General features: G+C 61.5%; 54 protein-coding genes, 2 tRNA genes and 1 riboswitch (2 of these 57 running past the window's edge). Of the genes, 12 read left to right on the forward strand and 44 right to left on the reverse strand.

Annotated features, from left to right (window positions below; translation table 11 throughout):
- Positions 1–1,457, forward strand: the 3' portion of a protein-coding gene (locus tag J2Y41_RS15480) for a M3 family metallopeptidase (protein ID WP_309929784.1). Its footprint begins 556 nt before the window's first position; 1,457 of the gene's 2,013 nt are visible here — the last part of the coding sequence; its start codon lies beyond the left edge, outside the window; it ends in the stop codon at positions 1,455–1,457.
- A gap of 63 nt (positions 1,458–1,520) precedes the next feature.
- On the opposite strand, the gene pdxS is transcribed toward J2Y41_RS15480, so the two are convergent.
- The 7 genes from pdxS to J2Y41_RS15515 all read right to left on the reverse strand — a co-directional run bounded on the left by pdxS (position 1,521) and on the right by J2Y41_RS15515 (position 11,039).
- Complete coding sequence (pdxS, locus tag J2Y41_RS15485; protein ID WP_020608520.1) at positions 1,521–2,447, reverse strand: pyridoxal 5'-phosphate synthase lyase subunit PdxS; 927 nt, start codon at positions 2,445–2,447, stop codon at positions 1,521–1,523.
- Between the two features lie 230 nt (positions 2,448–2,677).
- A complete protein-coding gene (pgsA, locus tag J2Y41_RS15490) occupies positions 2,678–3,289 on the reverse strand; it encodes a phosphatidylinositol phosphate synthase (RefSeq protein WP_309929787.1) in 612 nt (203 codons plus the stop codon).
- Complete coding sequence (locus tag J2Y41_RS15495) at positions 3,279–3,872, reverse strand: HIT domain-containing protein (RefSeq protein ID WP_224090593.1); 594 nt, start codon at positions 3,870–3,872, stop codon at positions 3,279–3,281. The genes pgsA and J2Y41_RS15495 overlap by 11 nt, the downstream gene beginning before the upstream one ends.
- Before the next feature lie 17 nt (positions 3,873–3,889).
- Positions 3,890–5,899: a threonine--tRNA ligase gene (gene thrS, locus J2Y41_RS15500; RefSeq protein ID WP_224090594.1), complete on the reverse strand. Its 2,010-nt coding sequence runs from the start codon at positions 5,897–5,899 to the stop codon at positions 3,890–3,892.
- 120 nt (positions 5,900–6,019) lie between these two features.
- A complete protein-coding gene (locus J2Y41_RS15505) occupies positions 6,020–9,553 on the reverse strand; it encodes a DNA polymerase III subunit alpha (protein ID WP_309929791.1) in 3,534 nt (1,177 codons plus the stop codon).
- 3 nt (positions 9,554–9,556) lie between these two features.
- Positions 9,557–9,901 (reverse strand): DUF6504 family protein, encoded by a 345-nt coding sequence (locus J2Y41_RS15510; protein ID WP_309929793.1) that lies wholly within the window; start codon positions 9,899–9,901, stop codon positions 9,557–9,559.
- An 82-nt stretch (positions 9,902–9,983) separates the two neighbouring features.
- Entirely contained in the window at positions 9,984–11,039 is a 1,056-nt protein-coding gene (locus J2Y41_RS15515; RefSeq protein ID WP_309929795.1) for an FAD-dependent monooxygenase, read from the reverse strand.
- A gap of 58 nt (positions 11,040–11,097) precedes the next feature.
- Between J2Y41_RS15515 and J2Y41_RS15520 the strand changes: the two genes are divergently transcribed.
- Together J2Y41_RS15520 and J2Y41_RS15525 are read left to right on the forward strand one after the other, a co-directional pair.
- Positions 11,098–11,637 (forward strand): TetR family transcriptional regulator, encoded by a 540-nt coding sequence (locus tag J2Y41_RS15520; protein WP_309929796.1) that lies wholly within the window; start codon positions 11,098–11,100, stop codon positions 11,635–11,637.
- 45 nt (positions 11,638–11,682) lie between these two features.
- Positions 11,683–12,072, forward strand: coding sequence for a hypothetical protein (locus J2Y41_RS15525; RefSeq protein WP_216925525.1), 390 nt, complete (start codon positions 11,683–11,685; stop codon positions 12,070–12,072).
- 36 nt (positions 12,073–12,108) lie between these two features.
- Here the strand turns inward: J2Y41_RS15525 and J2Y41_RS15530 are convergent, their stop codons facing one another.
- The gene (locus J2Y41_RS15530) at positions 12,109–12,855 is read right to left on the reverse strand and encodes an SOS response-associated peptidase (protein ID WP_309929914.1); all 747 of its coding nucleotides are present in this window, start codon (positions 12,853–12,855) and stop codon (positions 12,109–12,111) included.
- A 166-nt stretch (positions 12,856–13,021) separates the two neighbouring features.
- Here J2Y41_RS15530 and J2Y41_RS15535 point away from each other — a divergent pair, with 166 nt between their 5' ends.
- Positions 13,022–13,279: a mycoredoxin gene (locus J2Y41_RS15535; RefSeq protein ID WP_017197512.1), complete on the forward strand. Its 258-nt coding sequence runs from the start codon at positions 13,022–13,024 to the stop codon at positions 13,277–13,279.
- 5 nt (positions 13,280–13,284) lie between these two features.
- Here the strand turns inward: J2Y41_RS15535 and J2Y41_RS15540 are convergent, their stop codons facing one another.
- The 4 genes from J2Y41_RS15540 to J2Y41_RS15555 all read right to left on the reverse strand — a co-directional run bounded on the left by J2Y41_RS15540 (position 13,285) and on the right by J2Y41_RS15555 (position 17,807).
- A complete protein-coding gene (locus J2Y41_RS15540; RefSeq protein ID WP_309929916.1) occupies positions 13,285–15,612 on the reverse strand; it encodes an FdhF/YdeP family oxidoreductase in 2,328 nt (775 codons plus the stop codon).
- Between the two features lie 86 nt (positions 15,613–15,698).
- Positions 15,699–16,469, reverse strand: a complete 771-nt coding sequence (locus tag J2Y41_RS15545) for a lipoyl protein ligase domain-containing protein (protein ID WP_309929797.1) — start codon at positions 16,467–16,469, stop codon at positions 15,699–15,701.
- Positions 16,469–17,272 carry a thioesterase family protein gene (locus tag J2Y41_RS15550; RefSeq protein ID WP_309929799.1) on the reverse strand — a complete coding sequence of 268 codons (804 nt, stop codon included), beginning with the start codon at positions 17,270–17,272 and terminating at the stop codon, positions 16,469–16,471. Before J2Y41_RS15550 ends, J2Y41_RS15545 begins: the two co-directional genes overlap by 1 nt.
- Positions 17,273–17,303: 31 nt before the next feature.
- Positions 17,304–17,807: a VTT domain-containing protein gene (locus J2Y41_RS15555; RefSeq protein ID WP_309929801.1), complete on the reverse strand. Its 504-nt coding sequence runs from the start codon at positions 17,805–17,807 to the stop codon at positions 17,304–17,306.
- Positions 17,808–17,912: 105 nt separating this feature from the next.
- On the opposite strand from J2Y41_RS15555, the gene J2Y41_RS15560 reads away from it, so the two are divergent.
- Positions 17,913–18,875 (forward strand): hypothetical protein, encoded by a 963-nt coding sequence (locus J2Y41_RS15560; protein WP_309929803.1) that lies wholly within the window; start codon positions 17,913–17,915, stop codon positions 18,873–18,875.
- Here J2Y41_RS15560 and J2Y41_RS15565 read toward each other — a convergent pair whose 3' ends face one another.
- Together J2Y41_RS15565 and J2Y41_RS15570 are read right to left on the reverse strand one after the other, a co-directional pair.
- Positions 18,876–20,384 carry an FAD-dependent oxidoreductase gene (locus J2Y41_RS15565; protein ID WP_309929805.1) on the reverse strand — a complete coding sequence of 503 codons (1,509 nt, stop codon included), beginning with the start codon at positions 20,382–20,384 and terminating at the stop codon, positions 18,876–18,878.
- A 79-nt stretch (positions 20,385–20,463) separates the two neighbouring features.
- Entirely contained in the window at positions 20,464–20,952 is a 489-nt protein-coding gene (locus J2Y41_RS15570; RefSeq protein ID WP_309929806.1) for a DNA alkylation repair protein, read from the reverse strand.
- 61 nt (positions 20,953–21,013) lie between these two features.
- On the opposite strand from J2Y41_RS15570, the gene J2Y41_RS15575 reads away from it, so the two are divergent.
- Entirely contained in the window at positions 21,014–22,108 is a 1,095-nt protein-coding gene (locus J2Y41_RS15575; protein WP_309929807.1) for a PDDEXK nuclease domain-containing protein, read from the forward strand.
- A gap of 2 nt (positions 22,109–22,110) precedes the next feature.
- Here J2Y41_RS15575 and J2Y41_RS15580 read toward each other — a convergent pair whose 3' ends face one another.
- Positions 22,111–23,202: a dienelactone hydrolase family protein gene (locus J2Y41_RS15580; RefSeq protein WP_309929809.1), complete on the reverse strand. Its 1,092-nt coding sequence runs from the start codon at positions 23,200–23,202 to the stop codon at positions 22,111–22,113.
- A gap of 9 nt (positions 23,203–23,211) precedes the next feature.
- On the opposite strand from J2Y41_RS15580, the gene J2Y41_RS15585 reads away from it, so the two are divergent.
- Positions 23,212–24,489, forward strand: a complete 1,278-nt coding sequence (locus J2Y41_RS15585; protein ID WP_309929811.1) for an HNH endonuclease — start codon at positions 23,212–23,214, stop codon at positions 24,487–24,489.
- A 101-nt stretch (positions 24,490–24,590) separates the two neighbouring features.
- Here J2Y41_RS15585 and nrdF read toward each other — a convergent pair whose 3' ends face one another.
- The 4 genes from nrdF to nrdH form a co-directional block, all read right to left on the reverse strand.
- Positions 24,591–25,565, reverse strand: coding sequence for a class 1b ribonucleoside-diphosphate reductase subunit beta (gene nrdF, locus J2Y41_RS15590; protein WP_309929812.1), 975 nt, complete (start codon positions 25,563–25,565; stop codon positions 24,591–24,593).
- Positions 25,566–25,662: 97 nt separating this feature from the next.
- Positions 25,663–27,804 (reverse strand): class 1b ribonucleoside-diphosphate reductase subunit alpha, encoded by a 2,142-nt coding sequence (gene nrdE / locus J2Y41_RS15595; protein WP_309929919.1) that lies wholly within the window; start codon positions 27,802–27,804, stop codon positions 25,663–25,665.
- 11 nt (positions 27,805–27,815) lie between these two features.
- Positions 27,816–28,286: a class Ib ribonucleoside-diphosphate reductase assembly flavoprotein NrdI gene (nrdI, locus tag J2Y41_RS15600; RefSeq protein WP_216925512.1), complete on the reverse strand. Its 471-nt coding sequence runs from the start codon at positions 28,284–28,286 to the stop codon at positions 27,816–27,818.
- Between the two features lie 62 nt (positions 28,287–28,348).
- Positions 28,349–28,591, reverse strand: a complete 243-nt coding sequence (gene nrdH / locus J2Y41_RS15605) for a glutaredoxin-like protein NrdH (RefSeq protein ID WP_011775022.1) — start codon at positions 28,589–28,591, stop codon at positions 28,349–28,351.
- Between the two features lie 493 nt (positions 28,592–29,084).
- On the opposite strand from nrdH, the gene J2Y41_RS15610 reads away from it, so the two are divergent.
- Both J2Y41_RS15610 and J2Y41_RS15615 read left to right on the forward strand, forming a co-directional pair.
- A complete protein-coding gene (locus tag J2Y41_RS15610) occupies positions 29,085–30,050 on the forward strand; it encodes a LysR family transcriptional regulator (protein WP_224164514.1) in 966 nt (321 codons plus the stop codon).
- A gap of 50 nt (positions 30,051–30,100) precedes the next feature.
- Entirely contained in the window at positions 30,101–30,607 is a 507-nt protein-coding gene (locus J2Y41_RS15615) for a DUF2004 domain-containing protein (RefSeq protein WP_223933081.1), read from the forward strand.
- Between the two features lie 155 nt (positions 30,608–30,762).
- On the opposite strand, the gene J2Y41_RS15620 is transcribed toward J2Y41_RS15615, so the two are convergent.
- The 7 genes from J2Y41_RS15620 to J2Y41_RS15650 form a co-directional block, all read right to left on the reverse strand.
- Positions 30,763–31,731 (reverse strand): methylenetetrahydrofolate reductase, encoded by a 969-nt coding sequence (locus J2Y41_RS15620; RefSeq protein WP_309929816.1) that lies wholly within the window; start codon positions 31,729–31,731, stop codon positions 30,763–30,765.
- A 356-nt stretch (positions 31,732–32,087) separates the two neighbouring features.
- Complete coding sequence (locus J2Y41_RS15625; protein ID WP_224090641.1) at positions 32,088–32,795, reverse strand: hypothetical protein; 708 nt, start codon at positions 32,793–32,795, stop codon at positions 32,088–32,090.
- Positions 32,792–33,823, reverse strand: a complete 1,032-nt coding sequence (locus J2Y41_RS15630; RefSeq protein ID WP_309929817.1) for a VWA domain-containing protein — start codon at positions 33,821–33,823, stop codon at positions 32,792–32,794. Before J2Y41_RS15630 ends, J2Y41_RS15625 begins: the two co-directional genes overlap by 4 nt.
- Complete coding sequence (locus tag J2Y41_RS15635; RefSeq protein ID WP_309929819.1) at positions 33,820–34,863, reverse strand: VWA domain-containing protein; 1,044 nt, start codon at positions 34,861–34,863, stop codon at positions 33,820–33,822. Before J2Y41_RS15635 ends, J2Y41_RS15630 begins: the two co-directional genes overlap by 4 nt.
- Positions 34,854–35,324, reverse strand: a complete 471-nt coding sequence (locus tag J2Y41_RS15640; protein WP_309929821.1) for a hypothetical protein — start codon at positions 35,322–35,324, stop codon at positions 34,854–34,856. The genes J2Y41_RS15635 and J2Y41_RS15640 overlap by 10 nt, the downstream gene beginning before the upstream one ends.
- The gene (locus J2Y41_RS15645) at positions 35,314–36,240 is read right to left on the reverse strand and encodes a DUF58 domain-containing protein (RefSeq protein ID WP_309929822.1); all 927 of its coding nucleotides are present in this window, start codon (positions 36,238–36,240) and stop codon (positions 35,314–35,316) included. The genes J2Y41_RS15640 and J2Y41_RS15645 overlap by 11 nt, the downstream gene beginning before the upstream one ends.
- A gap of 10 nt (positions 36,241–36,250) precedes the next feature.
- On the reverse strand, positions 36,251–37,276 hold the full coding sequence (locus J2Y41_RS15650; protein WP_309929824.1) for an AAA family ATPase: 1,026 nt from the start codon (positions 37,274–37,276) through the stop codon (positions 36,251–36,253).
- A 106-nt stretch (positions 37,277–37,382) separates the two neighbouring features.
- Here J2Y41_RS15650 and J2Y41_RS15655 point away from each other — a divergent pair, with 106 nt between their 5' ends.
- The gene (locus J2Y41_RS15655; RefSeq protein ID WP_224090646.1) at positions 37,383–37,586 is read left to right on the forward strand and encodes a hypothetical protein; all 204 of its coding nucleotides are present in this window, start codon (positions 37,383–37,385) and stop codon (positions 37,584–37,586) included.
- On the opposite strand, the gene J2Y41_RS15660 is transcribed toward J2Y41_RS15655, so the two are convergent.
- From J2Y41_RS15660 to J2Y41_RS15680, 5 genes are all read right to left on the reverse strand, one after another.
- Positions 37,583–38,398: a carbohydrate ABC transporter permease gene (locus tag J2Y41_RS15660; RefSeq protein WP_309929921.1), complete on the reverse strand. Its 816-nt coding sequence runs from the start codon at positions 38,396–38,398 to the stop codon at positions 37,583–37,585. The genes J2Y41_RS15655 and J2Y41_RS15660 overlap by 4 nt on opposite strands.
- Positions 38,398–39,267 carry a sugar ABC transporter permease gene (locus tag J2Y41_RS15665; RefSeq protein ID WP_309929827.1) on the reverse strand — a complete coding sequence of 290 codons (870 nt, stop codon included), beginning with the start codon at positions 39,265–39,267 and terminating at the stop codon, positions 38,398–38,400. Before J2Y41_RS15665 ends, J2Y41_RS15660 begins: the two co-directional genes overlap by 1 nt.
- Positions 39,268–39,291: 24 nt before the next feature.
- Positions 39,292–40,647, reverse strand: coding sequence for an extracellular solute-binding protein (locus J2Y41_RS15670; RefSeq protein WP_396133549.1), 1,356 nt, complete (start codon positions 40,645–40,647; stop codon positions 39,292–39,294).
- Between the two features lie 32 nt (positions 40,648–40,679).
- Positions 40,680–41,879: an ROK family transcriptional regulator gene (locus tag J2Y41_RS15675; RefSeq protein WP_224090650.1), complete on the reverse strand. Its 1,200-nt coding sequence runs from the start codon at positions 41,877–41,879 to the stop codon at positions 40,680–40,682.
- Between the two features lie 207 nt (positions 41,880–42,086).
- A complete protein-coding gene (locus J2Y41_RS15680) occupies positions 42,087–43,217 on the reverse strand; it encodes a class I SAM-dependent methyltransferase (protein ID WP_396133551.1) in 1,131 nt (376 codons plus the stop codon).
- Positions 43,218–43,429: 212 nt separating this feature from the next.
- Between J2Y41_RS15680 and J2Y41_RS15685 the strand changes: the two genes are divergently transcribed.
- Positions 43,430–43,807, forward strand: a complete 378-nt coding sequence (locus J2Y41_RS15685; RefSeq protein WP_224090654.1) for a cupin domain-containing protein — start codon at positions 43,430–43,432, stop codon at positions 43,805–43,807.
- Between the two features lie 86 nt (positions 43,808–43,893).
- Here the strand turns inward: J2Y41_RS15685 and J2Y41_RS15690 are convergent.
- Positions 43,894–43,966, reverse strand: a tRNA-Ala gene (locus J2Y41_RS15690).
- Positions 43,967–44,347: 381 nt separating this feature from the next.
- On the opposite strand from J2Y41_RS15690, the gene J2Y41_RS15695 reads away from it, so the two are divergent.
- Positions 44,348–44,938: a ScbR family autoregulator-binding transcription factor gene (locus J2Y41_RS15695; RefSeq protein WP_224164527.1), complete on the forward strand. Its 591-nt coding sequence runs from the start codon at positions 44,348–44,350 to the stop codon at positions 44,936–44,938.
- Positions 44,939–45,000: 62 nt separating this feature from the next.
- Here J2Y41_RS15695 and J2Y41_RS15700 read toward each other — a convergent pair.
- The 12 genes from J2Y41_RS15700 to J2Y41_RS15755 all read right to left on the reverse strand — a co-directional run.
- Positions 45,001–45,073, reverse strand: a tRNA-Ala gene (locus J2Y41_RS15700).
- Between the two features lie 116 nt (positions 45,074–45,189).
- A complete protein-coding gene (rsfS, locus tag J2Y41_RS15705) occupies positions 45,190–45,594 on the reverse strand; it encodes a ribosome silencing factor (protein WP_309929832.1) in 405 nt (134 codons plus the stop codon).
- Between the two features lie 58 nt (positions 45,595–45,652).
- Positions 45,653–46,816, reverse strand: coding sequence for a hypothetical protein (locus tag J2Y41_RS15710; RefSeq protein ID WP_309929834.1), 1,164 nt, complete (start codon positions 46,814–46,816; stop codon positions 45,653–45,655).
- 7 nt (positions 46,817–46,823) lie between these two features.
- Entirely contained in the window at positions 46,824–47,510 is a 687-nt protein-coding gene (gene nadD, locus J2Y41_RS15715; protein ID WP_224091037.1) for a nicotinate-nucleotide adenylyltransferase, read from the reverse strand.
- Positions 47,511–47,514: 4 nt separating this feature from the next.
- Positions 47,515–47,754 (reverse strand): hypothetical protein, encoded by a 240-nt coding sequence (locus tag J2Y41_RS15720; RefSeq protein ID WP_224090660.1) that lies wholly within the window; start codon positions 47,752–47,754, stop codon positions 47,515–47,517.
- An 82-nt stretch (positions 47,755–47,836) separates the two neighbouring features.
- Positions 47,837–49,201 carry a glutamate-5-semialdehyde dehydrogenase gene (locus tag J2Y41_RS15725; protein WP_309929835.1) on the reverse strand — a complete coding sequence of 455 codons (1,365 nt, stop codon included), beginning with the start codon at positions 49,199–49,201 and terminating at the stop codon, positions 47,837–47,839.
- A gap of 26 nt (positions 49,202–49,227) precedes the next feature.
- Positions 49,228–50,376, reverse strand: coding sequence for a glutamate 5-kinase (gene proB / locus J2Y41_RS15730; protein ID WP_309929836.1), 1,149 nt, complete (start codon positions 50,374–50,376; stop codon positions 49,228–49,230).
- Positions 50,366–51,952 carry a GTPase ObgE gene (gene obgE, locus J2Y41_RS15735; protein ID WP_309929838.1) on the reverse strand — a complete coding sequence of 529 codons (1,587 nt, stop codon included), beginning with the start codon at positions 51,950–51,952 and terminating at the stop codon, positions 50,366–50,368. Before obgE ends, proB begins: the two co-directional genes overlap by 11 nt.
- 133 nt (positions 51,953–52,085) lie before the next feature.
- Complete coding sequence (gene rpmA / locus J2Y41_RS15740) at positions 52,086–52,349, reverse strand: 50S ribosomal protein L27 (RefSeq protein ID WP_021470683.1); 264 nt, start codon at positions 52,347–52,349, stop codon at positions 52,086–52,088.
- A 59-nt stretch (positions 52,350–52,408) separates the two neighbouring features.
- Positions 52,409–52,717, reverse strand: coding sequence for a 50S ribosomal protein L21 (rplU, locus tag J2Y41_RS15745; protein WP_207616561.1), 309 nt, complete (start codon positions 52,715–52,717; stop codon positions 52,409–52,411).
- A 376-nt stretch (positions 52,718–53,093) separates the two neighbouring features.
- On the reverse strand, positions 53,094–54,650 hold the full coding sequence (locus tag J2Y41_RS15750; protein WP_309929844.1) for a bifunctional hydroxymethylpyrimidine kinase/phosphomethylpyrimidine kinase: 1,557 nt from the start codon (positions 54,648–54,650) through the stop codon (positions 53,094–53,096).
- Positions 54,642–54,740, reverse strand: a riboswitch (TPP riboswitch). It overlaps the preceding gene by 9 nt.
- A 144-nt stretch (positions 54,741–54,884) precedes the next feature.
- A protein-coding gene (locus tag J2Y41_RS15755) for an Rne/Rng family ribonuclease (protein ID WP_309929846.1) crosses the window boundary here: on the reverse strand, positions 54,885–56,399 show its end. 1,710 nt of this gene lie beyond the right edge of the window; 1,515 of the gene's 3,225 nt are visible here — the last part of the coding sequence; its start codon lies off the right edge, out of view — the gene reads right to left on this strand; the stop codon is at positions 54,885–54,887.

Genomic DNA, 56,399 nt, shown 5'->3' on the forward strand with positions numbered 1-56,399 from the left:
ACCTGGCCGGCATGTCCCCCGAAGACGTTGCTGGCGCTGCCGGGGCCGCCAAGGCTGCGGGGCACGAAGGCAAGTACCTCCTGACCCTGATCCAGCCAAGCAACCAACCAGCCCTTGCCTCGCTCGAAAACCAGGCCATCCGGCGTCGGCTGTTTGAAGCCTCACTCGGGCGGGGCACGGACGGCGGAAGCCTGGACGTCCGCGATCTGGTGACGGCAACAGTCCGTTTACGTGCGGAGAAAGCCAGCCTGCTGGGCTTTCGAAACTTCGCGGAGCTCGTGGTGGACCAGCAAACGGCACCGGACTTCGAGGCAGTGCAGGCAATGCTGGGCCGCCTGGCACCTGCAGCGCTCCGCAACGCCCAAGCCGAAGCCCTCGCTTTGGCCGAATCCGCTGGCCATTCGCTGGAGCCCTGGGACTGGGCCTACTATTCCGCGCAGGTCCGGCGGGAAAAATACCAAGTGGATGAACAGGCCATCAGGCCCTACTTCAGGCTCGAAACGGTCCTGGCCGACGGCGTCTTCTTCGCAGCGACCCAACTCTATGGCATCACGTTCCATGAGAGGCCGGACCTCGCCGGGTACCACGAGGACGTCCGGGTATGGGAGGTGCAAAACGAGGACGGCAGCGCTCTGGGTCTTTTCCTCGGCGACTATTACACACGGGAATCCAAGCGCGGAGGAGCCTGGATGAACTCGCTCGTGGAACAGTCCCATCTCCTTGGCACGCAGGCCGTGGTGATCAACAACCTCAACATCACCAAGCCGGCGCCGGGCGAACCTGCTCTCCTGTCCCTGGACGAGGTCCGGACGGTATTCCATGAATTCGGCCACGCGCTCCACGGACTGTTCTCCGACGTGACCTATCCCCGGTTCTCCGGAACGTCCGTGCCGCGGGACTTCGTGGAATACCCGTCGCAGGTCAACGAGATGTGGATCATGTGGCCGGAAGTCCTGAAGAACTACGCCCGCCACTACGCCACAGGCGAAGCGCTCCCACAGGAGATCGTTGACAGAATCAACGAATCCCTGCTGTGGGGTGAGGGATTCGCGACCACGGAATACCTGGGAGCAGCGTTGCTGGATGTGGCATGGCATGTGCTCTCCACGGAAGAAGTCCCTGCGGATGTCCTTGCCTTTGAAGCCAAGGCCCTCGCCGACGCCGGTATCGCGCACCCGTTGATTCCGCCGCGCTACCGTACCGGCTACTTCCAGCACATCTTTGCCGGCGCCGGGTATGCTGCCGGCTACTACTCCTACATCTGGAGCGAAGTCCTGGACGCGGACACCGTTGAGTGGTTCAAGGAAAACGGCGGCCTGACCCGCGCAAACGGAGAGCGGTTCAGATCCGAGCTGTTATCGACGGGTAACAGCCGGGATCCGCTGGAATCCTTCCGCATGTTCCGTGGGCGCGATGCCGAGCTCGAACCCATCCTGAAGCGCCGGGGACTGGAGTAATAACGACGCCGGCCCGGTCACCTCACTAAGGTGACCGGGCCGGCGTCGTACTTCTTTTGCTGCTTACCAGCCGCGCTCTGCGAGGCGGTGGGGCTGCGGGATTTCGTCGACGTTGATGCCAACCATCGCTTCGCCCAGGCCGCGGGAGACCTTGGCAATCACATCGGGATCGTCGTAGAACGTGGTGGCCTTCACGACGGCGGCAGCGCGCTCAGCGGGGTTGCCGGACTTGAAAATGCCGGAGCCAACGAACACGCCGTCGGCGCCGAGCTGCATCATCATGGCAGCATCAGCCGGGGTTGCAATGCCACCGGCGGTGAACAGGACCACCGGGAGCTTGCCCGTGGCAGCGATTTCCTTGACCAGCTCGTACGGGGCCTGCAGTTCCTTGGCTGCGACATACAGCTCGTCCTCGGGAAGGGCTGCGAGCTTGGCGATCTCGGAACGGATCTTGCGCATGTGCCCGGTGGCGTTGGAAACATCCCCGGTGCCGGCTTCGCCCTTGGAACGGATCATCGCCGCGCCCTCGTTGATGCGGCGCAGCGCCTCACCAAGGTTGGTGGCACCACAGACGAAGGGAACGGTGAAGTTCCACTTGTCGATGTGGTTGATGTAGTCGGCCGGGGTCAGGACCTCGGACTCGTCGATGTAGTCCACGCCGAGGGACTGCAGGACCTGGGCTTCGACGAAGTGGCCGATGCGGGCCTTGGCCATGACCGGGATGGACACGGCGGCGATGATCTGATCGATCATGTCGGGATCGGACATGCGGGACACGCCACCCTGGGCGCGGATGTCGGCGGGTACGCGCTCGAGCGCCATGACGGCGACGGCACCGGCGTCCTCGGCGATACGGGCCTGCTCGACGTTAACGACGTCCATGATGACGCCGCCCTTGAGCATCTCCGCCATGCCCCGCTTGACGCGGCTGCTGCCCGTGACGCTGTTCGCGGACGAACCGGCTTCGTTGCTTACATCTGGTGTAGACACAAAAACCCCTATGGGTAGATAAACGACCTTTTCGCCGGTGGCTCACGCAGCCACACGACCGCAATCAGCGCACACCGGATTTTCAGGTCAAGGTGACCAAGTACTAGTAATAGTAGTCGCACGTTGCCGGGTGGCAGTACATTCATTACCGCATACGCGGCCAAGAAGAGGGCCTGCTATAGGACACCTGCACAACTGCCACTGACGGACTCTGGTCAGATGCCAGTTTCCTATGCCTCGGCCATCGCTTGCTTGCGGACAGTCGCCATTCTTTGGACGATAGTGACCACACTGGCAAGCGCGAGAAGGATCAGGGTCGCGAAAAGCACCACTGCTGGAAGTCCAAGACCCGTAAGCCCGGTGATGAGAAGCACCGAAGCTAAACGCTCGGCACGCTCGGCAATGCCAACGCTTGCTTGATAGCCCAGTGATTCGGCCTTTGCCCGCGCATAGGACACCACCATGCCCAGTACCAGGCAAACGACGGCGGCAGTACCAATAGCCGGGTCCTCACCTTTGGTGAAGAACCAGATGGTCAGCCCCGCAAAAATGGCGCCGTCCGCCAACCGGTCCAAGGTGGAATCGAGGAAGTTTCCCCAACCGCCGCTTCTGCCTTGCAAGCGCGCCATAATGCCATCCACGACGTCCGAGAACGCGAAGAATGCCACCACCACCGAACCCCACCACAGGTATCCCAACGGATACAGCACCAGTCCGCCGAGAATGACCCCTGCTGTGCCAGCCACGGTCACTGCGTCGGGAGATACGCCAATCTTGAGGAGCCAACGCGCCAGGGGTGTGAAGAGGGAAGTAAAGAAACCACGCGCATGCCTATTGAGCATTCGACTCCCCCGGCCAGGCTTCGGCCACCAGTTTGCGGACTTCGTCGAGTGTCTGCGTAATGGCCTTGGTCTGGGCGATGATGGGGAAGAAGTTTCCGTCCCCACCCCAGCGCGGCACAACGTGCTGGTGCAGGTGCGCTGCAATTCCTGCTCCACCGGTGACACCCTGGTTCATGCCGAGGTTGAAGCCGCTGGGGTTGGAAACCTTCCGCAGCACCCGCATGGCCGTCTGAGTGAGCTCGGAGAATTCCGCCGTTTCTTCCACCGTGATGTCCGTGTAGTCCGGAACATGGCGGTAGGGGCAGATCAGCAGGTGGCCCGGGTTGTAGGGGAAAAGGTTGAGCACGACGTAGCAGGTCCTCCCCCGATAGACGATGAGGGACTCCTCATCGCTACGGGTGGGTCCCACACAGAACGGGCAGTCGTCCTTGTTCTTGAACTGGTCCTGTCCGCCTTTGATGTAGGCCATGCGGTGGGGAGTCCACAGGCGCTGAAAAGCGTCCGGAACACCTGCCAAGCCGAAGTCATCGGTTACTTCGGCGTCGCCCGGAAGGTCAGCTGCCGCGCCTGTGTTCTCCTGCACCGTCTATTGTCCGTCCGTCAGCTTTCGCGGTTCTTGACTGCGTCCACGATTCTGCGGACCGCCTCTGCCACGGGCACGCCGTTGTCCTGGCTGCCATCACGGAAGCGGAACGAGACAGCACCTGCCTCGGCGTCCTCACCGCCGGCGATCAGGACGAACGGGACCTTGTCTTTGCTGGCCGTGCGGATCTTCTTCGGGAAACGGTCTGAAGAGATGTCCACCTCGGCACGGATTCCTGCGGCTTTCAACTGGTCAACGACGTCGAACATGTAGTCGTTGAATGCCTCGGCCACAGGGATGCCAACCACTTGGACGGGAGACAGCCATGCGGGGAAGGCGCCGGCGTAGTGCTCGGTAAGAACGCCCATGAAGCGCTCCACCGATCCGAAGAGGGCGCGGTGAATCATGACGGGACGCTGACGTGTTCCATCGGCTGCCTGGTACTCCAGCTCGAAGCGTTCAGGCAGGTTGAAGTCCAACTGGATCGTGGACATCTGCCAGGTCCTGCCGAGGGCGTCCTTTGCCTGAACGGAAATCTTCGGCCCATAGAACGCTGCTCCACCCGGGTCCGGTACCAGGTTCAGCCCTGACGCCTCCGCAACCTCGGCGAGTGTGCGGGTGGCTTCCTCCCAGGCGGCGTCGTCACCAACGAACTTTTCCTCGTTCTTGGTGGAGAGTTCGAGGTAGAAATCATCCAGGCCGTAGTCCTTGAGGAGGCCAAGGACGAAGTTCAGTGTGGTGGTGAGTTCGTCCTTCATCTGCTCGCGGGTGCAGTAGATGTGGGCGTCGTCCTGTGTCATTCCACGGACGCGGGTCAGCCCGTGGACAACACCGGATTTCTCGTACCGGTACACCGAGCCGAATTCGAAGAGGCGCAACGGCAGCTCGCGGTAGGACCGGCCACGTGAGCGGAAGATGAGGTTGTGCATGGGGCAGTTCATCGGCTTCAGGTAGTAATCCTGGGCGGGCTTGCGCACAGTGCCGTCCGCGTTGAGCTCGGCATCCACCTGCATCGCGGGGAACATGCCGTCCTTGTACCAGTCAAGGTGGCCGGAGACCTCGTAAAGGTGTCCCTTGGTGATGTGCGGGGTGTAAACAAACTCATAGCCGGCGTCCACGTGGCGCTGACGGGAGTAGTCCTCCATGGCCTTGCGGATGATGCCGCCCTTGGGGTGGAACACAGGAAGGCCCGATCCGAGTTCGTCCGGGAACGAGAACAGATCCAGCTCCACACCCAGCTTCCGGTGGTCGCGGCGCTCTGCCTCTGCGATGCGCTCCTGGTAAGCCTTGAGGGCTTCCTTGGTGGGCCATGCGGTGCCGTAGATTCGCTGAAGCTGCTGGTTGTTCTGGTTGCCCAGCCAGTATGCGGAAGATGAGCGCGTCAGCGCGAACGCGTTGGAGATGATCTTGGTGTTGGGCAGGTGCGGTCCGCGGCAGAGGTCGCACCAGACGCTTTCGCCGCTCTTGCGGTCCACATTGTCGTAGATAGTGATGTCGCCCGCACCGACTTCAACGTTCACGCCTTCTCCGGCGTCGGCGGCGTCGTTCTTCTTGCCCAACAGCTCCAGCTTGTAGGGTTCGCCGGCCATGGCTTCGCGGGCTTCTTCTTCGGTGACCACGCGGCGGACGAACTTCTGGTTCTGGTTGATGATCTTCTGCATCATCTTTTCCAGCTGGCGAAGGTCTTCCGGGGTGAACGGCTCGGCGACGTCGAAGTCGAAGTAGAAGCCGTCAGTAATGTACGGACCGATGCCAAGCTTGGCATCAGGCCGCAACTGCTGGACTGCCTGGGCCATTACGTGCGCGGTGGAGTGACGGAGAACGTTGAGTCCGTCAGGGGATTCAATGGTGACACCTTCGACGTCTGCACCCTCGGTGAGAACCTGGTCAAGATCCTTCAGTACACCATTGACGCGGGCAACAACGACGTCGCGGCGCTCGAAGAAGAGTTCCGCGCCGGTAGTCCCTTCCGTCACCTTGGTCTCTTCGCCATCGACGATGAGGGTGATCTGTTGGGCATCTGACACGGGTGTCTCCTATTCATAGTGAAGGCTTCGTAGCTTGTGGCGTACGGGGACCACAGCCAGCCATCGTCAATCGTATCTGTTTGGACGAAGGCGGCCAAAGCAGCGCGCCGACGCCAGGGGTCAGCTCCCGAGACCCGTGATGGCCAGGTTCCTGGAGATACCCTCAAGGGGCCCTGAATGAGTGAATTCAGGCGCAAGCCCGACGCCGGGTGGCAGGACTTCGGCGAACGGCAAAGTTTCGGGGCGGCCAAGGTCCCAGGCTTTGCTGGCACTGAGGCTGATTCCCTTGGGTCCTGTTCTTCGCGTAGTTCCGCGGATCAGCAGAAGCCGGGTACCGAACAGGAGTGGACCCGATTCTTCCTGCGCTTCATGGAAGAAGACAGTATCCACGCAGCCTGTACCGTCGTCGATGCTGATGAACACCACGCGGCGCCCACCCCGCATGGGAGGTGTCTGCGTTGCGATCCGGACGCCGGCAACCAGTACCTCGGTGCCGTTGCGAAGACCCAGGAGTTTATCCGCCGTAGTGACGCCAAGCTTGTCCAGCAAAGGCCTATGGCTTTCCATCAGATGCTCACTCACATCCACTGCCATGAGATCAAGCTCTGCCCGCACGTTCTCCACCATGCTGGGCTCAGGTAGCCCAGCAGCAAGGTTCCGCAACTCCACATCACCAAGTGGTAGGGATAATTGCCCTTCAATGACCCCGCTGGCCTTCTTGGAGGGACTGCCCTGGAGTGCTTGCAAGTGCTGCACCAGATCGGCGCGGTTTGCAGTTCCGCCGGCATCCCGGTGCAGGGCATCGAAGGCTCCGAGTTGGGCGAGCCGCTTGATATTCGGTTTGCTCACCCTGGCCCTGGCCCGGAGGTCCGCGAGGGAGTCGTAGGGTTGGCCCGCTACGATCCGCTTCAGCTCCGCTCCCGACAGTCCATATATTCCGTTCAGGCTCAAGCGAATGCCGAGCTTGCCCGAATTTTGGCCCTCCAGGATTCTTTCCACCCTGTATTCAGCCTGGCTGCGATTAATATCCAAGGGCAGGATGGGAATACCCAAGCGGCGGGCCTCAGCAACCAGCAGCCGTTTGGGGTACATCCCGGGGTCGTGTTCCCACAGCCCTGCAAGGAACGCTTCAGGGTGGTGTGCCTTCAGCCATGCCGATTGATAGGTAGGCACAGCAAAGGCAGCTCCATGGGCTTTGCAGAAACCAAAGCTGCCGAAGGCTTTGAGGGTTCCCCACACTTTGTCCACGACCTCCGGGGAGTATCTCTTGATCGCTTCCCGACGGAAATACCTCTCTACTTCAGGTTCGTGGAACTCGTCACCCAAGGCCCTTCGAAACTCGTCTGCCCGGTCCAAACCACACCCTGTCATGACATGGAAGGTCTTCAGGATCTGCTCATGGAAAACCGTAACGCCATGGGTTTCCTGCAAAACGGGCTTCAGGTCCGGATGAGGGTAGACCTCTGGCGCGAAACCGTGCCGGTGTTCAAGGAACGGCCGGACCATGTCCGACTTCATGGGACCAGGGCGGAACAAGGAAATATCGATAATGAGGTCGTTGAATTCCCGCGGTGCCATCTTCCCAATCAGCTCACGCTGGCCGGGGGATTCAATCTGGAAGCAGCCCAAAGTGTGGGTACTGCGGATCAACTCATAGGTGGGTTCGTCGTCGAAAGGCACCGCGTTGAGATCAATCCTGCCGTCCTGGGCAATATAGTCCGGACCGGAGCCTCCCGCTTCCACCGGATGGCGGCCGGCCGCCACCACCTCCGCTTTGGATGGGTGCATGCGGATAACTTCCCGCACCGCAAACGCCATGGCGCTTTGCATCCTCACACCCAGGACATCAAGTTTGAGCATGCCCATGGGATCCATGTCGTGTTTGTCGAACTGGCTCATGGGCAGACCCAAACCGCTGGGCTGTACCGGGGTTCTGTCCAGGAGCGTGGCATCGCCCAGGATCACCCCGCACGGGTGCATGGAAATGTGCCGGGGAAGGCGGTCCAGTCTTTCAGTGAGATCCACCAACAGGTCCAGCTGTTGGTTTTCCTCCATGCCCCCGGGCCCTTCACGGCCGGCCTCCACCCGTCCGGCAAATTCCCGGAGTTCAGGCTTTTCAACCAATGCCTCCCTGAATTTGCGCGCGGAGAACCGCCACAACTGCTTGGCAATTTCGCCGATTTCACCATCATCCATGCCAAGGGCCATGCCGGCATCGCGGACAGCACCACGGGCCCTGTACCCGTTCTGCATACTCATCAGGGTCACCCGTTCGGCTCCGAAGCGCTCGAAGATCTTCCGGTAGACGTTGTGCCGTTCGGCGCTTTCGACGTCGATGTCAATATCGGGAAGGGTGGATCGGCGACCCGAGAGGAACCGTTCGAAAATGAGGTCATGCCGGATGGGATCCACTTGGCTGATGTCGATCAGATAGTTGACCAGGCTGGAGGCTCCGGAACCTCTGGCAGCTACCCGGACGCCCATCTCGATGATCATTCTGGATACTTCCGCAACAGTGAGGAAGTAGGAGGCAAAGCCGAGTTTGTCGATGATCCCCAGCTCATGCTGCAACCGCGAGCGCATCTGTATTTCCGCATTGCCGTTGATGCCGGGGAAGCGCCTGGTGATTCCTGCCTCGCATCGTTGGGTGAGTTCCAGCATGGGGTCCTGGTCGATGCCGATGATGGAAGCTTCGGGAACAACGGGCTTTTTCCATCCCATGTCCAGGACGGGATCGATACGGCATTTGTCGGCGAGCGCTTCTGTGTTGGAGAGCAGCTTGTTCAGCCCTGCTGCTCCTTGGCCTGCGGCGCCCATGATTTCCTTGCCGAGTTGGAGCATTTGTTGGGCGTTTTTCAACCAACCCTGCCCGGTTGGTTGGAGCTGGCCTGTTGGTTGGAGCAGTGGGGCTGCGGAGAGTTCGGGGAGGGATTTTAGTGTGCGTGCAGAGTCCAGGACGTCTGCGGTGGGAGCGCCGTCCTGGGCGCAGTAGCGGACGGCGTTGCTGAGGATGGCGGGGATGTTGTATTCAAGGGCGAGTTTGAGCATGCGCACTGCGTGGGATGTGCTGAGGGGCTCTCCAGGGGCGCTGAGGTGGGATACGGCTTCGGCGACGATTGTCCCGGGCGGCATGGCGTCGATCCATTGTTTGAAGAGTGTCCGGGGGCGAAGATATTTCCACCCTCCCATGGCCCGGCCTACATCGGAGTCCGGTCCTATGAGGACGGTTAGCACGGGTTTGAGGGTTTGTGGGTCCAGTGTGCGTGATGCGAGTTCTGCCCTTGTTACGGCGACGGGCACTACTCCCCCGGCTTTGCCGGAGGTGCGGGCGTGGGCGTCTGAGACGAGTCGGCAGAGTGCCCGGTAGCCGGCGCCGTTGTTGTTGCCGTGGGCGAGTACGACGACGCGGCCCGCTACTTGGGTGCGGTGGTCGCCGTCGTCGTCGAATATGGCAAGGTCCACGCCGATGATGGGGTCGATACCGGCGTCCATGCATGCTTTGAGGTGTTTGATGGTGCCGTATAGGCCGTCCCGGTCAGTACAGGCGAGCGCTGTTGCGCCGTCTGCTGCGGCTGACTGGGCAAGTTCGTCCGGCCAGGAGACGCCATAGTGGGCGCTGAAGGCTGTGGAGACGTGCAGGTGTGTAAAGCTCAAGGTTCAGGCGGCTTCGTCTGGTTCGACTGCCTGGGCAGGTGCGGCGTCGTGGATACGCAGGAGCCGCCAGCGGCCGCTGGCAAGATGGCGGACGAGGTCAAGGGTGATGGTTTTGCCGGTTTGCCTTTCGTCCTGCGGGCGCTGGAGTTGGACCCGCCAGATTTCGTGATCCACCAAGCCTGCGCCGCTTCCCAGTGGTGCCCGGCTTTCTTCTACCCACCATTGGCGTCGTTCATACCATCTGAGGGGTTCGTTGGTAACGACGTAGCGGGTTCCTTTCCACTGGATTTCCTGCGGCTGGCCTGTATCCGTGCAGATGACGTCCACGGACTCACTGAAAAGTCCCATATCCACACTCCTTGCCTGTGAGCAATTACTGTTCGAATGTATGTTCGAATGTATCCAGTTTACGTTGCCCCTCCGACAAAACCTACTGGGAAGTTTTGCTCCTTCGGGGCGCTTTGGACTTTCGCTTCGCAGCAAGGTCGAGCATCTTGTCGCGCAGGGGTTGGGCACCTTCTGCGAGCGCCACGCGCATCATCAATGATGAACCGATGCGGTATTGCTGGGTCCGAAGAACGCGTTGACGGTTGTAGGCGGCGAGGGCCTGGTCCAGGGGCAGGGTGTTGACGAGCTTGCCCAAGGCGACGGCGTCTATCAGCGACTCACAAGCGCCCCGCCCGAGGTTGGGTGCCATGGCGTGGGCCGCGTCACCGATGAGGACTACGTTGTCCCGGGAATAGCGCCTTAGCGGCGGGGCGGTCCATATGCGTTGTGCCAATGATGTGTCAGGCGTCGCTGCTTGCAGGACATGCTGGATACCTTGCGAGTGCCCGGCGTAGCGGCGGCGCGCCACTGCCAGGGCTTCGCCGACGTCAATTCGCTCGGGCCCCATCCCGGAGCGGAAGGACGCATACCAGTTGGTTCCCCCGCTTGATGGGCCTATGCCGAAGAGGTCCCCGCGCCCCCAGTACTCACCGATGGTTTCGCTGCCGGGCTCTTCGGCGATGACACCTCGAACGGCGAGGTAGGGGGTCAGCTTTGCTGCACACCCCTGGCCCCAGACGGAACGCCTTACCATGCTGTGCACTCCGTCTGCCGCCACTACGAGGTAGGCGTCGCCTGGAACCTCATCCACTTTTCCGTTGCGTTTCTGGACCGTCGGGGGCACGGCGGAGTCCAGGAGCCGCAGGAGCGTGTGGCGGGCGACTCCCACAAGGTTCTGCCCCTCCACACTCAGCCACGGCATCCCTGCGGCACTTCGGAGCGCGCCACCCGTGATGGTGGGGCTGTTTTCCCGGACGGCATCAAGGATCCCCAATGAGGCCAGGGCTTCCTGGGCTTCGGGCCACATGGCCAGGGTTGTTCCTACTGCCGGGAGGCCGGTCCGCTGTTCGTGCACAGTGACGTGAAACTGACTGGGGTCAAGAGTTCCCGCAAGGGCGAGGCCTGCTATTCCACCACCGACGATTTCCACCTTTTTCATGGTGCCAATGTACTACTACATTTGTAGTAATTGTGAGGTTAAAGACTAGACTTTCGCCATGCCGGACAGACGAACCGATCTTGCCGACGCGGCCCTCGCCGTGGTGGCCGCCAAAGGTCTCAAGGGACTGACCCACCGCGCCGTTGACGCCCAAGCCGGCGTGGCCGTTGGAACGACCTCCAATTACTTCCGCAACCGTGCCGCGTTGGTAGCTGCCGCCGTCGACCGCGTTGAAGAACGGGATTCGCTCCTGCTGCAGCAGCAGGGTGGATCCGGGATCCCGACGTCGGTAGCCGCCCTGGCGGAACAGCTCGCGGGAGCGCTGGTCCGGCTCGCAAACAATCACGCTGACCTGACCCGCGCACGGTTCGCCTTTGCCCTGGACCAACCCGAGGTGGTGGCCGCCGGGCACGAGAGGATGCTTTCAGCTCTTGAACAGATGCTCGATTCCATGGGAATTACCGACCCAAGGGCCCGTGCAGAAGCCGTATCGGACTACGGCGACGGATTGGCCATGCACCTCCTGACAGCACGCCGCGGCCAGGCGATGGACCAAACCACAGTGGCAGCCAACGTCCGGCGACTCTTGGAGGGATGAAGCAAAGGGGTGGACGCGGGCGGGTCCACAGAGCAGGATTGTGGCATGAGCACCAATGACGCACTCCTGAAGCAGGTCAGTATCTCCGCCGCAGATGACAACCTCGTTGCGAGATTCGAAATCGAAGGCAACATACCGGGCTCCGGCGCTTATGTCGTGGGCCTTGTTGCTGCCAGCGAGGACTATTCCTCCCAACGAAGGCTGGGCATTGAGTTCATGAATGGAGAAGCGATCTCGTTTTACTCCTTCAACCACTCACTCAGTGCCGAGGAAAACTACGACATCAAGGGCGTGGAACACTCCGGGAACGTGATCACCGGAAACTTCCCGATGTCCGCCATCCATGGACTCAGTAAAGGCCACGTCATGACGGCCTTCAGCGAAGCGGACGGCCGCGAATTCCAGGCCGGCGTTCCGGTCACGGAAGCGCTCTAGCTGCAAGAGCAGCTCTAGCCAGGGGAACAGCTCCAGCTAGAAAAGGCCCTCTACCGGCTCAATGAGTTCCGGTCCGTTGTTGCGGACATTGCCGACGGCGGCACCCACCGCGTCGAGCGTCCAGCTGGCAGCGGCGTCGTGCGCCTTTGACCGCACCAGATCCACGAGGCCGGCCGCATCATCTTCACGCGGATTCAACCAGGCTTCCATCGTGTCCTTGCTCATGGGCAGTGGAACGCGGTCATGCAGGGCAGTCAGCTCGTCGAACACCGAGGCACTCCGCCGGGTCATGGCCGACTCGGCCGTCGGGGTGTCCGCCGTGAGAATCGACATGGACAGCAGCCAACGGGCCGGATCATCATCAGAGGCTGACTGGTCCCGCCACCATTCATACAACCCGGCAAACACCACGCCCCCACCATCCGCCGGATGCACATAGTACGGCTGCTTTGACTTCCCCTCGCCCTTCTTCCACTCGTAATAGCCATCGGCAGGAACAGCGCACCGCCTTGCCGCAGCAGCCTTTCGGAAGGACGGCTTCTCCAGGAGGGTCTCACTGCGGGCATTGATCAGGCGGGCGCCGCCTTTGGGATCTTTCGCCCACGAGGGCACCAATCCCCAGCGCGCAACATGCAACTGCCGCTTCAATCCATCGTCCACGAGCCTTTCCAGCACAATCGGAACAGCATCCGTTGGAGCCACATTCCACGATTTTTCCAGGGCGATCTCGTTTTCAAGTTCGGCATCAAAGTCAGCCAGCAGATCCCCCACGGCACGGGCCATTACATAACGTCCACACATGGGAACAGTCTGCCGTGTCGCCCAAGCACACACCAGCCCGGAATGTGACGTAACCCCGAATCCCGGCCTCACGGGAATTATTGGGCTGCGGGTTACGGTTGATACCAACGAATCACCCGTGGAAACGACCAATACCGAGGAGAGCTCTGTGGACTTCACTCCCGACTCCGGCACCATCACCATGTTCTCGACCACCTGGTGCGGCTACTGCAACCGCCTGAAGAAGCAGCTCGACGCCAAGGGCATCGGCTACACCGAGATCAACATCGAAGAAGTAGATGGCACGGCCGAACTCGTCGAGCAGCTCAACGGAGGCAACCGCACCGTCCCCACCGTCCTCTTCCCGGACGGAACCGCAGCAACAAACCCTTCTGCCTCCGAAGTAGAAAACCGCCTCGCAGCCTAAGGCATTCACTTCCGCTGTCCGGCCGCCGCCTCGAAAATCGGGGCGGCAGCCGGTTCAAGACGAATAATCACAGACTTCGACGCCGGCGTATTGCTGCCTTCCGCTGTTGAATCCAGCGGCACCAACACATTCGCCTCCGGATAGTAGGCAGTCGCGCAGCCCCTGGCACTGGGGTACGCCACTAAACGCAACTGGCGCAGCACACGGTCAACGCCGTCGTCGGCTTCGCTGTGCACATCCACATAATCGCCGTCCTGGAAACCCAACCCCGCCAGATCCCCAGGGTTCACCAACAAGACCATGCGGCCCTTCATGATGCCACGGTAACGATCATTCATGGAGTAAGTGGTCGTATTGAACTGGTCATGGGACCGCACAGTCTGAAGGAGCAGTCTCCCCGGCGGTACTTCAATGGTTTCCAGGTCATTGACGGAAAACATGGCTTTCCCCGTTGCCGTGGGGAACGTCCGCGAATCCCTGGGACCATGCGGAAGGACAAAACCGTCGCGCTCGCGGATGCGGGTATTGAAGTCATCAAATCCAGGCACCACATGGGAAATGTGGTCCCGGATGGTGTCGTAATTACGCCTGAGGTCCGCCCAATCCACAGGCACCTTGTGGTCAAGAACCGCCTCGGCCATGCGGGTGACAATCGCCACTTCGGACAGAACGTCCGGAGCAATGGGTTCCAGCGTCCCTGCCGAGCGGTGCACGGCACACACAGTGTCCTCTACGGTGACAAACTGCTCAATCCCGTCCTGCTTGTCGATTTCGGTGCGGCCAAGGGTCGGAAGGATCAGGGCCTGCTCGCCAACCACCACATGTGAGCGATTCAACTTGGTGGAAATCTGGACCGAAAGCCTGGTCCGACGCACAGCCTCCTCAGCGACCACGGTGTCCGAGATCGCATGCACCAGGTTCCCTCCCAGCGCGATGAGGACCGTGATCCTGCCATCACGCATTCCACGGATACTGTCCACCGAATCAACACCGGCCTTCCGCGGCGGGTCAAAGCCAAACTCATCCTGCACGGCGTCGAGGAACCGCGGCGGCATCTTCTCCCAAATGCCCATGGTCCGGTCACCCTGCACATTGCTGTGTCCACGGATTGGCGAAGGTCCGGCCCCCGGTTTGCCAATGTTGCCACGCAGTAGAAGAAGATTAATGATCTCCTTAATGGTGGGCGCCGCCTTCTTATGCTGGGTCAGTCCCATCGCCCACGTAATGATCACCCTCTCCGCGTGGATGTACCGTGCAGCGAGTTCATCGATTTCTGCGCTGGTCAGGCCGGTGGCGGCAAGAACGTCCTGCTCCTGCAAAGTTGCGAGGTGGGCAGCGAACCCAACAAACCCCTGGCAATGCTCATCGATGAACGTGCGGTCCAGCACCGAACCCGGCGCAGCCCGTTCAGCATCCAGGACGCGCTTGGAAACAGCCTGGAGCAGCGCCATATCCCCGGCGAGCCTGATTTGCAGGAACTGGTCAGCCAGGTCAGTTCCCTTCCCCACGAGGCCTCGAACACGCTGTGGGTTCCGGAAGTTGATCAGGCCAGCCTCAGGCAAAGGATTAACAGCCACAATGGACGCACCCGCGAGTTTGGCCTCCTCCAGTGCCGTCAGCATCCGCGGATGGCAGGTCCCCGGGTTCTGCCCCATGATGATGATCAGGTCCGACTTCGCGAAGTCCGTATACGTGATGGCCGATTTGCCCACCCCAATGGTCTCGCCCATGGCAAGGCCAGTGGACTCGTGGCACATGTTTGAACAATCCGGAAGGTTATTGGTCCCGAAAGCCCTGACGAAAAGCTGGTACAGGAACGCTGCCTCATTACTGGTGCGTCCACTGGTGTAAAAAGTGGCCTCATTCGGATCGTCGAGGGCGTTCAACCCGTTTGCAATGATGTCCAAGGCCCGCTCCCAGCTGACGGGCGCGTAGTGGTCCGAGCCTGCTGCCTTATACACCGGTTCCACCAGCCGGCCCTGTTGGCCCAGCCAATACTCGGAACGGGACTCCAGGGAACTCAGCGGGTTTCCGGCCCAAAACTCCGTGGGGATCCTCAGCGGCTCCGCCTCCCACCCGATAGCCTTGGCGCCGTTTTCACAGAATTCGGCAGCCTTGCGTTCCGGCGGATCAGGCCAAGCACAGCTCATGCAGTCGAAACCGTCTTTTTGGTTGACTGCTGTAAGTGTCTTCCATGCGCGGGAAGGGCCCATATAGGCCATCGCGTGGGGAAGGGTTTCGCTGAGGCTGGGCAAGCCGGCGGCCGACCTCTTGGGTTCGCTGACGCTCAAGTCGACGTCGGTATCCTGAACTGGGTGCTTCTTGCGGCCCATCATTCCACCAGGTTTCGTGTGGTTGGGTTCCTGATTCCCTCAGCGTAAACCCGGCCCCAAGCGTGCTCAATGGCGGTGAAAGCCACCTACGCCAAGAGACTCCTGAAGTCGCCCTCCACCACGTGTGCGTAGCTGCGGTAAGCGTCAACCACGGCGTCCTCCACCGTTTTGACGTCCAAGTGGGGCAGCAGGTCATTTGCAGCACCGGCGGTGGCCGGATCCCAATCGAGGCCAAGTGCAGTGTAGCTCGCCGTCAGTACGTCCCGGATCGGACCGGAGTTCTCCACCACAATCACGGAGCTGAACAACCAACCGCCGGAAACCACCCGCTGCGCAGTCCCTATCAGCTTGATCCGATGCGCGGGAAACTCCGCATCCTCCCCGTGAACGCTGAACTCTCCGGGGCAGTACTCCCCCGGGATCTCCCCGACGGCGGCCTGGACGCCGACGCTGCGAAGGGCACCTGCCAGCAACTCACCGAACTCCGCGAAGCGGGCTTTCGCACGGACGATCGCGTCAGGGTGCGGCTCAATGTGATCAATCACCAGGGTGCCTTGGTGATAAGCCGCCGCACGTCCACCGGCTTTCCGCACGAGGGGCTCGAAGCCGAGCTCCCGGCACGCATCCTCGGCGGCGCTGAAGCCGGGCAGGTTCGCATCGCGCTGGCCAAAGGCAACGGTAGGCTGCGGGCGGTACAAGCGAAGGGAGGGACCCAGTTGCCCGCTGCGGGCCCGCTTCAGCAGCTCCAACGCAAAATCAAGATCCCCGGCAGCACCAAGGGATTCCTCTTGGCGGTAGACGGTCAGCTCGGAGCGCTCCGTGAGGCCGCCGTCGGCTTTGTTCCGTGCTTCGCTCATCAGCTTTTCCTCAGCGTCAGGATCTGCTCGGCCCTGCCGAAAGGTCCGTCGGTGTCATGGAGCACGCTGGACGTCAGGCCGATGCCATCTGCCCCGAAGGAGACTTTGTTGTCCAGACCGAGCCACTCTCCCGAGGGCGCACGATACATGTGGATCTGGAGGTCCACGTTGGGGAAGATGTAGCTGTTCTCCCCTGGGGGGACCCGTGCGGCGATGCCATTGGCGGTGTCGACCAAGCCCATGAGCCGGGCAAGATCGCTGCTGTCTTCCTTGTCAGTCAAAGGGTGCATGGTCCGGATCCACACCTTGCCCGAACCTGGCCGATGGCCTTCGGCGATACGCATTTCCAAGGACCGGATGTAGCCGCCGGGCCATACGCTGGCACCATCCCACAACTTGCATTCGTCCGGGGCGGGCATGGCCTCGTCTTCGAACGCCGCCACGGCGCTGGTATCGCTGGTGATCATGCGCCACGCCGCGGCACGGATGGCGACACGCCCGCCGGCGGAAAGCTCAGCTTGGATGAGTTCAATCGTTCGTCCCGGCCGCAAGGTTGAGGTGGTTACCTGGAACTCGCCGCCGGGGATCAGCCCGAGAATCTCGTAGCTGATCCGCGCCATACGGACGTCGTCCCGGGGCTCATGCCTCAGGAGGGCGTCAGCCATGATGCCGGAGGCCGGGGCCATGTGTTGTTCGTGCGGATTCCAGGCACCCTGGGCATGAATCGTGGAGCGGTACCGGCCCCCACCCAACGATTCGTAGTAGAAGTTGCCCTCCGCCAGTTCCGGTAATGAGGTTGTCAACGCGAGCCTTTCGCCAATCCAGCAGTAGAACTCAGACCACTGTATCCGCTGATTTGGCAGCCGACCGACGCCGCCGGGCAACCACCACCCACACGATCACGGCGAGCACAGCCAGCACCGAGAGCCCGGCACCAGCCGGCGACGTCGCAGCTACCGCAAGCCACGCCTCAAGGGCGGCCAGTCCGATGGTTGCGTACAGCAACGCCCAGATGATGGAACCCCCGATAGCAGCGGGGAGATAGCGGCGCAACGGCATCCGCGCTGCGCCGGCTGCCAGATTAACGGCGGTCTGCAGGCCGATGGTCAGGAAGGACAGCACGACGGCGTACGGACCCCAACGCTGTATGAAGGCTTGGGCCCGGGCTGCCTTGGACTGTTGGAGCGACGGCTGTTGAAGCGACGCCCCGAAGCGGGTGTGTGCGAAGCCGGCAACTGCCCCTCGACCCAGCCAGTACGTGACATTGACGCGGATCATGACAATCGCGAAGAGCGCCGCAAGCGCGACGCCAAAGGGCAAGCTCATGATCTGGTGCACGTGACTTAGGCTACCCTAAGCGCCGCAGGCTCCATGACCAGGTCCCGCGGGCAAGTGCCCGGCGCCACGGGCCAGGGTCGGCACAAGCGCACCTAGGATGAAGTCATGGATCTTCGCGATGCCGCCCAACAGTTGTACGCCGTGCTTCCGCGTGAATTCACTGCGGAGCGGACAGCATTGGCACGGCAGGCAAAGGAAGCAGGTGGGAAGGACCTCGCCAAGGAGATCGGGAGCTTGCCAAAGCCCACCGCCGGCGCCTGGGGCATCAACATGCTTGCCATCCACCAACCCGAGGTGATTGACGGCGTCGTGCGTTTTGGCGCTTCCCTCCGTGCAGCGCAAGAGGAGGGAGATGCTGAAGCCTTCCGTGAACTCGGCCAGCAGCGACAGGGTCAACTGAGCTTGGCCGTGCAGGCGGCAAAGGAGCTGGCGAGCCGGCTGGGAGCACCGCTCAGCGCGGCCGGCGCTGCCGACGTGGAGCAAACGCTTCGGGCCGCAATGGCCGACGCCGGCGCCGCAGCCGCGGTGGCGACCGGCCGGCTGGTGCGCGGGCTAAGCGGCAGCGGTTTCGAGTCCGTGGACCTGACAGATGCCGTCGCTGCAACAAATCCCGACGAAATCGCGGGTGTGGGCGAAGCGCCAAAAGTGAAGCTGCCAGCCGGAACCAAGCCGGCACGACAGGGCAAGAAGCATCAAGAGCCGCAGCCGAAAGAGAAAGCACCCGAGGAAGCCGCAACATCCCTGGCCGAACGCCGGGCCCAAAAGCGCCAGGCCGCGTTGGAAGAAGCCCGCACCGAGTTTGAGGCAGCCGAACAGGAAGCCTTGGAAGCCGAAAACGCTGCTTCGAAGGCTTGGGACGCTGTCAATGAATTCGCGGACCGGCGCTCGGAGGTCGAGGCGCAGATCGCCGACGCCAAAAAGCGTTTGGCTTCCCTCGAAGCCGAGCTGATCGGCATCACCCGGGACGCCGAAGCCGCTGAGTCGCACAAAAAGCTGGCCGTCCGGGCCGCGGCACAGCAACGACGCGCCGCGGACCAGGCCCGGCGGCGCGTCGAACGGCTGGCTTAACTAGTCCTTCTTCTTTAGTGGCGACTTCTGCAGGTTATGCGTCGCAGGGCCTTCCAGGTACTTGCCGTCGGGAGCGAACCTTGAGCCGTGCAAGGGACAATCCCAGGATTTCTCGGCGTCGTTCCAGCTCAGCAGGCCTCCCAAGTGGGCGCAGCTCGCCGACACCATACAGACGTTGCCATCAACGGTGGACACAGCTGCCGGTTCACCCTTGTAAAGCCCGACGACGCCACTCCCCTCCGGGGGTCGGGTCTGGTCCGTGATTTCCGGATTGCTCCTGACTTTGGCTTTGTCCTCGACCAACCGTTTGGCGACGCTGGCATTGAGGCGAACGGCTTCCAACGCGCCCTGGGGCGACGTAACGCGGTGGTGTATGACCGTGGCCCAATCAGACTGGCCGCCCAGAATGTCCGAAGTAATGGACAACGCGGCAGCTACTCCGTTGCTCATGCCCCACTTGTTGTAGCCGGTTCCGAAGAAGATCCGGCCGTGGCCCCGGGGCATCTTGCCGAAGAAGGGAACGAGGTTGGTTGGCCGGTAGTCCTGGGCAGACCACGTATGGGTGACCTTCGCGCCCGGATAATGCTGGTTGGCCCAGGCGAGAAGGTCATCCAGGTGCGCCTTGGGCGAGACCGCCCGGCCGCCGGTATGCCCGTAGCCACCTACCAACAGCAACTCGCCTTCCGGCGTGGGGTGAGTGCGTTGGGAACGGGTGGGTGGATCCATACTCAGGTACATTCCGCTCGGTGGCGGGGTTTCACCTGGAAGCCGAAGAGCGGCAGCGTATGACCGGTTGGGTTCGAGCTTGGCGAAATAGAGTCCGCGGTCCAGGATCGGCGTGCCAGTAGCAATGACGACGGTGTCTGCGGTGAAGGCCCCTTTTCGCGTGGATACTTCCACGGGAAGGTCAGAACCCACATTCTGCACCTGGACACCCTCAACAATTATTCCGCCGTGCTCCCGGATATCCCTTGCCAGGACCTCCAGGACTTCCATGGGGTGGATCTGCGCCTGGTCATCGAGTTCCAGTGCCTCAACCACCGGGAAGGGCAGCCCGGGGTCGCGGCTGAAGTGCACGTCCAAACCAGCGTCGCGGGAAACGGCCGCCTCCTTGCGCAGGCGCTGGCCGCCGTCGTCGGTGGTTGCGAAGGTGACTGCCGTCCGGCGCTGAAACGCGATGCCCTGCTCTTCCATGTACCGCATCAGCCATGCCTGACCAGTGCGGTTCGCTTCCACGTAGGCTTGCACTACTTTCAGTGAGTACTGGCCACGCAGGGCCGAGAGTGCCCCTCCCTGCAGGAGGCTTAGTTTGCCGGTGGTGTTGCCGGTGGTCACGGCGCCGAGGGTGCGCGCTTCCAAAACTGCCACACGCTGGCCCGATCTGGACAACAGCAGAGCCGTCACCATTCCTGTGAGCCCTGCGCCCGCCACTATTGTGTCGAAGTGCTTTTCATCGGGGATTGCATCGGACGTGAAGCTGGATTCCCTGTCCAACCACAGCGATTTCATCGAACAACCTGCCTCTCAATTCACGGAATTGGCGCCTGGCATGTGTTGATGAAAACGGTAGGCCGGTGGCCGGGCCTTATCAAGGGGTCGCGTTGTCCTTGGCGAGTTGCGCGGCACGCCGCAGCCACGGGTCCGTGTCACGCGACCAGCGTTCCAAAACTCGTTCAGCGCGTTCCTTTGCCTGTCCTTCGAGCCTGGCGAGCAGGGGCTTGACCACATCCACCGCCAAAGGATCAGCCAGTTCCTCCGTGCCCGCCTGCCTCATGAAGCCCTCTATGCGGGTCAGGTCCGTATTGACCAGGAGCCCCACTTTGGTTTGCAACAGGACAACCGCAGCGAGCCTGCGTTCAAAGACTGGCTCCTCCCACAGTTCCGAACTCAGGGCCGTGATGTCGTCATGGCCCAGATTCTTGTGCCGCTTCAGGACGTCCCGGACCGTTCCTCGCACTGCACCAACCGATGCCCCGTAGACCTTCATTCCGCCCAGACGCTCCCGGGCTTCCATGGCCTTCTCCCACGACGATTCACGCTGCAGCGTGAAGTCCACAAATTCACCAGCTTCACTCACGCGTCCATTCTGTCAGTGCCTCCTTCTAGCGTGGGGGCAACAGCAATCGACAGGAGAGATTATGCCTTCGCAAGAGCTCGCTTCCGAGGCCACAGCGTCGTTCCCGGGAGTCCCCGCCGCGACGTCGATGCCCGATTGGTATCCCGCGCTGCTCAACACTGTCGCGCAAGAGGTCCGGACGGGCCGCACGCGCGCACTGGCGGCCGCGAACAGCGAACTGCTCAATTCGTACTGGAGCATCGGCAGGCAACTTGCCGAGCGCGAGTCGCAGGAGGGTTGGGGCGCCAAAGTGGTCACCCGATTGTCCGCTGACATCCGAACGCGCTTCCCCGAAGCGAAGGGCTTCTCCCCCAGGAACCTGCGGTATATGAAGAGCTTTGCCCAGGCTTGGCCCGAGTTTCCAATGTTGCAAGCGCCGCTTGCAACATTGCCGTGGTACCACCAGATCGCGCTTTTGGAAAAGCTCGACGACGCCGCCACCCGCCTCTGGTACGCAGCGGCAGCCGCCCAGCATGGTTGGTCGCGCAACGTCCTGACGCATCAGATCGAGACCCGCTTGCACGAGCGTTCAGGGCAAGCCATCACCAATTTCAAGACCACCATGATTGCTGCCGATTCAGACCTCGCCCAGCAGGCCACCAAAGATCCTTACGTCTTTGATTTCCTGGCCATGACTGACCGCCGGAGCGAACGGGAACTGGAGCTGCAACTGGTGCAACACGTGGAGAAATTTCTGTTGGAGCTGGGTCAGGGCTTCGCATTTGTTGGTGAACAGGTGCGATTGGAGATCGCCGGCGACGAATTCTTTGCGGACCTGCTCTTCTACCATTTGAAATTGCGCTGCTACATGGTCATCGAGCTAAAGGCCGTGAAATTCGAACCCGGGTTCCTGGGTCAGTTGGGCATGTACATGGCAGCCGTTGACGACCTCATGGCCCACCCCGACGACAAACCAACCATCGGCCTGCTGCTGTGCAAGGAGAAGAACAGCGTGGTGGCCGAGTACGCCCTGCGTGGATTCAACGCTCCGGTGGGAATCGCGGAGTGGCGGACGTCCCTTGCCGAGTCACTGCCCGACGAATTTGTCGCCAGCCTGCCCAGTATCGAAACGTTGGAAGCCGAGCTGGCAAGCCAGGCCCGTATCCTGCCGGATTAGGCTCAGACGTTATCCCTGAACCAGGCCAACGTGTCGTTCCAGGCCGCCGTAGCCTGGGCCTCGTTGTAGCGGTCGCTTGTGTCGTTATGGAATGCGTGGTCCACCCCTGGGTACACCTTGAGTTGGTGCTTGACCTGTGCCGCATCCAAGGCCGCCTTCAACTGCGGCATGGAACCGGTGATCCGCGCGTCTTTTTCAGCGTAGACACCAAAAACGGCGGGCTTGATGATGGGGACTTTCGCCAGGTCCGGGGCGGGACCGTAGAACGCGGAGGTGGCCTTCAGCCCCGGGATCTCGGTGGCCGCTTGCCAGGTGATGCCGCCGCCAAAACAGAAGCCGATCATGGCAACGCGGCCCTTTTCCACGAAGTCCTGGCCGTTCAGATATTCAAATGCTGCCTGGAAGTCCCCCACGTGCCGCTGGGCTCCTGCCTTGGTGAGGGCACCCGGGACAGCATCCGGATCCATCGATGCAGTGCCACCCTCCCTGCTGAGGAGGTCCAGCGCCAAAGCTGCGTAGCCTTCTTTGGCGAAGCGCCGGGCGACATCCTGGATGTGGGGCGTGAGGCCGCGGTTTTCGTGACAGACCAGGACGGCTGGACCCGGCTTGCTGCCCTCGGGCCGGGCCAGATAGGCGCTGACGTCGGTGCCGCTGGAATCGAACTTCACCGTTTCTGTTTGCAAGCCCCCGGCCCCTTCCGGCACCGTCAGCGGACTCTTGGCGTTGGGAACCGCTGTAGTGTTTCCCGAACCTGCTGAAGCCGTAGCTTTGGGCATCGGGTCCCCGGTCTTTGGCACCTCGTCCGGTGTACAGCCCACCAAGGTCATAGCCGCCGCAGCCGCGGTCATACTTCCCATGATGAACGCCACGCGCCTGGTGAAAGTCCCGTGGGACATGTCGCCCGAGCGGTAATCGTCGTAGAACTCTTCGATCAAGTACTTTTCAAACTTCTCAAGCTGAACCATGACGTCCTCCCGAAGTTGGGCAGTATCTTCCTCTGCTGGAAAGACGCGGGCAACATTGGAAGGGTTCAGGTACGGTTTCGATCTGCTGCCAAAGTTCCCGACGCTAAAAATGTCAGTGGCTACTGACATAGTAAAAATATGAGCCGGAGTCAGCAGATACAAGCCACCCAAGCGGTGGCCTCGCTGCCTGCACGTGCTCAAGCAGGCAGCGTCAGCGGTGACCTGATTAATCAGCTCCGTGCTCTTGAGGACATGAAGTCTGCGATTTCAAGTTTGCAAGCGAAGATAGCCGTGGCCTTTGACCTTGCCCAGCGTCAAGAACAGGCAGTAGCGGGGGTTCCCGCTTCTGAACGAGGCCAAGGTGTATCAGCCCAGGTTGCCCTTGCCCGGCGGGAGTCTCCGAAGAAGGGGTCCCGGCTTCTGGGCATGGCCAAGGCGCTGGTGTCAGAGATGCCACGGACCATGGCCGCCTTGGAGTCGGGAAGACTCAATGAGTGGCGGGCCACACTCCTTGTGAAGGAAACGGCCTGCCTCAGTGCTGAAGATCGCTGCGCGGTGGACGAGGAACTCGCCCCCGACTCGGGCACGTTCGATGGTGCTGGCGACAAGGCCATCATCGCCGCCGCAAAAGCAGCGGCCTATCGGCGTGATCCTCGCTCGGTGACGCAAAGGGCCGCCCACGCGGCGTCTGAACGGCATGTGAGCCTTCGCCCGGCACCGGACACGATGACGATCCTCACGGCTCTACTTCCAGTCGCCCAAGGCGTGGCTGCATACGCGGCCCTCACCCGGCACGCAGACTCCGCCCGTTCCGACGGGGATGGCCGGTCCCGGGGACAGGTCATGGCGGACACGCTCGTCGAACGCATCACGGGTTCGCCTGCAGGGTTCTCTGGGATCGACCTTCAACTCGTTATGACCGACCGCACGTTGCTGCAAGGCGACAGCGAACCGGCAAGACTTACTGGCTACGGCATCGTTCCAGCTGAGTGTGCCAGGGAGCTCCTGACCAGCGGTGAGAGCAAGACAGACCAAGACTTCAGCATTTGGCTGCGACGACTCTTCACGGCACCAAGCACGGGCGAACTCCTTGCCACTGACTCGAGGGCACGTTTCTTCCCCATGGGCATGAGACGGTTCATCGAAACCCGCGACCACAGCTGTCGCACCCCGTATTGCGACGCGCCAATCCGGCATATCGACCACATCGTCCCCTGGCACGAGGACGGACCAACCAACGTGGACAACGGGGCCGGGCTCTGCGAACAATGCAACCACACGAAGGAAAACCCCGGCTGGCGCGTCAGACCAGAACCTGCACGGAGACACACGCTAAAAGTGACCACGCCCACTGGGCACAGCTACCGCTCCGCCGCGCCTCCATTGCCAGGTTATGAACGAACCCGAGTCGATTGAGGGAATTCGGGTCAATTGGCTGGGTCGTACTGGAACTACGACAAAGCCCCTCACGCCAGCACAGCGTAAGGGGCTTTGAAGATGCCAAGAACTGAATCCGTTTAGAACTCCCAGTCCTCATCCTCAGTGTTGACAGCCTTGCCAATCACGTAGGAGGAGCCCGAGCCGGAGAAGAAGTCGTGGTTCTCGTCCGCATTCGGGGACAGCGCCGAAAGGATGGCCGGGTTCACGTCCGTAACGGAAGCCGGGAACATTGCCTCGTAGCCGAGGTTCATTAGGGCCTTGTTGGCGTTGTAGTGCAGGAACTTCTTGACGTCCTCGGCCAGGCCGACACCATCGTAGAGGTCGTGCGTGTACTGGACTTCGTTTTCGTACAGCTCGAAGAGAAGCTCGAACGTGTAGTCCTTGATTTCCTGCTTGCGGGCTTCGGAAACTTTTTCCAGGCCCTTCTGGAACTTGTAGCCGATGTAGTAACCGTGCACGGCTTCGTCACGGATGATGAGGCGAATGAGGTCGGCCGTGTTCGTGAGCTTGGCACGCGAGGACCAGTACATGGGCAGGTAGAAGCCCGAGTAGAACAGGAAGCTCTCCAGCAGTGTGGAGGCCACCTTGCGCTTCAGGGGATCGTCGCCCTGGTAGTAGTCCATGACGATCTGCGCCTTCTTCTGAAGGTTCTCGTTTTCGACCGACCAGCGGAAGGCGTCGTCAATCTCCTTGGTGGAGCACAGCGTGGAGAAGATGGACGAGTAGGACTTCGCGTGCACCGACTCCATAAAGGCGATGTTGGTGTACACGGCCTCTTCGTGCGGCGTCAGGGCATCCGGGATCAACGACACGGCACCCACGGTTCCCTGGATGGTGTCCAGAAGGGTGAGACCGGTGAAAACGCGCATGGTGAGCTGCTGCTCTTCCGGCGTCAGCGTGTGCCACGACTGGACGTCGTTGGACAGCGGCACTTTCTCCGGCAGCCAGAAGTTGTTGACCAGTCGGTTCCAGACTTCCACGTCCTTGTCGTCCTGGATCTTGTTCCAGTTGATTGCTTCGACGTGGCTAAGCAGCTTGACCTTTTCGGTCATTTCATCCCCTTTAGCGTTGGGTTCTTTAAGGTAAGCGTACGACGGCGGGTGCAAACCCGCCGTCGTAATCTTTAGTTTTGAGTGCGGCGACTGCCGATTAGAGCGCGCAACTTACGCAGCCCTCCACCTCAGTCCCTTCGAGGGCCATCTGGCGGAGACGGATGTAGTAGAGGGTCTTGATGCCCTTGCGCCATGCGTAGATCTGCGCCTTGTTGATGTCACGCGTGGTGGCGGTGTCCTTGAAGAACAGCGTCAGGGACAGGCCCTGGTCCACGTGCTGGGTGGCAGCTGCGTAGGTGTCGATAATCTTTTCGTAGCCGATTTCGTAGGCATCCTGGTAGTACTCCAGGTTGTCGTTGGTCAGGTACGGAGCCGGGTAGTAGACGCGGCCGATCTTGCCTTCCTTGCGGATTTCGATCTTGGCGGCCACCGGGTGGATCGAGGAGGTGGAGTTGTTGATGTAGCTGATGGAACCGGTGGGCGGCACGGCCTGGAGGTTCTGGTTGTAGATGCCGTGCTCCATAACGGAAGCCTTCAGCTCACGCCAGTCATCCTGGGTGGGAATGTGGTGGCCTGCGAAGAGCTCGCGGACGCGCTCCGTTGCCGGAACCCATTCCTGCTCCGTGTACTTGTCGAAGAACTCGCCGGAAGCGTACGTCGACTTCTCGAAGCCACCGAACTTCTGGCCGGTCTCGATGGCCAGCTTGTTTGATGCGCGGAGGGCGTGGAAGAGCACCGTGTAGAAGTAGATGTTGGTGAAGTCCAGGCCCTCTTCGGAACCGTAGTGGACGTGCTCGCGAGCGAGGTAGCCGTGGAGGTTCATCTGGCCAAGGCCAATCGCGTGGCTCTGGGCGTTACCCTGGGCAATCGACGGCACCGAGTTGATGTAGGACATGTCGGACACTGCGCTGAGGGCGCGGATGGACGTCTCGATCGAGAGGCCGAAGTCCGGCGAATCCATGGTCTTGGCGATGTTCATGGAACCGAGGTTGCAGGAGATGTCCTTGCCCACGGTCTGGTAGCTCAGGTCTTCGGCGTAGATGGACGGCGATGAAACCTGCAGGATCTCCGAGCACAGGTTGCTCATGGTGATCTTGCCGTCGATGGGGTTGGCCCGGTTCACCGTGTCCTCGAACATGATGTACGGGTAGCCGGACTCGAACTGGATCTCCGCGAGGGTCTGGAAGAACTCACGAGCACTGATCTTGGTCTTCTTGATCCGGGAATCGTCAACCATCTCGTAGTACTTCTCCGTGACGGAAATGTCGGAGAAGGGGACTCCGTAGACGCGCTCGACGTCGTACGGGGAGAAGAGGTACATGTCCTCGTTCTTCTTGGCGAGCTCGAACGTGATGTCCGGGATCACGACGCCAAGGGAGAGCGTCTTGATGCGGATCTTTTCGTCGGCGTTCTCGCGCTTGGTGTCCAGGAAGCGGTAGATGTCCGGGTGGTGTGCGTGCAGGTACACGGCACCTGCACCCTGGCGGGCACCAAGCTGGTTGGCGTAGGAGAAGCTGTCTTCGAGGAGCTTCATCACGGGGATGACGCCGGAGGACTGGTTTTCGATCTGCTTGATCGGGGCGCCGTGCTCACGGATGTTGGTGAGCGAAAGTGCCACACCGCCACCGCGCTTGGAGAGCTGCAGCGCGGAGTTGATGGCGCGGGCAATCGACTCCATGTTGTCTTCGATACGGAGCAGGAAGCAGGAGACAAGCTCGCCGCGCTGGGCCTTGCCTGCATTCAGGAAGGTGGGGGTAGCCGGCTGGAAACGGCCATCGATGATTTCGTCAACAAGGCGGCTGGCAAGTTCTTCGTTGCCGCGGGCAAGGTGCAGGGCAACCATGCAGACGCGGTCTTCGTAGCGCTCAAGGAAGCGCTTGCCGTCAAACGTCTTCAGCGTGTAGGACGTGTAGAACTTGAAGGCGCCAAGGAAGGTCTCGAAACGGAACTTCTTCTTGTAGGCACGGTTGAAGAGTTCACGGATGAAGTTCATCGTGTACTGGTCCAGTGTTTCGCGCTCGTAGTACTGGTTCTTCACCAGGTAGTCGAGCTTCTCTTCCAGGTCATGGAAGAACACGGTGTTGTTGTTCACGTGCTGCAGGAAGTACTGGTGCGCGGCTTCACGATCGGCTTCAAACTGGATCTCGCCGTTGGGGCCATACAGGTTCAGCATGGCGTTGAGCTCGTGATAGCCCAGGCCCTTATAGGCCTCCGGCAGTGGCTTCTTGGCCGTTTCCACAGCGCCCCCGGTTACTTCTGTTTCTGCGACAGTAGTGTCCAAAACTTTTCCAATCCTTGATTGACCCGATCGACGTCTTCCGGCGTCCCCATGAGTTCAAACCTGTAGAGATGCGGCACGTTGCACTTGGCGGCGATGATGTCTCCCGCTGCGCAATAGTTGTCCGCGAAGTTGGTGTTTCCTGCACCGATAACACCACGGATCAGTTCTCTGTTCCGTGGGTTGTTGAGAAACCTGATGACCTGCTTGGGCACTGACCCTTCGCCGTTTGTCCCGCCGTAAGTCGGCAGGACAAGGACAAAGGGTTCAAGTGCTTGAAGCGGGGCATCGTGCGCATAAAGCGGGATGCGCGCTGCATCCCTGCCCAATTTCTGGACAAAGCGCTTGGTGTTCTCAGATGTCGAGGAAAAGTAGATGAGGTGACTCCTCGTGGTCACAGTGTCCGTGTCACTGCGCACGGATGCCGTTGCCAGCGGTGCCATGGGAGTCACCTCGACTACATAGGAATTCTTGCTTGCTGTGGTGGCGAAGTCCGAAAGGAAACTTAGGCCACGGAGGAAACGGCCTGGGCCAGTTCCTCGATCTTGTCCGGGCGGAATCCAGACCAATGGTCCTGCTCGGTCACGACGACGGGAGCCTGCATGTAACCCAGCGCCTTGAGGCGTTCGAGCGCCTCGGCATCCTGGGAGATGTCGACACTCTGGTAGGCAATGCCCTTCTTGTCGAGTGCCCGGTAGGTTGCGTTGCACTGAACACAGGCCGGCTTCGTGTAAACCGTAACGGTCATGATCCCTGTCCCCTTAGTTGAAGTCTGTCGCTCTTCGTATCTGGCGGGCTCAACCGGAACTGAATACTGAATCCGATACCGGCCCGCAGGCTGCTGTGGCAGCCAACACGCTTATTTAGTCTTGTGCTGGTTTCCCGCTCAATCCGTAAACCGATACTACATGTAGTGCAAGCGCCTCGCCGGGACCCCAAGATGATGTATTACAAGTATGTCATTCAATCCACCGCTCGTCCACAGGGCAGGTGCCTCAAAATGTCCGTGATTCCGCCAAAGTGAGAGATGAAATCCACACCCTGTGGACTACTTAGCCACATTTAATCTCCAGCGTGTCGCCGGGTTCCGGCGTGTCGTGACACTTTGAAAATGTGGCGTGGCGAACACAGCTCGAACAGCCAGATTTGCTGATGGTCAAACGCAGAGTACGGTGTCCCTGATGCTTCAAGGGAGCCCACTCCCCTGTGTTGGCAAGAAGAAACGAGCAAAAGGACAGCTGATGGTCAACCTTCTCCATCTCCGGACCCTGCTGGAGGTCACCCGGCTGGGTTCCTTCGCGGCCGCAGCCGCGCAGCTTGGCTATACAGCCTCCGCCGTTTCCCAACAGATGGCCGCGCTGGAACGGGATACCGGCGTCGAACTGTTCCAGCGTTCCGCGAGGAGCGTGATTCCCACTGAGGCCGCCGTCACCATGACCCGGCACGCATCCAAGGTGCTCACTGACGTCGAAGCGCTCATGGCCGCCGCATCAAGGACCAGCGATGCGCCGGCCCAGGAATTGCGGCTGGGCATCTTCCCCAGCCTTGCCACGTATGTGCTGCCGGACATCCTGCGGAATGAGCGGTGGAACGGGCTGGGGATAGAGCTGCGCGTATCAGTCGCTGAGCCGGCACAGACCATCCAGGGACTGCGCAGCGGCGGAGAATTGGACGTCGCCCTCGTGTACCAGGTGGGACAGTCAGGATTGGCCTGGCCACATTCCCTGGAGCGCCAATGGATCGGCGACGACGACTTCCGGGTGGTGCTGCCCGCTTCATGGAAAATCCGCGAGGATGCCGAGATTGAGGCCGCACACCTCTCGGACATGCCATGGATCGTCCATCACCCGGGCACCAGCGACGCCCTGGTGATCGAACGTTTGTTTGCCAGCTGCAACCTGCATCCCCGCGTCGTGGCTTACAGTGACGATTTCCATGCCAGCCTGGAGATGACCGCGGCCGGCCTGGGTGCTTCGCTGGTACCGGAACTGGCGCTGCGCAACCGGCCACCCGGCGTCGTGGTCCTTGACGTTCCGGACATCCGGCTGGCGCGAAACGTGTTCGCGCTGCTCATCAATGAAAAGCGAACAGCTCAAGTGCAACTGTTTACGCAGCTCCTGGCCGACACCCTCCGTGGCACCTCCGAAAAGAGCGGTTTGCATCCCCTGAAATCAGCGCCTGTCAAGGGTTCGCAGCGTCGGAGGTGAATTCTCCCCAATTGCTGGAACCGGCCCGATGTTGGGGTTAGATTGATCACATGGGCAAGGTAGCGAGCACACATTTTGGGGAGATCGAGCTCAATCACGGGCGTGAACATTGCTTCGTGACCAAACACGAGCTCGGCGGCAATCAGCTTGAGCTGGACCTGAACGTCACGGCGCATGACCATTTCGACGAGGCCGCCATGCACAAGGTGGACTACCGCTTGCGCTTCCTGCCGGAGCTGGTTGACCAGGTCCGGGAGATGATCGCCGATGAGCTGGACCAGGACGGCACCAATCCTCAGCAGTTCCTGCATTTCCACAGTTCCCAGCTCAAGGAAGAGCAGCTCGAATCGGTTTTCGGGGTAAGGGACAAGTCCCAGCTCACCAACGACGTCTTCCTCAAAGCCCTCAAACTGGGTCATGTGGCCATCTACCCTGGCCAGCCCGAGCGCTATTTTGTCCTGGACTTCACCCTCGGCTCGCACTTCACGGATGAGCTGCTGGTAGTGGCCGCCGATGAAGATGGCGTGGTGGATGACGAAATCCTTTGGGAGTCGTGAAGGCTGAAGCTTAAAACGCCCGACGGCGGCCGGTTACCTTTCGGTGACCGGCCGCCGTCGCTTGTGGGGACTTACTTACGCAGTCCGGGTTGACCCAGAGCTGGCGGGACGGAACGTGCTTGACGGCGGTGGCCAGGAGGAGCGGCCAGGTGTTTTTAGCTTGCGTATTCCTGGCGGAGTGCCATGGTGCTTACGCGGCCAACCGGCCGGGATGGCCGCGGCAGCGCCAGCTTGTCCAGCACGTCAAGGGCGTCCGCGTGCTCATTGAAGGTGTACAAGTGAATGCCCGGTGCACCGGCATCCAGTGCTGCATTGGCAAGATCCACGGTGGCAGCGACGCCGATTCGCCGACGCTCTGCTTCAGTGTCCATGGCAGCGAGGCGCTCAATGAGTTCCACGGAAGGGTCGACGCCGGCCAGTTCGCCGAGGCGCTTCAGGCGCCGGATGCTGGTGAGCGGCATGACACCGGGGATGATCGGGATGGTGACCCCGGCCCGGCGTGCACGCGCAACCAGGTCCGAGTATTCGTTCGCGTGGAAGAAGACCTGCGTGATCGCGAAGTCTGCGCCGGAACGCTGCTTGGCCAGGAGAACTTCGACGTCGTGCCCCACACTTGGCGATTCAGGATGCTTGAGGGGGTACGCGGCCACTCCGACAGCGATCTTGCCGGCACAAAGAAGTGCTGAACGACGCTGCTCCACGCGGCGGATCAGTTCGATCAGATCCTGGGCATACGGGAGTGAGCCGCTGGCAGCCTGGCTTCCGTCCTTGGGCAGATCCCCGCGCAGTGCGAGGATGCCACGGACGCCGCGGTCCAGTAGTTCACCAATGATCTCCGCCAATTCAACCGGCGTGTTGCCCACACACGTCAGATGGGCCAAGGGCCGGAGCGTGGTTTCGAGCAGGAGGCTGTTGATGAGGTCAACGGCAGTATCCCGGTTGGATCCGCTGGCACCGTACGTCACCGAGACGTAATCCGGCTCGGTGGCTTCGAGTTCACGGATGGTGGTCCACAGGGTTTCTGCGGCCGACGGGGAGCGAGGGGGAAATAGCTCGTAGGAAAGTGCTACTGGTGCCGTTCCGGTGAGGTTGGGATGTACGTCAATAAGGCTTGGCGGCGACATTTGCGTCCTTGGCTGTTCGTCATCGAACGTCACCCAATGGATCCAAGGGAACCATTGATTGCATGGTCGATGAATTTAGTTTGGGATACACGAAGAAACTCCAGCAGGACGCAGCCGCGACCGGTACGCCTGGAATGAAGCTTTCCGTGTGCAAATGTCAGGCCCACATGGGGGCACTCACACCCTCCTCACCGCCCTTGCGGGGCGGATCCAACGGAGGATCGCTGACACGTTACCACGGTAACTTGTTTACGACTCTAGGTCGTGGGCAGCGAGCGGTTCAACTTTGCCACCGAATTAAGACGCAGTTTTACGATCCATGAAGAGGGATTTGTGAACTTTGTTCGCTGAATGGCTCACCAGGGCTTGTCTACGCCGGACTCATTCCCGGGGCCCCGCAGGTACTCCTCGCGTTGCTGCCCTTCTGCCCGCTCCCGTTGGGCCTGTTGCGCGCCCTGTCCCAGCCTCTGCAGTTGCTCCTGCTGTTGGTCAGGCGGCGTGTCCTTGGCTGGCTTCCCCCTGGCCCTTCCGTCCGAGTCCGCACCTATCTTGGCTTTGAGACGATCGACCGCTGTGTCCAGCGCCTTCCCCTCTCCGGACGAGTTTCCGGGACCTTCCTGCGCACACTGGGCAGGTGAGGACCCGATGACGTCCAATGCTTCACGAAACAACGTGGCTGCCGCCTGCTGATTGCCTGCCGACAGCGCAGCATCGCCCAGTTTCTCGACGCTCAACACCAGATTGACCCGCACTTGGCATTCGTCCTGGCCGGCGCCGGCATCCAACGCCGCCTCGAAGTCCTTCCGTGCCGCCGTGAAGTCGCCGGCCAAAACGTGGGCGTCGCCGGATGCGAAGAAGGCTTTGTGCGGCTCCACCAGGTTCGCCACGTGCAGCCAGGACGCAGCTCTGGCCGCACCGTCCTGATCGGCCGTTTCGAAGGCATGTGCGGCGTCCCCGCCCAAGGCACCCACGCTGAGGAGCTTCGCCGCCACGGCGAGCGCCAGCAGGACCGGCGGAGCGGACCACAGCGCGAGGCGGCGTCTCCGGCGTCGAGCATTCTTCATGCCAGTGGCTCCTTGGCCCTCGAGGGCAAGCTCCGCACTTCCCGCAGCGCGATGAGATGACGAACAGGTTCGTGAAGGGCCAGCAGGAATCCAGCGAGCGCCAGGAGCCAGTAAAGTTCCACGCGGCCGGGTCCATCGTCGTTGGTGGGCGTGAGGGCGCCGGGCTGGGCTTTGGCAAGCATGTCGGACGTGGGTTGGTTCCCGGTCCGGTGGACATATGGGACATTGAGTTGGCTTGCGATGTTTTTCAGTTGCCCTTCGTCGATCCTGGACACCGCGTCCTGGCCTGAGCCCTTGTCCTGCAGGTACCCGGCTTCAGTGTCCGAGGGGTCCTTCATCCGGCCACCCTGCCCCGTGCCGTAACCCAGCACGGCTCCCCCACTGACGCTGCTCTCATCCACCGGCAGCGTCACTGGCGCCTCGGCCGCCGTGTTCTCGCCGTCCCCGGCGTAGAAGACCAATGCCGGACGTCCTGGGTGCTGCTCCCGGGCGGCTGCGAGCCTTTCCTTGAGCAACGCTCCCGCGCCCGTAATGCTGCTGCCGTTGGCGTACCGCGGGTTTTGCGGCTGCAGTATTGTCATGGCGGTTTGCAGCGCTGTGGCGTCCTGGCTCAACGGCATGCGAACGGTCGCCTTGTTGTCGAAAGTGATGAGGGAAAACCTGGCTCCCGCTAGTTCCCTGGCTATCGCCATCACGTCGCCAGTCGCCCCTGACAAGCGGGTTCCTGCGCCATTGTAGTCCTCCGCTGCCATGCTGGTACTGGTATCGACAACGAAGAAGACGTCCACGTCCGCGACGGCGGTCCTCGCTTCAGTGCCGGGCCACCCCGGTCGCAGTGCGGCAAGGACCAGAAGCGCGACGGCGGCGCCCCGGACAGCGGCTGGCCGCACCGACCCTTTTGGTCCCGTGCTGCCGCGTACTGTGCTGCCGCGTCCCGGCCCGCGAATGATGGCCCACAGGGTGAGGGCGACGACGGCGACCCCCATGGCAGCGAGGAGCGCCCACGGAACAATTGGCAGAAGAGTCACTGATCCAGCCTCCATCCCAGGATCACCATTCCGGCACCTGCCAGCAGCGCGACCCCAAGCGGCAGCGCCGGGCTATCGCTCACGGCAACCAGGGGCGCGGCCCGGTAGCTGCTGGCTTCGGTCATCTGCACTTTCTGCACTATCCCGGGCACCGCGTCGGGACTGTCCAGAGCGAAGTAGCTGCCCCCGGTTCCTTCGGCAACCGCCTTGAGTTGGCCGCCTGGCTGATCTGCTTGATCTCCGTAGTCAAAGTCGCCGGGGTAGTCAAAGTCCGAGGGGTTCAGGGCATAAACCTTGACGTTCTTGCTCCGGGCCAGCTCCCCGGCCTGCTGCAGGGTGAAGATGGGGTCCCCGGAGAGGAAGTTGTCGGTGGCCAGCACAACAGACCGCGAGCGCTTGGCGTTGCCGGACGCGGATGTCGACCCTGACCCTGCCCCCGGCTCTGACCCCGGCCCTGGTTCAATGTCCGGGAAGCTTTGCACGCAGGATGCCAGGCCATCGCCGATCAGGGAGGATCCTCCACCGTTCCATGTCCCATCGAAGAAGGATCCTGCCCCGCTGTCCAGTGCCTTCCGGGCTGCGGTGAGCTGTTCGGCGGCGTAGTCGTAGTCGTCTGTCAGCGGGAACAGTTGGACGCTGCTGCTATCGAAGATGACCATGCCGATGCGCTCGCCATCGAATTCCCGGGCGAGTTCCTGGAACACTTTGGCGATGGCAGCGTCCGTACTGGTCATGGATCCTGAAACATCCAGGCAGAGGACGATGTCCCGGTTCCGGATGTCGGGCTGCTCCGTGGTGCGCTGGGCAGGTCTTGCCGCGGCTGTGGCTGTGGCCGCCAGAAACAACGCACCCAAGGCCATGGCGAGGACCAACGTGGCCTTGTACCGCCGCAGCGCTCTTTGATACTCGGGAAGGTCCGTGAGGCGCTCGCCGTGTGCCACTGGCCTGCCCATTTGCCGCCGACGCCGGATCAACAGCCGGGCGGCTATCAGCAGTGCCAGGGCAGCGAGGGGAAGAATCCACCAGAAGGTCAGTTCCACGCCTGTACCACCTGGCGTGCGGTCCTGGCGGAGTCCCGAACGGATTGCAAGGCCACTGGCGCGAATTCGTTGGGATAGATCAGGGCGATACCCACGGCGACCTGATCCAGTCCGTTGCGACGTAATTCTTCCAGTGTCATGGAAGTGGCCGGAAGGCCTGTGGCCGCACCCGCGAATTCGCGCACGAGGAGGCTGAGCCGCTGGTGGGCGTCCCGCCCGGGGAGGCGGCCGGCGTCGGCTTCTCTTTCGAGGGTATCTATTGCTGAGAGGCAGGTGGCCCGCAGCGCTTCCAGATCGTGAGGCGTCCTGTGCCCGCCTACGGGTGTTTTTGGTGTTGCCTTGTGGTCGGGCCACAGGATCCATCCGTACCAGCATGCTACGAGCAGCAGGAGCACCAAGCCCAGCCATAGCCACAGCTGCTGATATTGAAGGGGTGCATAGAAGCCGGCGTTATCCTGCACGGTTGCTGCCCTTGGGGGACTTCGCACCCGAGCGGTGCTTCTCCAGGAGCGCGAACACCGCCGGGAGGACATCGACGGTGGCGCCAACCGGCTGCTCAGCAATGCCAAGCCTGCGGAAGAAGACGCTGCGCTCCTCTCTTCGTTTCCGCATTGCGCTGGCATAGGCGGCGCGAACAACGCTGTTCCGCGCCACCGCCGCAGGGATCCGCAGGCCGTTCCCGACGTCGATGCTGGCCTCTTGCGTAGACGCCGGTTGCCCCGGTTCCGCGGCCATGCGGGCGTCGAGGATAGTGAGCCAGAGGACTTCGTGCCGGGCCCTCAGGCGCCGGAGCAGCATTTCGGTGCGGGCGTCGGGCATAAACTCATCAGCGAGAACGGCAATGAGCAGTCGGCCCTTCAAGAACCTCAGCGCGTAGTCGAGTTGCTCAGTGATAGCGCTCGCCTGCCCATCCAGGGAGATGCCGGCATCCACTTCCCGGAGCAACCGCTCCAGGTGCTCTTCACCGCATTGGGGCGGGAGGTAGCGGGAAGTGGCGGCCGAGCCGTGCAGGAGTCCGACGTCGTCCCCATGCCTGCAGGCGAGATAGCCCAGTACTCCGGCAGCGTCAACGGCAATGTCTTTTTTGGATTCACCCGAGGCTGCGTGGGCTGCCATGTTCCGTCCCGTGTCCACGAGCAACAGCACCGAATGACGGCGGACGGCCACATAGCGTTTCACCAGGGGTGATCCGTGGCGGGCAGTGGCTTTCCAATCGATGTCCCTGACTTCGTCGCCGGGTACGTATGAGCGCAATTCGTCGAAGTCCAGGCTGCGGCCCTTGAAGACAGAACCGTATTCGCCATCCAACATGGTGAGGGTCCTGCGATGGGCGAAGATGAACATCTTCGACTTCACGCGTCGGAGGAGGCTGGGCATTCGGTGTCCGTTACGGCGTCTGCACTGACATGAGCACTGCGTCAATGATGGTTTCCACCGGGGTCCCTTCAACCACGGCGTCGAACCCGAGCACTATTCTGTGGCGCAGGATCCTGTGGGCCAGCTTCTTGACGTCCTCGGGAATGACGTGATCGCGCCCGCTAAGGAGTGCCAATGCCCTCGCCGCCTGACTGAACGCAATGCTTGCCCGCGGACTTGCACCGAACTCGATGAGGTTTGCCAATCGGGGCTCCAGGTACTGGGAGGCATGACGGGTCACATAGGCCAGGCCAACGATGTACTGGATGATGGCAGGATCAACGTAAACCCTCCTGACGAGTTCCTGCACCTGGACAATGGCGTCAAGGGAAGCGGCTGCGGGTGGCTTCTGCGCTGTGCTGAACACCCCGGCATCGATGCGCCTTATGACTTCGGCTTCCTCCGCCGGGCTCGGATAGTCCAGGACGTCCTTGAGCATGAAGCGATCCATCTGTGCTTCCGGAAGGCGGTAGGTTCCCTCCTGCTCAATCGGGTTTTGCGTTGCCAGCACGAGGAAAGGCTCGGGCAGAGCATAGGACTCGCCACCGATGGACGTTTGCCGTTCCTGCATCGCCTCCAGCATGGCGCTCTGTGTTTTGGCGCTGGAACGGTTGATCTCGTCAAGCAGCACAATGTTCGCGTGAACGGGTCCCAGTTGGGTGACGAACGTGCCTTTGGCCGCATCAAATATCTGGGTGCCGGCGATGTCACTGGGCAACAGGTCCGGAGTGCATTGGATCCGGCGAAAATCCGCACTCACGGAGTCCGCAAGGGCTTGCGCCGCTGTGGTCTTGGCCAGGCCCGGAACGCTCTCCAAAAGGACATGTCCGCCGGTCAGGAGGCCGATCAGCAGCGTTTCCTGCAGCCTCGACTGGCCCACCACCTTGGTCTCAAAGCTGCGGATAATGCTGCCGACGAGCTGCTGTGCGCGGGCCAAATCTTGTGCATCGATCCCGTCCGGTGCATCGGTTCCGGTCGCGGCTGTGTTCTGAAGCACCTGTGGTCCCCTCGCTGGCGTGAATCCACTCTATCCAAGCCTTCCCTGAACAAGCCCGCAATGGGGAGCCCTCCCCATGTGGACTTCTGGGGTCTATTCTTTTGCCATGCATCAGCTACCAGCCCGCTATGAGCAGTATCTCAACGGCCAAAGCCAGCGTGTCATCGACGCCGTTCGTCCAGTTCTGCTGCAGTCCGCGGCAGACCAGAGGCACGGGGTCCGGATCACCTACAACACAGGGCCCACCGGACACCAGGCTCATCTGGACGAGTCGATACCCTACGGTGAAATAGTCGAAGACATCGACTAGCCCTTCACGGAGCCGGACAACGCGAAAGAGCTGCCCACGCTCCGGGATACCAGCACGTACAGCAACAGCACCGGCACTGAGTACAGGATGGAAAACGCCGCGAGCTGTCCATAAGCTATGGCACCGTGCTGGCCAAAGAAGCTGAAGATGGACACCGCGGCTGGTTGCTTTGCCGTGGAAAGCAACAGGATGAACGGGACGAAGAAGTTTCCCCATGCCTGTATGAAGACGAAGATGAACACCACGCCCAAGCCATGCCTCATGAGAGGCAGCACCACCGCGCGCAAGGCCGTCATGCTTGAGGCACCGTCCATCCACGCCGCCTCCTCCAGTTCCAAGGGAACGGAGTCCATGAAGTTCTTCATCATCCAGATGGCCATCGGCAGGGTGGTTGTAGCCATGAAGAATATGGTTGCCACCATGGAATCGAGCAACTGGAGCTGGACGAACAAACCATAGACGGGCACCATGATGGCCGTCACGGGCAACGATGTCCCGAACAGCACCGAGTACATGAACGGCTTGTTGAACCTGGACTGGTAGCGGGACAACGGATATGCGGCAAGGACGGCTGCCACCAGGTTGACCGCTGCTGTTCCCGCTGAAAGGAGGAAACTGTTGGCCAGGGGCTGGTACAACAGTTCCGGTGTGAGCACCGCGCCGAAATTCTCCATCGACGGCGCTGACGGCAGCGCGGTCTGATAGCCGGCCTGAGGATCGACGGCGGCCAGCAGCAACCACAACAATGGCGCCACAAAGCAGAAACCGATCACGGCCAGAGCGATATCTGCCGCAAGCCGCGGCCTGGACATCACGGCTTCTGCTCCCTGAGCAGCCGGACGTAGACAGCGCCGAAGACCACTCCCAACACAATCAATACCGAAGCAACGGCCGTGCCATAGCCAATATCCCCGAATTTGAAGGCCTCTTGGTAGGCCAACACCGGCAGGGTAGTACTGGCATTGGCCGGGCCGCCGGCCGTCATCACCCAAATAAGAGTGAACACGGCCAACGTCTGCAGGGTAATCAGCATCAGGTTCGTGGCGATGCTGCTCCTGATCAGTGGCAACGTAATGAATGCCAGGCGCTGCCAGCCTTGCGCACCATCCATCAAGGCAGCTTCCGAGACGTCCTGTGGCACGTCCGCGAGGGCGGCCCTGTACACCAGCATGGAGAACGCCGTTCCCCGCCACGTGTTCGCCAGGATAATCGCGACCAGCGGGAACGTGTACAGCCAGTCCGGCCCCTGCCCGCCAAAGAAAGCAAGCATCTGATTCAGTGTGCCGTCACGGTTGAAGTAGGCATAGGCCGCGAAGGCAGCCACGATCTCGGGGAGTACCCAGGCCGCTACCACCACTGTTCCCACCCACGAGGAAACTGCCCTGCGTGAGCGCGTCATGAGCAGCGCGATGAGCAGGCCGAGCACATTCTGGCCGAGCACGGCCGAGGCTGCGACGAAAACAACAGTCAGCCATGCCGCCAGTGGAAACGAGTCATCGCTGAACATCCGCACGTAGTTCTCAAGCCCCACCCACTGTGGATCCCGCGCCGCCCGGCCTGAAAGAGCGGCATTGGTGAACGACGCGTAGAAGGACCAAACCACCGGGGCAAGCAGGAACAGCAGGAGCATGAGAACGGACGGAACAACCGGCAGCAGCCGCAGGTAGCGGCGAATCGTCATTTCCCTGCTGTCATTTCTTTGATGTCATCTCTCCAGGACCTTGTCATCACCAACAAGCTTGCGCACGGTGGCGTCATACTCTGCTGCGGCATCTTCGGGGCTTTGCTTTCCAGTGATGACAGACTCGGTGGCGACCTGGACCGCCGTCGAGATCCTCGGGTAATCTGCCGTAGCCGGGCGGTAATGCGTCACCTTCACCAACTCCGAGACATCCTTCACGAACGGATTCGCCGAAAGGTAGCTCGATTCCGATGCAACATCCGTGCGCACCGCTATCTGGGAGTTGTCAACGTCAAAGGCCAAGGCATTCTTCTTGTTCAGCGCGGTGGCGAGGAACTTGAACGCAAGCTCAGCGTTCTTGCTCTTGGCACCAACTGCAAGGGTCCATCCACCGGACATGCTGACGCCGCCCGGTTCCTGTCCGTTCCTCGTGGGGAACATGGCCACACCCATGTCCTGCTCATAGCCTGCCCACTCATAGGCCCCGCCCTTTTGCCAGAACGACGGCGTATACGAACCTTCCACGGTTGCAGCGAGTTTGCCCTGCGGGAACCACTCGCCAAAGACCTTCTTCCAGACATTGGCGTCGAGGGCTTCGGCCGGGCTCACTGCAAGTTTTTCGTCGTAGAGGGTCTTCAGGAAGGCCAACGAGTCAGTAAAACCCTGGGAGCCCACCACCCATTTCTTTTCCTTTTCGTCGTACAGCGTGCTGTCTGTCCCGTAGAGGAGTTCGTAGAAGCTCTGCATGACAGTGCCCTCGCCGGTACCCTTGCCGGCGTACATGTTGAAGGGAATCACGGTTGGATCGGAGGCTTTGATGGCACGTGCCGTGGACAGGATGTCTTCCCACGTTTTGGGCTGCCAGGGAACTTGAATTCCGGCCTTCTGCAGCACTGCCTTGTTGTACCAGATGGCACGAGTGTCAGTGCCCAGGGGCACAGCGTAGATACTTCCGTCATCGGCCCGACCCGCTGCTTTGGCCGCTTCGTTGAACTTGGACCAGTCGTCCCACTTTTCAAGATAGCTGTCCAGCTTGAGGAGGTAACCGGCGTCGACGTCGGAACGCACCTTGAACGTGTCCTCATAGAAGACATCCGGCGCGGTGTCCGGGGAGCGCTGGGCGAGGGCGAGCTTGGTGCCGTAGTCGTCGTCGTTGGCTTGGATCGGTTCGAGATTGACCGTCACCGAAGAGTTCGCTGCCTCGAATTCCTTTTTGGCGTCCTGCATCACAGCATCCATTGCCGTAAAGGAGTCAGATTTCTGGTAGACGATCTTCAAGGTCTTGTTCTCGGCAGTCGGCGGCGTCGAGGAACAAGCTGTTGCAGCGAGAAGAGCGGCTACGACGGGAAGGACGGTGGCAAACCTCATGGGGCGGCGCATTTTGCTCCAATCGAGTCAACGTGGCTGAGTAGTTAGCCCTCCAGCAGTAGCCGTTGGGCGCGTGGTGCCAGTGTGTGCTCCAGGACGAGGCACGCCGCACCAATAGCGCCGACATCCTCGCCTACCCCGGAACCCACAACTTCTATGCCGTGGATCATGCGGGCCGCACTGTTTTCAGCGATGAGGGCCGGTACACGCTCCAGGAAGTACTTTGACATCCGCCCCCAGAAAGGACCGCCGAACACAACGCGTTCCACGTCAAGGGTGTTGGTCACCACCGAGACAGCACGGGCCACGAGGGTGGCTGACTTATCAAGGATGGCAATGGCTTTTTCATCGCCGGCGTCGGCTTTGTCGCACAACAAGGCGTAACGTTCCTGCACCTGCGGTCCATCTGCATCCTCGCCATGGCTGTCAAGCACACCGGCCGCCTCCGCCTCGGCCACCAGGACCTGCGGGATACACGAGGATTTCACACAACCACGGAGCCCGCAGTCACACTGGGGCCCCATCGGATCAACGATGATATGGCCGATCTCGCCCGCGTTACCGGACGTTCCACGGACCACTTCATCGTTCAAGACAATGCCGCAACCAATACCGGTGCCCATATACATGAAGACGAAACTGCCGGCACCGCTGGCACCGCCGGCCCAGGTTTCGGCCACTGCGGCGCTCGTGACGTCCTTGTCCACCAGCGTCTCCAGGCCGGTGGCCTCCGTGAGGGCCTCCCGGATGCGCACGCGGTTCCATCGAGTCAACAGCGGCGGCTCCACAACGGAACCTTCATCGAGGTCGATCGGGCCCGGGACGGCAACGCCGAGCCCGGCAATCTTGGATGCATCCACGCCCGATTCCTCAATGAGGACTTGGATCTGCTGGGCGATGCTCGCGATCACCGCCGCCGGGTCACCACCGGGAGTAGCCATCCGCGAATGCCTGACGACATCGCCCAGGAGGTCCAGGACAACGAACGTGATGACTGCAGGGTCAAGGTGGACGCCCACCGCATACATTCCCGATGGGTTCAGCCGCAGGATGGTCCGCGGCTTGCCTGGGCCTGTCCCCTCCTTGCCTGCTTCCACAATCAGGTGCTGGTCAAGCAGGCGACGGGAAATATTGGAAATGGTCTGGGGGGACAGGCCAACAATCTGTGCCAGTTCAACACGGCTGAGGCCGCCCGGGGACCTCCGGATCGCCTCGAGAATGACCGTCAGATTGAAGTCACCCATGCGGGGTAGATTCGTTCCGCGCCTCGGTGTGGGCTGCCGGATCTCAGTCACTGATTCCCCTAAGTCATTTTTGAAAAAACATCATGGTACTTCGTCTTTGTCTGAATCGTACGATACCCACGCTCACAGGGGTATGCGCACACGCAGGCACCGGAGTCAGGGCTTGGTAACGATGACACTAAATTCTATGTGAGAGCGACGGTCCGCTCATCCACGACGACTCCGCGTCACCGTGAACTTCGGGTTCCGGCCTTCCTCCACAGTGGGACCTATGAGGCGCTCAAGGGAAGGCCGGTATTGCAGATGGCTGTTGTACACAGTCCACAGCTCACCGCCGGGCGCGAGAACGCGCGCGGCCGCTTGGAACATCTTCAGGGCAGCGCCGGCATGCACGCTGGCTCCCAGGTGGAACGGTGGATTCAGCAGGACAAGATCCGCACTGCCTGGATCAAACGTGGACATGGCGTCGTCGTGGATCACGGAAACCCGGTCACCCAGCCCATTGGCTGCTGCCGTGGCCATTGCTGATGCCACAGCCGCCGCCGATTGATCAGTGGCCACCACGCCCGCAGTGGGCTGGTGCCGTGCAAACATCGTGGCAAGAATGCCTGTCCCACACCCCAGATCCACCACGCGTCGAACTTCCGGCATACGGTCCAGGAAGGTCAGGAGGTAGCGGGTTCCGATGTCAAGGCGCGCACCTGAAAAAGCAGCACCATGAGCGCAGACCGTGATCCCCAGTTCCGGTAGCTGTTCCACCACCGGGTAGGGAGGGTCGGTGGAAACCGGTTTGGGATTGCTTGCCACCAGCACCCTGGATTTCCGGCGCGCAAGCTGCGGTTGTACGGAGGAGAAATAGCGCTCAAGCACCCCGTTCATACCCAAGGACATGTGCTTGACGCGGCCTCCTGCGAGCAATACGGCATCCGGCGCCGCATAGCGGGCAACGGCGTCGGCGTTTTCCTCCAGCTCCGCCAGAGATTTCGGCAACTGCATCAACACCAGGTTCGCGCCCGCCAAGAGCTCCTTGCCCAATTCATGGGCGCTGAACAGACCCTGCAGGCCGGCTGCTTCCGCGTTGTGCTGGAGCGCCAGCCTTCCGGTGTAGAGGTCCTGGTTGACGCGGACATGCCCGACGCCGTTTCCCACCAAAGCGCCCAGTGTCAGGGCACCGTACCGGTCGCCAATGACAGCCATCCTTGTTTCCGGCCGGAGATAGTCCACGGCGGTTTCAAGGAGGAGGCGATCCGTGGCGTCGTATGCCTGGAGGTTGTCCGCCTCGACATCGGGGAACCTGCGCAGCCCGCCGAACAACGGCTCCAGTTCCAGTTCGGCCACCATCGCGTTCCCACTTTCCTAAAATTCGTTCGCTTTAGTGTCTCGACTTCATGGTGCGTTCGGAGGAATGTGGATGATGCAGCATGCCAAAGCACCTGTTGTCGCGACGGATTGCGAACCCAAACCCGTCCGACGGCAGGCACCGGTCCCGCCCAACCGACGAGCCAGGCCCCGGGACCACACTTAACCGGCTCCCTTCCTGAGAGCGAACCATGAGTGTCAATGTTGTCACGCAACTCCAAGTGAAATCACACAACTCCCCCGACGAAACGCGCACCCCGGACAAGACGAAGGTGGAAGTCGTCACCGTCGGAGAATACACAATCGGCCGGACCACCTTTGAACCCGGCTGGACTTGGGACGACTGCATCAAACCCGTAGTCGGAACCGAATCCTGCCAATTGAGCCATGTAGGTTTCTGCGTCTCCGGCTCCCTCGAGGTGGAAACCAACGATGGCGCCCAGGTTAGTATTTCCGGCGGTGACTCCTATTCGATCCCACCGGGACACCATGCCCGGGTGGTGGGCGATCAGCCCTTCCAAGGCATCGAATTCCTCAGTGCAGCCGAGTTCGGCGTCCGCCAGGAATAGGAATCCGTCCCGCCAACCCACGAATCCCGCCACGGGACCAGAAAGCAAAAGACCCCGCTCACCCGAGCGGGGTCTTTTATCCGAAGTGGAGCTGAGGGGACTCGAACCCCTGACCCCCTGCATGCCATGCAGGTGCGCTACCAGCTGCGCCACAGCCCCGGATCTTGTTGATTTCTTCAGGAAGATTTCCCTTCCCGCCGAAGCAACTCGTCAATACTAACCACAATCCCCCGAGAAGCGAAATCGCGGGAGCGTGATACGCCTCACGGCGATGAGCGGGCATTTCTGCCCTGCACTCCCCCGCAGCCGGGGTGCGCTGGATCGCTCCACCGCACCTCCCCCCAAACGGCCACGCGGAGTCCCTTGGGCCAAGGCCGGCGCGACTTCCTCTTGAAGTCTAGAATCACAGAGAGAATAAACCAAACCGTTCAGTCGGTTTTACGGGCCCTAACTTATGGACGGTGGTAGCGTTGTGAGGTCCGGCGGCGCGTTCTACTGGCCGTCCCACAGTGAAACAAGTGAGAGGCTCCCCCACCGCCCATGCAGCAACGCGCGAAAGACACCCGCCTTTCCGTTATTGAAGGCGCCGCCCATGTCTTCGCGGAAGTCGGGTACGGCAATGCAAGCCTGAGCGACATCACCAAGCGTGCCGGAGTCACCAAAGGGGCGCTCTACTTCCACTTCACGTCCAAGCGGGAGCTGGCTTTGGCCGTCATCCAGGAGCAGCATGCATTGGTCCTCGCGGCGGGTGCGGGCATCGTGGGCTCAAACATGACTGCCCTGGACAAGATCATTGGACTGTGCAGGATGTTCGGCCGCCAGCTGCTTGACGAAGCGATTGTCCAAGGCGGGATCCGCCTGACGTTCGAAGCCTCCGCCTTTGATGCCGATATTTCGGGCCCCTACCAGGACTGGATAGAAACAGTGGAGCAACTGCTCCGCCAAGCCCAAACCGAGGGGGCTGTCCGGCCCACGCTGGAGCCCGCCGCCTTTGCCCGCTATCTGGTTGCCTCCTTCACCGGAGTCCAGATGGTGTCCAACGTCCTGACTGCCCGCACGGACGTACTTCGCCGCATTGACGAGATGTGGGAATTCATGCTGCCGGCAATCGAAGCCGGCGCTGGCAGCTAGGCCGAACCACACAAAAAAAGGCCTGCCCTTCTTCATCACGAAGAAGGGCAGAACCTTAAGAGTGGAGCTGAGGGGACTCGAACCCCTGACCCCCTGCATGCCATGCAGGTGCGCTACCAGCTGCGCCACAGCCCCATATTCTTGTTGCTCCACGATCGACTTTCCAGCCATCCGCGCCAAAGCAACTCAAATATCTTAGAACAGCGTTTCCGAAAATTCCAAATCGGGCATATTCGGATGCCGGCCCATGTTTAGAACTCTGATTCCCCTGCTGGCGCAGCCTTTGCCGAGGCGTCATCCCCCAGTTCAAGGTCAACTACGGGGCAGTCCTTCCAGAGGCGCTCCAGGGCGTAGAAAACGCGGTCCTCTGCGTGCTGGACGTGGATGACGATGTCGGCGTAGTCCAGGAGCACCCAACGGCCTTCGGATCGGCCTTCACGCCGCACCGGGCGAAGGTCTTGCTTCATCAGCTCTTCCTCGATGCCGTCAACGATGGCATTGACCTGGCGCTCAGTGGGCGCAGAGGCAATCAGGAAGACATCAGTCAGGGCGAGCCGCTCGCTGACGTCAAGCGCAACGATGTCCTCGGCAAGCTTGTCAGCCGCCGCACGCGCGGCGTGACGGGCGAGGGTAATGGATTGTTCATGTGCAGACACGGGGACTCCTTGTTGTGGCCGTTGGCCTGTAAATGGCGTTAGCCGGGTTCTAGCGGAATTAGCCGCTGGTAATCATGATGATGCCGACGATGAGCGCGACAACACCCAACGCCAGGACGCCGAACTGCAGCAACCTGTTGCGCTGGGCCCGGGCCAGGCCGGCCGTATTGGCGTCCAGGGGGTCCAGTCCATACGCGGCGCTGGCAGAAATCGGCGGACGCTGTGTTTCTTCAAGCTGTTCGTCGACGGCGGCCGGCCGCTTCCGGGCGTTCCTTGCCACAGCTTCGGCACGGGCGAGAACACCCGAACGGCCACGCGTGCCCTTTCCGTTCGCCGGCGCTTTGCCGGCATCAAGAGTGGGACCCGACGAGGTCACGAGAGGCACGAAAGTGGTACTGGGGCGCTTCATGACCGGACGTTCAATGCCGGGCACCTTGACGAACTCCAGCGGCGTGACCATGGCGAGATTGTTTGCAGTGGAGGGGCCCACTGAGACTCCCGAAGACTTCTTCCCCTCGGACACGCCCGCTGCCGGGGCCTTGGCTTCAGCCTGGTTCTGTTCGGCAAGCCTCTGCTTGGCCGCTGCCCGCTTGTTCAGCACTGCAGCTCGTTCGGCGAGGGCAATCTGCTGGGCGAGGACCTCAGGATCGACAGCCAGGGGATCTTGCTCGGCAATGTGCTCAAGCTTGGCGGTTTGATTCTGGACCTGGGCAGCGATCAGTTCACGGACCGCAAGTGCCTGCTCTACGGACATTTCAGATTCGGCAGTACCAGCGCTGGGTGCCGGAACCCCATCGGAACCCTCAGCGGCGGCCTTGGTATCCACGGGATGGCCGGCTGGTTTGTCCGTTGGCTTCCCGCCCGGCATGGGGACGATGGGGTTGGCAGACGTGGCCACTTCTTGCTGGAGTTGCTGCAGGCGAAGCTGGCGACGTGTTGGCGGTCCACCGCCGGAGAGCTGCTCTTCCTTGTCCGCAAGCTCTTTGATGGTGCGCAAAGCTGCGCGGTCGCGGGCGCGGATCTGGGAGGACCGCTGCTGCGCGGTGGTACCCACTGCATCTACGGGAGCGTCCGCCGCCCGACGATTCCGGCCAGTTACAGCATTCTCCGCGGCGTCTACTACCTTGTGTGGTGTAGCTTCCGACTGCGGCTCTTGGTTCTCTTCGCGGGCGCGGCGAAGCTCACGCCTGCTGCGGATGGGTCGCTGTTCCTGGCTGCTCATTCAAAACTCATTCAGTACGTGCTTGGTCGTCTGATCCGGATAATGCGGGGGCCAGCTCCCCTGTCCCTGGCCGCGCGGTCCCGGAGTGCGGGGCGTACAGACCATACTTGGCGATGTACTGCACCACGCCATCGGGCACGAGGTACCAAACGGGGTTCCCGGCACCTACGCGTGTCCGGCAATCCGTTGAGGAAATCGCCATGGCTGGAACTTCCAGGAGGCTGACGTCTTCCCTGCCCATGCCGTCCAGTTCGTGGCCAGGGCGCGTTACACCAACGAAGTGCGCCAAAGACCAGAGTTCGTCAACGTCCTTCCAGGACAGAATCTGGGCCAAGGCGTCAGCGCCAGTGATGAAGAACAAATCAGCGTCGGGTCGCTGGGCCCTTAGATCGCGCAGGGTGTCGATGGTGTAAGTGGGTCCGGGACGGTCAACATCGACCCGGCTCACCGTGAACCTCGGGTTTGAGGCCGTGGCGATCACGGTCATCAAATAACGGTGCTCGGGTTTGCTGACCTGCTTGCTGGACTTCTGCCAAGGTTGGCCAGTAGGCACGAAAACGACTTCGTCGAGATCGAACTTGGCGGCAACCTCACTTGCAGCCACAAGGTGGCCGTGATGGATGGGATCAAAAGTTCCACCCATCACGCCCAGCCGGAGCCTGCGCTCCGACTCCCCGCGCGGAGTTGCGGCGATAATGTTAGTGGCCCTGCTTGTGGGTGTGCTTGTTCGGGTGCTGGCGGTGCGGATCCGAGTGCTCTTCCACAGCCTCGTGACGGTTGCCGAGGTTGGTGTAGGAGAGGGCAACGAACATCAAAACCAGCAGGAGGGCAAACATGCTGACTCCGAAGACCCACGGCTCGGCCCAGAGCGGGGCAGGCGCTTCGTGGCCGCCTTCTGTTTGGGCTGCTATGGACGTGGCGATCTGCTGAAACAGCATCTTCTCCCCTAGTTGGTTCTCAAGGATTTTCGACGGCGGGACTCCCCGCCGTTCCGGACTTCTGTTCTATGTTACCGCGTAGCTAACTGCGGATCTGGCCTTCGCCCTGCACGATCCACTTGGTGGTGGTGAGTTCGGTCAGACCCATGGGCCCACGGGCGTGCAGCTTTTGGGTGGAAATACCCACTTCTGCTCCGAGGCCGAGCTCACCGCCGTCGGTGAAACGCGTGGAGGCGTTGACGATGACGGCAGCCGAGTCGATTTCAGCAATGAATCTCTCGGCGTTGGCCAGGTTGTTCGTCAGGATCGCTTCGGTGTGCCCGGTGGTCCACTTGCGGATGTGATTGACGGCATCATCGAGGTTGTCCACCATGGCAACGGCAAGGTCCAGGTCCATGTACTCGGTGGCCCAATCGTCGTCGTCGGCCGGAACGGTTTCAACGTCCTTGCCCAAAGCGGCAGCAATCCGCTCATCGACGTGGAGGGTGACTCCGGCAGAGCGAAGTGCAGCGGCAACGGCAGGCAGCACGGTGGAGCCCGAGTGTACAAGAAGGGTCTCTACGGTGTTGCAGACGCTGGGACGCTGGGTCTTGGCATTCAAAAGAATGTCAACCGCCATCTCTTCATTGGCCGATTCGTCGATGAAGATATGCACATTGCCTTCACCCGTTTCAATAACAGGCACGGCAGAGTTGGTCACGACAGTCTGGATAAGGTCCCGTCCACCGCGGGGAATCAGGACGTCAACGCGGCCACGGGCACGCATGAGCACGTTGGCGCCCTCGCGGCCGTACTGGTCCACGGTCTGCACAGCATCGGCAGGCAGGCCAACAGAGTCCAGGGCTTCCCGAAGGATCTGCACCAGGGCCTCATTGGTGTTCGCTGCAGCGGAACCACCCCGCAGGATGACGGCATTGCCGCTCTTAAGCGCGAGTCCGGCAATATCCACCGTGACATTGGGGCGGGCTTCATAAATAGCAGCAACAACGCCCATGGGGACGTTGACCTGGCGCAGGCGCAAGCCGTTGGGCAGCGTCTGGCCACGGACCACGTTGCCTACGGGGTCCGGCAGGCCAGCCAGGTTCTCCAAAGCAGCAACCAGCCCATCGATGCGGGCAGGTGTCAGTGTCAGCCGGTCAAGGAGAGCGGCCGATGTGCCGTTGGCACGCCCTGCGGCAACATCCTTGGCGTTTGCTTCCAGCACGTGCTTCCGGCGCTCCTGAAGGGCCGCACCAATAGCGCGCAAGGCGCGGTCCTTCCACGCGCGGTTGGCTTGACCCATACGGCGTGCGGCCTTGCGGGAGCGGTCGGCAATGGCATGGACGGCAGCCTGGACATCTTCCGGCGACAACGGAGCGCCACCTGCCACAGGGTTCTCCGGCGTCTGGCCGGCGGCACCGGAAACGTCGGAAATCACAGGGGCGTCAGGGGTCAGCGCTTCAGTCATGCTCCAAGTTTAGATGAGGGCGCAGCCTAAAGGAGTACGAGGTCGTCAACATGAACAACTTCGCGGTCGTATCCGCGGCCCATTGCCTGGCCGAGTTCCTGGGTGGAGCGTCCAAGCATGCGGGGAAGCTCCTCCGAGGAATAGTTCACCAGGCCGCGGGCAATCACTGTTCCATCCAAAGCCACCATTTCAACGGGGTCGCCGGCTTCGAAGTCCCCGGATACGTCCGATATCCCCGCGGGCAGGAGTGACCTATGCCGGTCGCGCACTGCCTTCACCGCGCCGTCGTCGAGCATCAAGCGCCCGTGAACCGTTGCCAGGTGAGCCAGCCACAGGAGCCGGACGGGCTTGCGGCTGCCGTTGACGGCGAACCACGTTCCTACGTCCTCCCCTGCCAGGGCAGCTGCAGCATTGGGCGTCGAAGTCACCAGCGCGTGGATCCCTGACCCGGCAGCTATGGACGCCGCTTCCACTTTGGTCATCATGCCGCCGGTACCTACACCGGCTTTGCCTGCCTTGCCAATGGTCACGTCCTCGAGGTCCTGCGGACCACGAACCAAGGGGATGCGCTTGGCGCCGTGGGAGGGTGGACCGTCGTACAGGGCATCGACGTCGGAGAGCAGCACGAGCGCGTCGGCGCGCACCAGGTGTGCCACCAGGGCTGCGAGGCGATCGTTGTCCCCAAAACGGATCTCATGGGTTGCCACGGTGTCGTTCTCGTTGACGACGGGAACGACACCAAGGTTCAGCAGGCGGTCCAGGGCACGGAAAGCATTGGTGTGTTGCGTCCGGCGCATGAGGTCGTCAGCTGTCAGCAGGACCTGGCTGACCGTGACGCCGTGCGCGCTGAAAGCTTGCGTATAGCGCGCCATCAACAGGCCCTGCCCCACGCTTGCCGCAGCTTGCTGGGTAGCGAGGTCCTTCGGGCGCTTGGCGAGCCCCAGCGGGGCAAGACCTGCCGCGATGGCGCCCGAGGAAACCAGGATGATTTCAGTACCGGCATTTCGCTTGTCAGCCAGCGCATTAACCAGCGAAGTCAGCGATTTCTCGGAAATGCCGCCCTTGATACTGGTCAGCGAGGACGAGCCCACTTTGACAACAATCCTCTTGGCGGTGGCCAGGGCCTGGCGCTCAAGAACCTCTGCGTCCGGAATTTCGACAGTCCTAGTCGTCATCACCGGTATCCAGGTGGCCTTCCGTTACGGGCTGGGCACGACGACGGCTGACGGACTCAGTCCAGATGCCAGCCTTGCGCTCGGCTTCGAGTTCAGCACGGGCGGCAGCCTTCGCTTCCCGGCGCTCAAGCTGTTCATCGCGCTTTTGCGAACGTGTGGGACGGTCGCCGATGTCCGCGACGCGGATATCGGTACCACGGGGAGTCGCCAGGAGCTCGGCGCCTGCCATCATGGTGGGCTCCCAGTCGAAGACCACGCCATCTTCCTCGCCGATGACCACCGTATCGCCAGGCTTGGCTCCAACCTTGAAGAGCTCCGTCTCGACGCCCAGCTTGGCCAGGCGATCGGCCAGGTAGCCAATGGCTTCCTCGTTGGTGAAGTCGGTCTGCTTGACCCAGCGGACAGGCTTCTCGCCCAACACGCGGAACAGCGGCTCGAGGTTCTTTTCCTCGCGGCGGATCCGGAATCCGCTCTCGTTGACTGCGCGCGGACGAAGGATGGGCGGGGCAACCTTGGGAGGGGCAGTCTCTACGGCATCCCGCGCAGCCTTGACGATCTCCGCCATTGCGAAGCCAAGCTGGCGCAGGCCCTCATGGCTGGTTGCCGAGACTTCGAACACACGGTAGCCGCGTGCTTCGAGGTCCGGACGAACGAACTCCGCCATGTCCTTGCCATCCGGAAGATCCACTTTGTTCAGGACAACAAGCTTGGGACGCTCGTTCAACGGCACTACTTCGCCATCTACGCCGGCGTAGCTCATGTCCACGGCGTACTTCTCCAGTTCCGCCTCAATGATGGCCAGATCGGAGAGTGGATCACGGTCCGATTCCAGGGTTCCGCAGTCCAGGACGTGAACCAGGGCCGCGCAGCGTTCAACGTGGCGCAGGAAGTTGTGGCCAAGGCCCTTGCCCTCGCTGGCGCCTTCGATCAGGCCGGGCACATCGGCGATGGTGAACCGGATGTCGCCGGCCTGGACGACGCCAAGGTTGGGAATGAGGGTGGTGAAGGGGTAGTCGGCAATCTTTGGCCGGGCAGCGGACATGGCCGCAATGAGGCTGGATTTTCCAGCGGAGGGGAATCCGACCAGCGCGATATCGGCGATGGACTTCAGTTCCAGGACGATGTCGCTGGATTCGCCTTCAATGCCCAGTAGCGCGAAGCCGGGCGCGCGCCGCTTCTGCGAGGACAGTGAGGCGTTTCCGAGACCGCCCTGGCCTCCTGCCGCGGCAACATACTCCGTGCCTTCGCCCACGAGGTCAGCGAGGACCTCGCCGTCCTTCGTCTTCACCACGGTGCCGTCCGGCACGGGGAGGATCAAGGTTTCGCCGTTCTTGCCGCCACGCCAATCACCCATGCCAGGGCCACCGTTGGTGGCGTGGCGGTGGGGGGCGTGGTGGTAGTCAAGCAAGGTGGTAGTCTGCGCCGACACCCTAAGGATGACGTCTCCGCCGTTGCCGCCATTGCCGCCGTCGGGTCCACCGAGAGGCTTGAACTTTTCCCGCTTGACAGAGACACAGCCGTGGCCGCCGGTTCCGCCGGATACGTGCAGGACTACCCGGTCTACAAAGCTCGCCACGTGAATCTCCTCTTGCTGTTGCCAGCGCTGTTGCATAAACCAGAGCGCCATGGGCGCCCTAATCGATTGTAATGCGGTTAAAAGAACGGTGGAGCGGGCCGTTTGGCCCGCTCCACCGGTTCAGAACTTGTTGTTACTCTGCAGCTGCAGCAGCAACGATGTTCACTACGCGACGTCCGCGGCGAGTACCAAACTCAACCGCACCGGCCTCGAGTGCGAACAGGGTGTCGTCGCCACCGCGGCCGACGCCTGCACCGGGGTGGAAGTGGGTTCCGCGCTGGCGAACGATGATCTCGCCTGCGGAAACTACCTGGCCACCGAAACGCTTGACGCCGAGGCGCTGTGCGTTGGAGTCACGACCGTTGCGAGTGGAGCTCGCGCCTTTTTTGTGTGCCATGTGAAATGCCTGCCTCTAAATTTCTGGGGAAACTGAAAATCTGAACAGAGTAACGAAAGTTACTTGATGCTCGTGATCTTGATCTTGGTCAGTTCCTGACGGTGACCCTGGCGCTTCTTGTAGCCGGTCTTGTTCTTGAACTTCTGGATGACGATCTTGGGACCGCGAAGGTCCTCAAGGATCTCAGCCGTGACCTTGACCTTGGCCAGGTCCGCAGCAGCGGACGTGACCTTGTCGCCGTCAACCAGGAGCAAGGCGGGCAGCTCAAGCGTGCTGCCGGCTCCACCGGGGACGCGGTTAAGCGTTACGTAGTCTCCAACGGAAACTTTTTCTTGGCGGCCGCCTGCGCGGACAATCGCGTACACCACTTGGGTACTCACTTCTCTCGACGTTTCTTACTAAATTTGCGTGCGGAACCTTGAACCGGAATCAGGCTTGGTTCGCGCTGTGCCTCAACGCCGTGGACTTCAGATCGAAGCCCGCGAGTCATCCCATGAACAATTCCAAGGGGCATAACCCAAGTGTTGGCGTAAGCACCGAAGATCAAGATTACGCTAGTTTGACCTTCAGCTGCAAATGAGGCCGGGTCCGGAGGCTATCGGGTGACTTGCATCACCAGTTGTAACGGACTCTCCCGGCACCGTGCCCATACAGCCTACAGGCTTTGGGCGGGAATGCTGCGATTTGGCTGGCGACGCGCGGGAGTTTCATGGATCCGCTACGCAGAAACCACGGAAATCCAACTCAGGCGAAGAGCCTTGGCGCATCAAAGAAGGCCGTCTCATAGCGGCAAGAGTGCGCAAAGGCCTCAACCATGGCCTCGCGTTCCTGCGCAGAGGCCTTGAGGGCGGCTGCGTCCGTAAGGTCGATCGCTTTGCGGGTTGCGGCAGCAAACTCCTCGTCGGCGTAGGTCTTCAACCAGTCGGCGTACGGGTGGTCGCCGGGTGCGCCTGCATCCACGTAGGCCGCGTGGAGTTGCCGGCCTACCTCCGCGTACAGCCAGTAACAGGGCAGGATTGCTGCGAGCAACACCGCGTAACTGCCGGACGCGGAAGTGGCCAGGAGGTGGTCCACGTACGACTTCGTCACGGGTCCGGTCTGCGTCGGAGCCGGGCGCGTGCTCAGCCAGTTCCGATGAAGCTCGGACTCGACCTCAAGGCAGGTCTGTGACGCCTTGGCCCAGAAGAGCTGCTCTTCCTCAGTGGGGGCAAGGGCACCGGCGCGGGCCAGAACCCGGGAATAGCCGTTGAGGTAGATGGCGTCCTGGGCAAGGTAGTAGTTGAACTCGGGCTCAGGGAGCCTCCCCGACTGCAGGCCCTGGATGAAGGCCAGGCCGTAGATTGCGTCCAACTCCGGCGTGGCTTCCGCCCAAAGTCGCGCGGCAAAATCGCCGGACCGGCCAGCAGGATTCCGTGTTGGCTCCAGATGGTGAAAGTGCTGGATCGGCCCGCTGCCCCTGCCCACGTCGAGCCCGTCGGCCGCAGAAAGGGCCTGCAGCAGCCACGGCTTAACCTCCCGCAGTGACGCTTCCCAGTCACCTCTGCGGGCCTGCACCGTGGCCAATGCCGAGGAGAGCGAACAGCCCGTTCCGTGGCTGTTCCGGGTATCCACACGGGGACCGGCCACCTCGATAACGTCCTGCCGCAGCAAGCCGCTCGTATTGACCAAGGCATCAGGACATTCCGCTCCGGCCAAATGGCCACCCTTCACCAGGACGGTCGTTCCACATTCGGCAGCCAGACGCTTGCCTTGGTCAAGGGCAGTTGCCCAGTCCGGGGCGTCAGGCTCCCCCAGCAACATAGCCAGTTCGGGAAGGTTGGGGGTAACGAGATCCGCCAAAGGCAGGAGGCTGCGAAGCGCGGCTTCGGCGTTCCCACGCAGAAGCCGGTCGCCGCTGGTGGCCACCATCACCGGGTCAAGGACCACGACGGCGGGACGCACGTCTTCGAGCCAGCTGCGGACTTCGTGGATGACGGACGCGTCACCCAACATCCCGATCTTGACGGCATCAATCTCAATATCGCTGCTGATGGCGTCCAGTTGCTGGCGCAGGAACTCCACGGGCGGAACATGGACTGCACTGACTCCAAGGGTGTTCTGTGCCGTGAGCGCCGTGATGGCAGCCATTCCGTAACCACCGTGCGCAGCAATGCTCTTCAGGTCTGCCTGGATCCCTGCGCCTCCGGACGGATCCGAACCGGCAATGCTAAGCACCCGCGGATGTTGCCGGGCAGCCACGGGTCCGCCAACGCTACCGGCGGGGTCAAGGGGGTAGACAGGGGAACTGGACAATGAAGCCATGATGGACATCCCTTCGCCGGTGCTAACCGGACAGGTTCAACGGGTCTGGATCTCAGCCAGGCCCAGCGCCCGGCACCCCGTGTCAGTTTCCTAGCGTAGCCGGGAAGTCCAGCGGTCCGGGAACCGGCCTGCTTGGGTGCATGGATGTGACTGCCGGCGACAAAAGAGTCCCGCAGTATCCGACGACATCGGATATTGCGGGACTCTTTCAACACGTCATCAGTGCTGACGTGCTTACAACTCCGAAGCTGGAACTCCTACGCCGAGGATGATGGGCTCGTCAGCTGCCTTCTTTTTGGCAGGCTCTTCCGCTGCCGGCGCTTTGGCCTCGTGGGCCGTTCCACCCGCGGCTGCGGCAGTTACCTCGTGGTGCTCCACGCTGGTTTCGTTTGCGGCACCCTGTGCCCTGCTCGCGCTACGGTTCCTTCGGCCTCGACTTCCACGCGAACGCGAAGAACGATCGTTCTGACCGTCGGTGGCCGCAGCACTTGCAGCGGAGGCAGCGGAAGTTTCGGAAGCCGTGGCAGGTCCGGAAACCGTATCCACAGTGTTTTCCTCGGCAGCCGGTGCAGCACCGAGGTGCGAGAACGCCTCCGCCAGCAGGTCCAGGCTCATGGCCGGCTTGCCCGCAGACGGTTCCTCATGGTGCTCCACGAATGGGAGCGCCACTTCTTCGCCACCGAAGCGCAAAACGGGCGTGGACCGTGCCTCCCGAACCGCTGCTTCATGGCTGGCGGCATCAGCTGCGGCCGCTCCCCCGGCATCGCCGGTTGCCGTATCAGACACGGATTCAGCCGTGTCGTGATGCTGACCGGCTGCGCGTGCCAGTTCCTCCGCGCGGTGAACTTCGTCGTCGTGCAAGTGCGCGGCATGCGCTGCAGCGGCGATGGTGGCAAGAGCCGCCCTGGTCGCCTCGGCCTTCGCCTGGCGAACGGGGTCAACCGACTCCTTGCCACTTGGCGCAGCTACCGGGGCGGCAGCGGTGCTGTGGGTGGAGACTGGTTCCTCGGCTACCGCTCCCCCACCTTTCCCACGGCGACGCTTGCGTTCATTCCGGGCAGCAGGCTGTTGCGGTTCGGTGTGTGGACGGTGGTGCTCGGCGGCAACTACGTTGGCGCGTCGGTGTTCCACGGGCTCATCATGGGTGACGACGCCGCGTCCGGCGCAGTGCTCGCACTGCTCACCGAACACTTCAAGCAGGCCTGTGCCCATGCGCTTGCGTGTCATCTGCACCAGGCCAAGCGACGTCACTTCAGCCACTTGGTGCTTGGTGCGGTCACGGCCCAGGCATTCCACCAATCGGCGGAGTACCAGGTCACGGTTGGATTCAAGGACCATGTCGATGAAGTCGATGACAATGATGCCGCCGATATCGCGCAGGCGCAGCTGGCGAACTACTTCCTCGGCCGCTTCAAGGTTGTTCTTGGTGACGGTTTCTTCAAGGTTTCCACCGCTGCCGGTGAACTTACCCGTGTTGACGTCCACCACGGTCATGGCCTCGGTGCGGTCGATGACAAGCGAACCGCCGGACGGCAGGAAGACCTTGCGCTCCAGGGCCTTGTGGATCTGTTCGTCGATCCGCCAGGCCGCAAAAATGTCCTGGTCCTTGGTCCACTTTTCAAGGCGGCCCACCAAATCGGGAGCAACATAGGTGACGTAAGCCTCAATGGTGTCCCACGCGTCGTCGCCGGACACAATCAGCTTGGAAAAGTCCTCGTTGAAGACATCCCGGACCACCTTGATGGTGAG

It is taken from the genome of Arthrobacter sp. 1088 (assembly GCF_031455315.1).
Classification (GTDB): domain Bacteria; phylum Actinomycetota; class Actinomycetes; order Actinomycetales; family Micrococcaceae; genus Arthrobacter.

What these genes read in the sequence shown, in the direction of transcription:
- pgsA (WP_309929787.1), bottom strand. Translation starts at nt 3,289, where the DNA reads ATGCTCAATAGGCATGCGCGTGGTTTCTTTACTTCCCTCTTCACACCC.
- J2Y41_RS15510 (WP_309929793.1), bottom strand. Translation starts at nt 9,901, where the DNA reads ATGGGACTTTTCAGTGAGTCCGTGGACGTCATCTGCACGGATACAGGC.
- J2Y41_RS15515 (WP_309929795.1), bottom strand. Translation starts at nt 11,039, where the DNA reads ATGAAAAAGGTGGAAATCGTCGGTGGTGGAATAGCAGGCCTCGCCCTT.
- J2Y41_RS15520 (WP_309929796.1), top strand. Translation starts at nt 11,098, where the DNA reads ATGCCGGACAGACGAACCGATCTTGCCGACGCGGCCCTCGCCGTGGTG.
- J2Y41_RS15525 (WP_216925525.1), top strand. Translation starts at nt 11,683, where the DNA reads ATGAGCACCAATGACGCACTCCTGAAGCAGGTCAGTATCTCCGCCGCA.
- J2Y41_RS15530 (WP_309929914.1), bottom strand. Translation starts at nt 12,855, where the DNA reads ATGGCCCGTGCCGTGGGGGATCTGCTGGCTGACTTTGATGCCGAACTT.
- J2Y41_RS15540 (WP_309929916.1), bottom strand. Translation starts at nt 15,612, where the DNA reads ATGGGCCGCAAGAAGCACCCAGTTCAGGATACCGACGTCGACTTGAGC.
- J2Y41_RS15545 (WP_309929797.1), bottom strand. Translation starts at nt 16,469, where the DNA reads ATGAGCGAAGCACGGAACAAAGCCGACGGCGGCCTCACGGAGCGCTCC.
- J2Y41_RS15560 (WP_309929803.1), top strand. Translation starts at nt 17,913, where the DNA reads ATGGATCTTCGCGATGCCGCCCAACAGTTGTACGCCGTGCTTCCGCGT.
- J2Y41_RS15565 (WP_309929805.1), bottom strand. Translation starts at nt 20,384, where the DNA reads ATGAAATCGCTGTGGTTGGACAGGGAATCCAGCTTCACGTCCGATGCA.
- J2Y41_RS15575 (WP_309929807.1), top strand. Translation starts at nt 21,014, where the DNA reads ATGCCTTCGCAAGAGCTCGCTTCCGAGGCCACAGCGTCGTTCCCGGGA.
- J2Y41_RS15580 (WP_309929809.1), bottom strand. Translation starts at nt 23,202, where the DNA reads ATGTCAGTAGCCACTGACATTTTTAGCGTCGGGAACTTTGGCAGCAGA.
- J2Y41_RS15585 (WP_309929811.1), top strand. Translation starts at nt 23,212, where the DNA reads ATGAGCCGGAGTCAGCAGATACAAGCCACCCAAGCGGTGGCCTCGCTG.
- nrdF (WP_309929812.1), bottom strand. Translation starts at nt 25,565, where the DNA reads ATGACCGAAAAGGTCAAGCTGCTTAGCCACGTCGAAGCAATCAACTGG.
- nrdI (WP_216925512.1), bottom strand. Translation starts at nt 28,286, where the DNA reads ATGGCACCGCTGGCAACGGCATCCGTGCGCAGTGACACGGACACTGTG.
- nrdH (WP_011775022.1), bottom strand. Translation starts at nt 28,591, where the DNA reads ATGACCGTTACGGTTTACACGAAGCCGGCCTGTGTTCAGTGCAACGCA.
- J2Y41_RS15610 (WP_224164514.1), top strand. Translation starts at nt 29,085, where the DNA reads ATGGTCAACCTTCTCCATCTCCGGACCCTGCTGGAGGTCACCCGGCTG.
- J2Y41_RS15615 (WP_223933081.1), top strand. Translation starts at nt 30,101, where the DNA reads ATGGGCAAGGTAGCGAGCACACATTTTGGGGAGATCGAGCTCAATCAC.
- J2Y41_RS15620 (WP_309929816.1), bottom strand. Translation starts at nt 31,731, where the DNA reads ATGTCGCCGCCAAGCCTTATTGACGTACATCCCAACCTCACCGGAACG.
- J2Y41_RS15625 (WP_224090641.1), bottom strand. Translation starts at nt 32,795, where the DNA reads ATGAAGAATGCTCGACGCCGGAGACGCCGCCTCGCGCTGTGGTCCGCT.
- J2Y41_RS15645 (WP_309929822.1), bottom strand. Translation starts at nt 36,240, where the DNA reads ATGCCCAGCCTCCTCCGACGCGTGAAGTCGAAGATGTTCATCTTCGCC.
- J2Y41_RS15655 (WP_224090646.1), top strand. Translation starts at nt 37,383, where the DNA reads ATGCATCAGCTACCAGCCCGCTATGAGCAGTATCTCAACGGCCAAAGC.
- J2Y41_RS15660 (WP_309929921.1), bottom strand. Translation starts at nt 38,398, where the DNA reads ATGTCCAGGCCGCGGCTTGCGGCAGATATCGCTCTGGCCGTGATCGGT.
- J2Y41_RS15665 (WP_309929827.1), bottom strand. Translation starts at nt 39,267, where the DNA reads ATGACGATTCGCCGCTACCTGCGGCTGCTGCCGGTTGTTCCGTCCGTT.
- J2Y41_RS15670 (WP_396133549.1), bottom strand. Translation starts at nt 40,647, where the DNA reads ATGCGCCGCCCCATGAGGTTTGCCACCGTCCTTCCCGTCGTAGCCGCT.
- J2Y41_RS15675 (WP_224090650.1), bottom strand. Translation starts at nt 41,879, where the DNA reads ATGGGTGACTTCAATCTGACGGTCATTCTCGAGGCGATCCGGAGGTCC.
- J2Y41_RS15685 (WP_224090654.1), top strand. Translation starts at nt 43,430, where the DNA reads ATGAGTGTCAATGTTGTCACGCAACTCCAAGTGAAATCACACAACTCC.
- J2Y41_RS15695 (WP_224164527.1), top strand. Translation starts at nt 44,348, where the DNA reads ATGCAGCAACGCGCGAAAGACACCCGCCTTTCCGTTATTGAAGGCGCC.
- J2Y41_RS15710 (WP_309929834.1), bottom strand. Translation starts at nt 46,816, where the DNA reads ATGAGCAGCCAGGAACAGCGACCCATCCGCAGCAGGCGTGAGCTTCGC.
- J2Y41_RS15720 (WP_224090660.1), bottom strand. Translation starts at nt 47,754, where the DNA reads ATGCTGTTTCAGCAGATCGCCACGTCCATAGCAGCCCAAACAGAAGGC.
- J2Y41_RS15725 (WP_309929835.1), bottom strand. Translation starts at nt 49,201, where the DNA reads ATGACTGAAGCGCTGACCCCTGACGCCCCTGTGATTTCCGACGTTTCC.
- proB (WP_309929836.1), bottom strand. Translation starts at nt 50,376, where the DNA reads ATGACGACTAGGACTGTCGAAATTCCGGACGCAGAGGTTCTTGAGCGC.
- rpmA (WP_021470683.1), bottom strand. Translation starts at nt 52,349, where the DNA reads ATGGCACACAAAAAAGGCGCGAGCTCCACTCGCAACGGTCGTGACTCC.
- J2Y41_RS15750 (WP_309929844.1), bottom strand. Translation starts at nt 54,650, where the DNA reads ATGGCTTCATTGTCCAGTTCCCCTGTCTACCCCCTTGACCCCGCCGGT.